Annotated in this window: 48 protein-coding genes (2 of these 48 cut by a window edge); 30 read left to right on the top strand and 18 right to left on the bottom strand. The window is 39.2% G+C overall.

What is annotated here, in order from left to right; all coding sequences use genetic code 11:
* The 13 genes from EP737_RS15175 to EP737_RS15115 form a co-directional block, all read left to right on the top strand.
* Positions 1-803: the 3' portion of a glycoside hydrolase family 13 protein gene (locus tag EP737_RS15175; RefSeq protein WP_129728825.1), read on the top strand. It extends 823 nt beyond the left edge of the window; the window shows 803 of its 1626 coding nt (coding positions 824-1626); its start codon lies beyond the left edge, outside the window; the stop codon is at positions 801-803.
* A gap of 58 nt (positions 804-861) precedes the next feature.
* Positions 862-2517: a type 2 periplasmic-binding domain-containing protein gene (locus tag EP737_RS15170; RefSeq protein WP_129728820.1), complete on the top strand. Its 1656-nt coding sequence runs from the start codon at positions 862-864 to the stop codon at positions 2515-2517.
* Positions 2518-2586: 69 nt separating this feature from the next.
* Entirely contained in the window at positions 2587-3477 is an 891-nt protein-coding gene (locus EP737_RS15165; protein ID WP_129728819.1) for an ABC transporter permease, read from the top strand.
* Positions 3478-3492: 15 nt separating this feature from the next.
* On the top strand, positions 3493-4425 hold the full coding sequence (locus tag EP737_RS15160) for a carbohydrate ABC transporter permease (protein WP_129728818.1): 933 nt from the start codon (positions 3493-3495) through the stop codon (positions 4423-4425).
* A 34-nt stretch (positions 4426-4459) separates the two neighbouring features.
* On the top strand, positions 4460-5167 hold the full coding sequence (locus EP737_RS15155) for a DUF624 domain-containing protein (protein WP_129728817.1): 708 nt from the start codon (positions 4460-4462) through the stop codon (positions 5165-5167).
* A 283-nt stretch (positions 5168-5450) separates the two neighbouring features.
* Complete coding sequence (locus tag EP737_RS15150; protein WP_129728816.1) at positions 5451-6407, top strand: sugar ABC transporter substrate-binding protein; 957 nt, start codon at positions 5451-5453, stop codon at positions 6405-6407.
* 101 nt (positions 6408-6508) lie between these two features.
* The gene (locus EP737_RS15145) at positions 6509-8302 is read left to right on the top strand and encodes a cache domain-containing sensor histidine kinase (protein ID WP_129728815.1); all 1794 of its coding nucleotides are present in this window, start codon (positions 6509-6511) and stop codon (positions 8300-8302) included.
* Positions 8295-9830 (top strand): response regulator, encoded by a 1536-nt coding sequence (locus EP737_RS15140; protein WP_129728814.1) that lies wholly within the window; start codon positions 8295-8297, stop codon positions 9828-9830. Before EP737_RS15145 ends, EP737_RS15140 begins: the two co-directional genes overlap by 8 nt.
* Before the next feature lie 61 nt (positions 9831-9891).
* Positions 9892-11166 (top strand): extracellular solute-binding protein, encoded by a 1275-nt coding sequence (locus EP737_RS15135; protein ID WP_205650946.1) that lies wholly within the window; start codon positions 9892-9894, stop codon positions 11164-11166.
* Between the two features lie 446 nt (positions 11167-11612).
* Complete coding sequence (locus EP737_RS15130) at positions 11613-11837, top strand: hypothetical protein (protein WP_129728812.1); 225 nt, start codon at positions 11613-11615, stop codon at positions 11835-11837.
* A 500-nt stretch (positions 11838-12337) separates the two neighbouring features.
* Entirely contained in the window at positions 12338-12511 is a 174-nt protein-coding gene (locus tag EP737_RS15125; RefSeq protein WP_129728811.1) for an aspartyl-phosphate phosphatase Spo0E family protein, read from the top strand.
* A gap of 183 nt (positions 12512-12694) precedes the next feature.
* Positions 12695-16975, top strand: coding sequence for a glycoside hydrolase family 66 protein (locus EP737_RS15120; RefSeq protein WP_129728810.1), 4281 nt, complete (start codon positions 12695-12697; stop codon positions 16973-16975).
* A 266-nt stretch (positions 16976-17241) separates the two neighbouring features.
* Positions 17242-17946 carry an HAD family hydrolase gene (locus tag EP737_RS15115; RefSeq protein WP_129728809.1) on the top strand — a complete coding sequence of 235 codons (705 nt, stop codon included), beginning with the start codon at positions 17242-17244 and terminating at the stop codon, positions 17944-17946.
* A gap of 183 nt (positions 17947-18129) precedes the next feature.
* On the opposite strand, the gene bioC is transcribed toward EP737_RS15115, so the two are convergent.
* The gene (bioC, locus tag EP737_RS15110) at positions 18130-18951 is read right to left on the bottom strand and encodes a malonyl-ACP O-methyltransferase BioC (RefSeq protein ID WP_129728808.1); all 822 of its coding nucleotides are present in this window, start codon (positions 18949-18951) and stop codon (positions 18130-18132) included.
* Positions 18948-19691 carry an alpha/beta fold hydrolase gene (locus EP737_RS15105; protein ID WP_129728807.1) on the bottom strand — a complete coding sequence of 248 codons (744 nt, stop codon included), beginning with the start codon at positions 19689-19691 and terminating at the stop codon, positions 18948-18950. Before EP737_RS15105 ends, bioC begins: the two co-directional genes overlap by 4 nt.
* 344 nt (positions 19692-20035) lie before the next feature.
* Here EP737_RS15105 and EP737_RS15100 point away from each other — a divergent pair, with 344 nt between their 5' ends.
* Complete coding sequence (locus EP737_RS15100) at positions 20036-20917, top strand: fumarylacetoacetate hydrolase family protein (protein WP_129728806.1); 882 nt, start codon at positions 20036-20038, stop codon at positions 20915-20917.
* Between the two features lie 147 nt (positions 20918-21064).
* Here EP737_RS15100 and EP737_RS15095 read toward each other — a convergent pair whose 3' ends face one another.
* From EP737_RS15095 to EP737_RS15075, 5 genes are all read right to left on the bottom strand, one after another.
* Complete coding sequence (locus tag EP737_RS15095) at positions 21065-22135, bottom strand: LLM class flavin-dependent oxidoreductase (RefSeq protein WP_129728805.1); 1071 nt, start codon at positions 22133-22135, stop codon at positions 21065-21067.
* Between the two features lie 204 nt (positions 22136-22339).
* A complete protein-coding gene (locus EP737_RS15090; RefSeq protein WP_129728804.1) occupies positions 22340-22579 on the bottom strand; it encodes a glutaredoxin family protein in 240 nt (79 codons plus the stop codon).
* Positions 22576-22902: a bacillithiol system redox-active protein YtxJ gene (gene ytxJ, locus EP737_RS15085; protein WP_129728803.1), complete on the bottom strand. Its 327-nt coding sequence runs from the start codon at positions 22900-22902 to the stop codon at positions 22576-22578. The genes EP737_RS15090 and ytxJ overlap by 4 nt, the downstream gene beginning before the upstream one ends.
* 142 nt (positions 22903-23044) lie before the next feature.
* Entirely contained in the window at positions 23045-23896 is an 852-nt protein-coding gene (locus tag EP737_RS15080) for a VOC family protein (RefSeq protein ID WP_129728802.1), read from the bottom strand.
* A 20-nt stretch (positions 23897-23916) separates the two neighbouring features.
* Complete coding sequence (locus EP737_RS15075; protein ID WP_129728801.1) at positions 23917-24324, bottom strand: DoxX family protein; 408 nt, start codon at positions 24322-24324, stop codon at positions 23917-23919.
* A 321-nt stretch (positions 24325-24645) separates the two neighbouring features.
* Here EP737_RS15075 and EP737_RS15070 point away from each other — a divergent pair, with 321 nt between their 5' ends.
* From EP737_RS15070 to EP737_RS15055, 4 genes are all read left to right on the top strand, one after another.
* Positions 24646-25131, top strand: coding sequence for a hypothetical protein (locus EP737_RS15070; RefSeq protein WP_129728800.1), 486 nt, complete (start codon positions 24646-24648; stop codon positions 25129-25131).
* A 287-nt stretch (positions 25132-25418) separates the two neighbouring features.
* A complete protein-coding gene (locus EP737_RS15065; protein WP_165350813.1) occupies positions 25419-27053 on the top strand; it encodes a GMC oxidoreductase in 1635 nt (544 codons plus the stop codon).
* 379 nt (positions 27054-27432) lie between these two features.
* Entirely contained in the window at positions 27433-27708 is a 276-nt protein-coding gene (locus EP737_RS15060) for a hypothetical protein (RefSeq protein WP_129728799.1), read from the top strand.
* Positions 27709-28127: 419 nt separating this feature from the next.
* Positions 28128-29480: a GntP family permease gene (locus tag EP737_RS15055; RefSeq protein ID WP_129728798.1), complete on the top strand. Its 1353-nt coding sequence runs from the start codon at positions 28128-28130 to the stop codon at positions 29478-29480.
* 103 nt (positions 29481-29583) lie between these two features.
* Here the strand turns inward: EP737_RS15055 and EP737_RS15050 are convergent, their stop codons facing one another.
* Positions 29584-30429, bottom strand: coding sequence for a MurR/RpiR family transcriptional regulator (locus tag EP737_RS15050; RefSeq protein WP_129728797.1), 846 nt, complete (start codon positions 30427-30429; stop codon positions 29584-29586).
* 306 nt (positions 30430-30735) lie between these two features.
* On the opposite strand from EP737_RS15050, the gene tkt reads away from it, so the two are divergent.
* From tkt to gndA, 3 genes are all read left to right on the top strand, one after another.
* Positions 30736-32751, top strand: a complete 2016-nt coding sequence (gene tkt / locus EP737_RS15045; RefSeq protein ID WP_129728796.1) for a transketolase — start codon at positions 30736-30738, stop codon at positions 32749-32751.
* 17 nt (positions 32752-32768) lie between these two features.
* Entirely contained in the window at positions 32769-33437 is a 669-nt protein-coding gene (fsa, locus tag EP737_RS15040) for a fructose-6-phosphate aldolase (RefSeq protein WP_129728795.1), read from the top strand.
* 117 nt (positions 33438-33554) lie between these two features.
* The gene (gene gndA, locus EP737_RS15035) at positions 33555-34964 is read left to right on the top strand and encodes an NADP-dependent phosphogluconate dehydrogenase (protein WP_129728794.1); all 1410 of its coding nucleotides are present in this window, start codon (positions 33555-33557) and stop codon (positions 34962-34964) included.
* Between the two features lie 219 nt (positions 34965-35183).
* Here gndA and EP737_RS15030 read toward each other — a convergent pair whose 3' ends face one another.
* Positions 35184-37454, bottom strand: a complete 2271-nt coding sequence (locus EP737_RS15030) for a beta-glucosidase family protein (RefSeq protein ID WP_246040269.1) — start codon at positions 37452-37454, stop codon at positions 35184-35186.
* A gap of 527 nt (positions 37455-37981) precedes the next feature.
* On the bottom strand, positions 37982-38548 hold the full coding sequence (locus tag EP737_RS15025; protein WP_129728793.1) for an NUDIX hydrolase: 567 nt from the start codon (positions 38546-38548) through the stop codon (positions 37982-37984).
* Positions 38549-38941: 393 nt separating this feature from the next.
* Between EP737_RS15025 and thrC the strand changes: the two genes are divergently transcribed.
* The 4 genes from thrC (at position 38942) to EP737_RS15005 (ending at position 44251) form a co-directional block, all read left to right on the top strand.
* Positions 38942-40345 carry a threonine synthase gene (gene thrC, locus EP737_RS15020; RefSeq protein WP_129728792.1) on the top strand — a complete coding sequence of 468 codons (1404 nt, stop codon included), beginning with the start codon at positions 38942-38944 and terminating at the stop codon, positions 40343-40345.
* A 347-nt stretch (positions 40346-40692) separates the two neighbouring features.
* On the top strand, positions 40693-42033 hold the full coding sequence (locus tag EP737_RS15015) for a spore germination protein (RefSeq protein ID WP_129728791.1): 1341 nt from the start codon (positions 40693-40695) through the stop codon (positions 42031-42033).
* Between the two features lie 2 nt (positions 42034-42035).
* Entirely contained in the window at positions 42036-43130 is a 1095-nt protein-coding gene (locus EP737_RS15010) for a GerAB/ArcD/ProY family transporter (RefSeq protein WP_129728790.1), read from the top strand.
* Positions 43127-44251 carry a Ger(x)C family spore germination protein gene (locus EP737_RS15005; protein ID WP_129728789.1) on the top strand — a complete coding sequence of 375 codons (1125 nt, stop codon included), beginning with the start codon at positions 43127-43129 and terminating at the stop codon, positions 44249-44251. The genes EP737_RS15010 and EP737_RS15005 overlap by 4 nt, the downstream gene beginning before the upstream one ends.
* Before the next feature lie 122 nt (positions 44252-44373).
* On the opposite strand, the gene EP737_RS15000 is transcribed toward EP737_RS15005, so the two are convergent.
* Positions 44374-45951 carry a phytoene desaturase family protein gene (locus tag EP737_RS15000; RefSeq protein WP_129728788.1) on the bottom strand — a complete coding sequence of 526 codons (1578 nt, stop codon included), beginning with the start codon at positions 45949-45951 and terminating at the stop codon, positions 44374-44376.
* Between the two features lie 405 nt (positions 45952-46356).
* The gene (locus EP737_RS14995; RefSeq protein WP_129728787.1) at positions 46357-47526 is read right to left on the bottom strand and encodes a glucose-1-phosphate adenylyltransferase; all 1170 of its coding nucleotides are present in this window, start codon (positions 47524-47526) and stop codon (positions 46357-46359) included.
* 872 nt (positions 47527-48398) lie between these two features.
* On the opposite strand from EP737_RS14995, the gene EP737_RS14990 reads away from it, so the two are divergent.
* Together EP737_RS14990 and EP737_RS14985 are read left to right on the top strand one after the other, a co-directional pair.
* The gene (locus EP737_RS14990) at positions 48399-48662 is read left to right on the top strand and encodes a CD3324 family protein (RefSeq protein ID WP_129728786.1); all 264 of its coding nucleotides are present in this window, start codon (positions 48399-48401) and stop codon (positions 48660-48662) included.
* A gap of 368 nt (positions 48663-49030) precedes the next feature.
* Positions 49031-49666, top strand: coding sequence for a FusB/FusC family EF-G-binding protein (locus EP737_RS14985; protein ID WP_129728785.1), 636 nt, complete (start codon positions 49031-49033; stop codon positions 49664-49666).
* A 197-nt stretch (positions 49667-49863) separates the two neighbouring features.
* Here EP737_RS14985 and EP737_RS14980 read toward each other — a convergent pair whose 3' ends face one another.
* From EP737_RS14980 to EP737_RS14955, 6 genes are all read right to left on the bottom strand, one after another.
* Entirely contained in the window at positions 49864-50049 is a 186-nt protein-coding gene (locus EP737_RS14980) for a hypothetical protein (RefSeq protein WP_205650945.1), read from the bottom strand.
* A 190-nt stretch (positions 50050-50239) separates the two neighbouring features.
* Positions 50240-51703, bottom strand: a complete 1464-nt coding sequence (locus EP737_RS14975) for a spore germination protein (RefSeq protein ID WP_129728783.1) — start codon at positions 51701-51703, stop codon at positions 50240-50242.
* A 164-nt stretch (positions 51704-51867) separates the two neighbouring features.
* Positions 51868-52632, bottom strand: a complete 765-nt coding sequence (locus EP737_RS14970; RefSeq protein WP_129728782.1) for a sulfite exporter TauE/SafE family protein — start codon at positions 52630-52632, stop codon at positions 51868-51870.
* Between the two features lie 462 nt (positions 52633-53094).
* Positions 53095-54006, bottom strand: coding sequence for a YIEGIA domain-containing protein (locus tag EP737_RS14965; protein ID WP_129728781.1), 912 nt, complete (start codon positions 54004-54006; stop codon positions 53095-53097).
* A 22-nt stretch (positions 54007-54028) separates the two neighbouring features.
* Complete coding sequence (locus EP737_RS14960; protein WP_129728780.1) at positions 54029-54310, bottom strand: hypothetical protein; 282 nt, start codon at positions 54308-54310, stop codon at positions 54029-54031.
* A 14-nt stretch (positions 54311-54324) separates the two neighbouring features.
* Positions 54325-55548: an MFS transporter gene (locus EP737_RS14955; protein ID WP_129728822.1), complete on the bottom strand. Its 1224-nt coding sequence runs from the start codon at positions 55546-55548 to the stop codon at positions 54325-54327.
* Between the two features lie 449 nt (positions 55549-55997).
* Here EP737_RS14955 and EP737_RS14950 point away from each other — a divergent pair, with 449 nt between their 5' ends.
* The 3 genes from EP737_RS14950 to sat all read left to right on the top strand — a co-directional run.
* Positions 55998-56765 carry a phosphosulfolactate synthase gene (locus EP737_RS14950; RefSeq protein WP_129728779.1) on the top strand — a complete coding sequence of 256 codons (768 nt, stop codon included), beginning with the start codon at positions 55998-56000 and terminating at the stop codon, positions 56763-56765.
* Entirely contained in the window at positions 56750-57298 is a 549-nt protein-coding gene (locus EP737_RS14945; protein ID WP_129728778.1) for a histidine phosphatase family protein, read from the top strand. The genes EP737_RS14950 and EP737_RS14945 overlap by 16 nt, the downstream gene beginning before the upstream one ends.
* A 169-nt stretch (positions 57299-57467) precedes the next feature.
* Positions 57468-57671 carry the beginning of a sulfate adenylyltransferase gene (sat, locus tag EP737_RS14940; protein ID WP_129728777.1) on the top strand. Its footprint extends 951 nt past the window's final position, so the window shows 204 of its 1155 coding nt (coding positions 1-204); the start codon lies at positions 57468-57470; the stop codon falls past the right edge of the window.

Raw genomic sequence — 57671 nt, 5'->3', positions numbered from 1 at the left:
AACAAGGTAAAGAAAAATGGGATCTTAAACCATTAGATGTGAATGAGTTAAAACAAGTTATTAGTAAGTGGCAAACAGCTTTAGGTGATGAGGGCTGGAATAGTCTGTTTTGGAACAATCATGATTTGCCAAGAATTGTATCCCGTTGGGGGAATGATACAACGTATCGTACGGAAAGTGCAAAAATGTTTGCGATTTTACTGCACCTGATGAAGGGAACGCCTTACATCTATCAAGGGGAAGAAATTGGCATGATCAATTGTCCTATCAACGATATTAGTGAGGTCGAAGACATTGAAAGTGTGAACATGTACCACGAGCGTTTGGCAAATGGCTATAAAAAAGAAGAAATTATTGCTTCCATCAACGCTAAAGGGCGCGATAACGCTCGGACACCAATGCAATGGGATGATACAGAAAACGCTGGCTTTACAACAGGAACACCTTGGTTGCATGTGAATCCAAATTATCATGAGCTTAATGTGAAAGCGAACCTAGAAGACCCGAATTCGATCTTTTTCTGTTATCAAACATTAATTCAATTCAGAAAAGAAAATCCAATTGTGGTCTGGGGAGACTTTGAGCTAGTAACGGATGTACCTGAACAAGTCTTTATGTATTTGCGTCATTACGAAGGTCAAACTTGGGCGGTTGTAGCCAACTTTGGAGAAGGAAAGGCCTCCTTACAACTGCCAAGCTTGGGACAAAGTGATGATGTAATTATTAGTAATTATGCAAGATCAGCAGCTGATTTTCATCAATTGGATTTAAAACCATATGAGGCATTCGCTGTGAAACTATGATTTCAATGAAAATCATTTGACAGGGTAGTACAACCGATTCAATCAGGAGGAAACATTCATGAAGAAGAAAATTTTCTCAATAGCCGCTGTTTCGCTCATCTCATTTGGCGTTTTGGCAGGCTGTTCATCAGGTTCTGACTCTGCAGCAGCTACGAAAACAAAAACGGTAGCAACAAAAGAAGAATTAAAACCTTTTGGAAAATATAAAGAAACCGTTACGTATACCGTTGGGAAGGCTACACCAGGGATTCCTAAATTACCTAAGGGCCAAACCTATGAGGATAATGCTTATACACGTTACTTAAAAGAAACGCTAAATATTCAAAGTAAAGATAAGTTTGAAGCGAAAGATGGGGATGCCTATAAACAGAAGGTTTCTATGGCAGTCGCATCAGGTGATTTACCTGACATTATGGCGGTTGATGCAGCAACATTACGTCAGTTGGTCGATAATGACATGATTGCTGACTTGACAGATATTTATAAATCAAGCACTTCTGATCAAATCAAAGCGATGTATGATTCCTACGACGGACGCGCATTGGAGGCAGCGACATTTGATGGTAAACTGATGGCCCTGCCCACAACACAAAATGCCAATATCCCAACCATGCTTTGGCTGCGTAAAGATTGGATGGACAAGCTTGGGCTAGAGGCGCCTAAGACTGTTGATGATATGGAAAAAGTCTTAACAGCATTTGTCCAACAAGATCCAGGTGGTAACGGTAACGGAAATACGGTAGGTTTAACTCTTTCTCCTAGCATTGGCGGGATGTACGGATCACTGTTCCAAGCGGATAATATCCTACAAACTTATAATTCTTTCCCACGTCAATGGATTGAAAAAGATGGAAAAGTTGTTTATGGGTCTACTACAGATGAAACAAAGCAAGCGTTAGGTAAGTTAGCAGATTGGTACAAAAAAGGTCTGATTGATCCACAGTTCGCTGTACGTAAAAGCATTGAAGATTTGATTATAAGCGGTCAAGCTGGTGCATACTTTGGTCCTTGGTGGACACCTGACTATCCATTGAATTCTGCAAAACAGAAGAATGCAAATATCGATTGGCAGCCATACATCATCTCTAAGGATGGCAGTGGTACAATCACAGCTTATACACAAAACCCAGTCTCTGAATTCTATGTGGTACGTAAGGACTTTAAACATCCGGAAGTACTACCTAAAGTAGTAAGTGCTTTAAGCGATAAGTTACGAAACGAAGATCGTAATTATCAACCGGTTGTTGATTTCATAAAAGAAGGCGGTGACCGTGGCGCACCAATCAATCTTATGGTGAACTTTAATGACGCAACAGCACAAATGTACAAGAATATTAATGCAGCTGTTAATGGCGAAAAAGATCCTGCTGCATTATCGCTTGATGACCAATCGTCCTATGAGAAGATTCAAGGCTATTTAAAAGATCCAGCAAAAGCAGATGCCAACCAATGGAGTGCCTATATGTCTAGGATGGTAGCTGGCAAGCTGATGGCTGAAACAAAGATTAATGAAGTAAACCCAGTTTTCTTTGGTCAAACAAAAAGTATGAAGTTGAAATGGGCTAACTTAACGAAATTAGAAGATGAAGCCTTTATGAAGATTGTAACTGGTCAAAAAGATCTAAATTACTTCGACACGTTTGTTGATACATGGAATAAAACAGGCGGTAGTGATATTACTAAAGAAGTGGCTGAAGCGATTAAACAAAAATAATGACTAAAGGGTACAAATGTTAGTTTGTACCCTTGTAAAATTTACTTCTGAAAGAAGGTAGAGGGTGAAATGAAAAAACGTGGAGGGCAGCTGGAGTACCATCTAATGTTGGCACCGGGCATGATTTTTTTAGTCATTTTCAGTTTTATACCAATGGTTGGTCTTGTCATGGCGTTCCAGGATTATGTCCCTGCCAAAGGGATGTTAGGCTCTGAATGGGTTGGCCTGGAAAACTTTAAATACATGCTAGAAATCCCGGATAGTATGAAGATACTAAGGAATACAGTTGTTATTGCGGTGGGTAAGATTATTGCGGGAACGATCGTGCCTATTATCTTTGCCTTATTGTTAAATGAGATTCGGCTGAAATGGGCTAAAAAATCCATCCAAACCATCGTCTACTTGCCTAATTTTTTATCTTGGGCAGTCTTGGCAGCGGTATTTGTTAACGTATTTGACTATCATGGACCAGTAAATAATTTCTTACAGGGACTAGGATATGATCCGATTTTATTCTTAGGGAGCAATGAGTGGTTTAGAGAAATCATTGTAGCAACAGATGTTTGGAAAGGTTTTGGATATGGTGCTATCGTGTACTTAGCCGCATTAACAGGGATTGATCCTGGGCTATATGAAGCAGCTTCAATCGATGGCGCGAATCGCTTTAAGAAATTGCTGCATGTTACTTTACCTGGGATTTTGCCAACCATTATGCTGATTTCAGCACTCAATTTGGGGAATATTTTGAATGCTGGTTTTGACCAAATCTTTGCTTTATATAACCCAATTGTGTATGAGACTGCGGATGTGATTGATACGTATGTGTATCGTGTAGGTCTGATCGGACAACAGTATAGTTTTGCAACGGCAATTGGCTTATTGAAATCCGTAGTAAGTTGTGTACTCATTTTATCAGCTAACGAATTATCTAAGAAACTTGCAAACATGCGGATTTTTTAAAAGGAGAGAAAGTTGATGAAATCAAAAATAGTTAGAAGCCCGTTTGCTATTGCATGGGAGAGAAGTTCGAGGAAACCAAAATCATTTGGGAGCCGGTTTGCTGATGTATGTATCTGGGCTGTAATATTGCTAATGACAATCCTATGTGTGTTGCCATTACTTAATATGGTGTCTATCTCTTTTAGTGATAGAGTTGCAGCTCAAGCGAATGAGGTTGGATTGCTGCCCGTTAATTTTAATGTAAATGCTTATGCGGTGTTGTTAGGAGATGCACAGTTTTGGCGTTCATTTCTGGTTTCTGTGGAAAGAGTTGTGTTAGGGACCGCTTTGAACATGATGTTAACGATTCTGATGGCTTATCCATTGTCTAAACATAAACGGGAATTTGGCGCACGCAATATTTATATGAATCTTTTGATTTTTGCAATGCTCTTTTCCGGTGGGATGATTCCCACGTTCTTAGTTGTGAAGAACTTAGGCTTGCTTGATACTATCTGGGCGCTTATTTTACCAGGAGCAGTACCAATCTTTAATGTGATTTTGTTAATGAACTTTTTCAAGAGTATTCCAAGTTCGTTGGAAGAAGCTGCTATTATGGATGGGGCGACAAAATTAAATGTTTTGCTCAAGGTTTATCTGCCGATTTCACTTCCGGCATTGGCAACCATTTCACTGTTTGCCATTGTAGGGCATTGGAATGATTATTTTAGCGGTTTGCTTTATATAAACAAAGCCGCTAACTATCCGCTGCAAACGTATATTCAACAATTGAACATTGACGTTACTAAAATTACAGATGTGTCCCAATTAAAAGCAGTGGCTTCCATTTCAAATCAAACATTGAATGCAGCTAAGATTGTAGTCTCTACTATCCCAGTGCTATTAATCTATCCGTTTTTACAAAAATATTTTACAAGCGGGTTAGTAATCGGATCTGTTAAAGAATAGGGACGAGGACTATTTTATTAAGGGGAAATACAACATGAACTGGTTTACATTTAGTGATCATTTGACTAAGCGGCTCTATATAATTTTAAAATTGACAGGGATTTGGTGGCTGTTTAATGTGCCCTATGCTTTCTTAGGCATGAATCTGTTGGCAGCGCCAGATGTAGTCAGCGTACACACGATATTCATCATTGGGATGGTCCTATTACCGTTTGTTGCAATTCCGGCAACGGTAGCTACCTTGGCAATTGCAAGAAGGTTCACGAAGGATGACGACGCTTTCCCATTTCTTCAAGTATTCTGGAAGTCTTATAAAAGAGAGTATAGAAAAAGTATGATCTTGGGCTGTCTCAATGCTATGATAGTAGTTGTTTTTTACTTTGCACTACAGTATTATGCGGGGATGTCGTTACTATTAATGATAGTCTTTTATACACTGCTTATCGTCACACCGTTTTTCTTTTTGTTTGTCTATAGTTTTCTTGTGGATCAGGAGCTGCCTTTGAAGGCGTACTTGATCAATACGATATTTCTATTATTAATGCATCCTTTGAATGCCATCCTCGTGATTTTGGCGCTTATGATCACAACTTATATCTTATGGGTGGCATTTTCGCCTTTACTAATCTTTATTTTCCCAGGATTGGCCGCCCTCATTGTGACCTATTTTTATCAAAAGAGTATGGGCGTTGAAATCAAAAAAAGACAACCAGTTCATAACCTTAATGCAAATCGTTCTTAATAGAACATGCACCACAAAAGACGCAGTTGCCGAGCCTCAATAGAATATTGGATCTCGGTAACTGCATATTTAGTGCTGTCTACTTGACAGGGATATGATTTGAATTTGTCCGATGTACAAGTCCCTAATAAAGAACTTTTTGAGTACGAAGCGATTGGTTGTCTAGTGAATCAAGTCGAAGTAATAAATTGAACTTATAAGTAATTATTATGAGGGAATATGCTAGTCCTTAACGGTGTAGAATTGCAAAGCCTTGATGAGACCCCTGCTAGGAGGGAGATAAATGATAAAAAAGAAGTTGTGTATCCTATTGATTATCTCGTTGTTTCTAGCCACTGTAATAGGATGTATAGTCAAGTTCTATGGAACAGACAATAGGCCTAAAGTCGCCGTTGTTTTACAAGATTTAGACTCGCAGTATTGGAATATTGTGAAGGCAGGAGCAGAAAAGGGGTTTCGAGAGTTTGATATAGATGGTAGAGTTGTTGCACCCAGTTTCAAATCAAAAAAAGATGTACAAGAGTATGTGTTAAAAAATGTTCTTAAAGAACATCCTGATGTATTAGTTGTTTCTCCATTACAATCAGCTGCGGTCAAGTCAATCTTACAAAAATTTATCGAGCATAAGATTCCAGTATTACTGGTGGATACAGATATTCCCCTTGAACATAAGACTGCTTATATTGGTACCGATAACTTTGAATTAGGGAGAAAAGCAGGTGAACTATTAGCTTCAGGACTGCAGCCTGGAGATGAAGTGGCCCTTATTGCTGGGGAGGTAATCAGTCCAGTTTCGGGTGACCGGATAAAAGGAGCTACATCTAGCTTAAAGGATGCAGGAATCAAAATTGTAGCCCGAAAAATAGATTTGCCAAACGAGGCTTTGCCGGCTAGAAAAGCTATGGCAACGATTTTAGAGGAGCATCCTGATGTGAAAGGTGTCTTTGCTACAACTGACATTATGGCACTAAATGCTTTAGATGCAATTAAGAAGCAAGGAAATAAAATGCCTGTCATAGGAGCAGATGGGATTATCAAAATGGTTGAGTCAATTGAGGATGGGACGTTAACTGGTACAGTAGCACAAAATCCTTATGATATGGGTTATATAAGTGTTGAAACTGCATTGAAAGTAATAAAGGGAGAAGAAGTTAGAAAAAATATTGATACTGGTGTAGATCTTATCACCAATGATAATGTGAGGCAGAAACTGGATTTTCTGAAAGAATTGTTGAAGTGAAGTCTCGCCATTAATTATGAAGAGCTTTAGAACACTTGAATGAATTGAGGGGCTGGAGTAATATGGAAAACAGTGATTGTAGCTAAAGAAAGGATCAAAAGATGTCTAAAAGATTGTTGCAAAATCGATTTTCTACCAAGGTTGTCATTGCTATTTTTATCGGTATCCTGATTCCCACAACCCTTATCAGTGTTTTCTTTTTTATTTCGTCCTCTAACATCGTTAAAGAAAACGTTCGAGAGTCTTCGATACAAATCGCTCGCCAAGCAGCGGATTCCCTTTCATTTATTTTGTCTGTGGGCAATGATATGTCGGACCTTATTTACAGTAATGAAAAACTGCAAGAAATCGTAAAAATGGACAATGAGGATGGGACTTCTTCAACTGTAAAAGATAAAAATAATGAAGAAATGACTTCCTTTTTAAATTCACAAATTTATTCGAGTTCATTCGTTCGGGTTATATATGTATTAAAAGATGAAGGAACAAGCTGGGGAAGCGGGACGTTTTCTCCCGTGAAATTGGCAAGATACAACCTGCAAGAGCAGAATTGGATACAGAGAGCGGTACAAGCAGACGGTGCGTTAGCTTGGCAAGGATTACAATATGATCTTTTTAGTGGAGCCGGTGAGAATACAGAGCTTGTTCTTCCGGTAACACGTGTGATGAAAGATTTCAGTAATATGAAAAATATCGCTTATATACAAGTGCTCTTAGATGGAAAAGCAATTTTAAACAAAATTGACCAATTGAAGCTTGGAAAAACAGGGCACTTTTTCGTTGTAAATAAACATGGACAAATTATGATTGATGCCAATATGGAACATATTAATAAAACCGTTGAAAACCATGACTTATATAAGCATATTGTCGATGATACTGCCTATGAGTTTGAATTTCAGGAAAAAAACACTACCTATTATGGGGTGAAGCAGCCTCTTGTGAACGGATGGACACTTATTGGAACCGTTCCCATCAAGGAAATTACCGGTAAATTAACAAACATTCAACGTATTACAATTTTTGCATCCATTGTATTTACCATGGTAGCGATTGTGGTAGGAGTATTCGCAGTAAATAGAGTGACAAAACCGATAAAGGTATTAACCGAGCAGATGAGGCTTGTTGGACAAGGAAACTTCCAAGTCCAAACTCATATTCATTCCAATGATGAGATCGGTTTAATGAGCAGGCAATTTAATCAAATGATTCATCAAATCGAGCAGCTCATGGAACAAGTAAAAGAAGAACAAAGTCAAAAGACAGAGGCTGAATTGCGCGCGGTTAAACATCGTATTAATCCGCATTTCCTCTTTAATACATTAAGTACAATTCGCTGGTTAGTAAATTTCAAACAAACCGATCGGGCTAATACTGCGTTATCGGCATTAATTCGGTTATTAGAAGCGAGCATGGGGAAAACAGGAACGTTCATTACGGTCAAGGAAGAATTAGATATTATTGAAAAGTTTCTAGCTATTTTGCAAATTCGGTATGAGCAAACGTTTCATTTAGAACTGGAGATTGAACCTACAGTGGAGGACCTTCTCATTCCTCGGATGCTGCTGCAGCCAATTGTTGAAAATGCAGTGTTTCATGGCTTAGTCCCAAAAGGAACAGAGGGAACGCTTTGCATTAAGGGCAGCCGTGTAGAAGATGGTGTGAAGATTGAAATTAAGGATAATGGAGTCGGCTTTAAACAGGATATATTAAACCAACTGAATCATAAGGCAGATAAGATGAATTCATTTATCGGAATTGGTTTAAGACATGTATATGACTCAGTTAGACTTTATTTTGCATTAGCATCGAGTGTTACCATCGAAAGTGATTCTAACGGAACAACAGTTACAATTGTTTTAATTAACAAAAATAGAGGTGAGAATCGTGTATAACGTAATAATTGTAGACGATGAGCCAGTTATTCGGTTTGGGCTAAAGGCTTCTGTGAACTGGGACCAAGAAGGGCTCTGCTTATTGGGGGATTTTCCGAATGGAGAAGAAGCCCTCAAAGTAATGGAGCAGCACAAGGTCGATATTTTGATTACTGATATCAAAATGCCGGTCATGGATGGCCTTGCCCTAACAAAAAAGGCGTTAGAACGATTTCCAACTCTAAAGGTAGTTCTAGTAAGCAGTTATACTGATTTTGAATATGTACGAGAGGGCTTGAAGCTTGGTGCTGTCGATTATGTGCTAAAGCCGACTTTAGAGCCGGAAGAATTTAGCGGACTTATTCGTAAATGTGTGAAGCTGATCGAAGAAGAGCAAACCGTAGAGGAGAAATTGCAGCTAATCAATCAAGCAGCTTTTTTGAAGGAACAGAAAAGCTTGGAACAAATCATGAAGCGCGTTATTTTACAGGACTTAGAACCGATTAATTTCCAAGAGCAGTTTGCTTGGCTGCAAGGGTCTTTACTCATCATTACAATGCGTTTGAACCGTGCGGAGGAGATAGAAGAGCAGTTTGGTTTCTTGTTTCAAACCATGATTTTAGAAGATATACAGGACCTCTTCTATGAAAATGTTAATCAGGGTATTTGTTTTCCAGTAGCCGAAACTGAAATGCTGTTTCTGATGCAGATAAATGCAGAGCCTTATAAAGTACTTGAAACGTTAAAAACAGAAATTGAACAAGAAACAAATTTAAGTTTTTCCTTTGGATATGAGGTAATTAGTGATGTATCTGCTGTGAAAGAAGGCGTTGAAAAAAGCCGCGTAGCTTGCAATCAACACTTTTTTCATGAATACCAGCATATTTTTCGTTACCAATCATTTCCCAAAGAAAATGCAGTCCCTTTAAGGCTAGATGAGTTTCATCAGTTTTTGCTGCCTTATGACGAACAAAGGCTGACGGCGTTCTTACAAAACCGATGTAAAGAATGGGGACTAGGACGGCTTGAACCGTCTGAAATAAAAAAAGAGGCTTGTGAAATAGTAAGTCATCTATTTCTAAAGCAATTAAAATGGGAGCTATTATTTGAAAAATGGGAGCAATTAAAAAAAGCTGAAACACTTGTACAGCTACAACAAATCCTTTTTCAACAAATTGCTGAATATGATTACTTAATTCCACAAAACCAAACGTTCTCCCAGGGGGAGAATCAAGTTATAACAAAGGCATTGGAATATATTCATAAGCATTATACAGAAGAGCTCACACTGCAAACGGTGGCTGGCCATATTCATATGAGCCGTAATTATTTTAGTGTGTTATTTAAGCGGCACATTGGTCAAAATTTTATTGATTATGTTATCGATCTCCGAATTAAAAAGGCAAAAGAATTGTTGCGGAACACATCTTTAAAGGTGTATGAAGTCGCTGATCAATCAGGGTTTAAAGATGTAAAATATTTTAGCAAGTTATTTAAAAAGTTAACAGGCATATCACCAGCTGATTTTCGTACTACACAGCGAAATTAATCACTAAGAATTAGCAAACTTCAACATGGAGACAAGGAAATCGGAAGAGAGGGCTTGGATGATGATGAACAGATGGCTACTGATTATTAGCTTAATCGGTATTGTTTTTACTGCAGCTTGTAATAATCAGTCTATTTTAGATAAACATGATGATATCCAAGTTCCTCTACAAGAAAAGCAAGAGATTGTTGTTTGGCACACATACAGTGAAGAGGAAACAAGAATATTTGAAAACGAGATTATTCCTTTGTTTGAAAAAGAATATCCAATGATTGATGTGAAGCCAGTCCGTCAATCCTACACTAAACAACTAAAATCTGCACTTGTAGCAAGAGCCTCTGCCAAAGAACCACCTGACGTAGTACGAATGGATATAGTATGGCTCCCATACTTCAATAAGTTAGGGCTGCTTTACCCTATTAGTGATTTTGCTGGTTTTGATCAAATCAAGTCATCTTTATTAAATGGACCATTACAGTCGAATTATTTTAACGGTAAATACTATGGATTGCCACTTGATACGAATACAAAGATTGCGATTTACAATAAGGAACTACTTCAGAGAGCCGGTTATACGAAGCCGCCTAACACAATGGATCAGGTATTGGATATTGTCGTGAATCATAACGCTGCAATCAGTATGGCAGGACTTAATGCGTGGGAAAGCTTGCCTTATTTTTATGCATTCGGTGGAAAATTGCTGGATAGCACCTATACAAAGGCAACAGGCTATTTAAATAGTCAAGAAAGTATTCATGCAGTGGAGAATCTACTTAAACTGTATAAAAACGCAACTTCAACAAAAGGGCGTTTAACTATTAACACAGATAGGTGGAATGGGATCATAAATGGGGACAGCTTTATGATTGATGAAGGGCCTTGGTTTTATAGTATTCAATCACCTGAAAAAGTAAAAAAGATTGTTAATACGACCGTCTCTGCTCCGTTCCCGGTTACAAATGGACAAGGATCAGTGTTGGGAGGGGAAAACCTCGTGATTATGAAAGGATCACAACATCCATCAGCTGCTTGGCAATTTGTGAAATGGATGGTGAGTAAAGAACCCCAGGAACTTATGTTGAAGGCAGGATTAATTCCAATAAATAAGGATATAGATTTTAAAAAATTTATTAAAGACTATCCGTACTATCAGGCATATATCAATGGAATAAATAATGCCTTCTTGCGTCCCCCAGTGGCAAAATGGGATGAGATAGAGCAAGTGTATACCAACTATTTTCGACTGATGTTTTCTGGACATATTGGAGTTGCAGAGGGTCTAACAGCGGCAGCGAAAGAAATTGATCAATTACTTGTAGAAGATGAAGGAAGATAAATATGGAGAAAAAAGGGTAGAAAAAAGGTGTGTCTGCTTAGGAATGATATCAATCTCACTATCAAAATGGGGTTAATGCCCGTTAATGGATGAATAAATTATACCAAAGGAGCGTAGACTATATCATTCATAGTTTACGCTTTCTTACATTTTAAGAAAGAAATTTTTAGCTGGGAGACCATTCGACGTAGTGAGAAATTTTAGAAATGCAGGATAAGTAGGGCTACGCCTCTGTCTTTGCCTAAAGGCAGGGCTCGCCAATCGGCGAGTTTTCTTCATTGAAATAAACGATAATGAAACTCAGGATTCTTAAGAAGCGGTCAACCTGAAAAGAGAATGCTAAAGTAGGGATGAAATCTGATTAAAAACCAACTATTTAGATATTTACAGAAGTTGGTTGTAAGCGTTATCATAAGAGTAGAACATTTAGAAAAGGAGATACAATTATGGGTATTCATACAAGTAAAATTCCACTCGTACTATACGATTTAAAACGAATTGCTGGGATTGATGCGTATTACAAAAACGGTATCTTCTACTTGGGGACGGGTGAGATTGAATTTAAAAACGGGTTATTTGTCTGTATAAGCAGGCAGGATAAGTTAGTCGAACTTTGCAGAATCATCAATTTTTACCTATACGAATTAGATACACATCCACAGGGGGCTTAAGGGCTCCCTTTTTTCTTTGCACTGCAGGAAAGTATAAATTGCCAGCTAGAAGTGATTCGACGCAGTCAGAAATTTTGTATACAGTGTAAGTGCAACTACGCCTCCGTCTTCTCCTAACGGCTCGCCAATCGGCGAGTTTTCTTTATACATAGAAGCTGTACAAGCATAAAAACCTGCTTTCTTCCTTAGTAATTGAAGAGAAATTTAGATAAGTGATACTTATGCTGCATTTCTAAAAGGGAGAATTATCCTCTTAAAAAGTGTTTTATATTCCTCTATCCTTTGTAAAAAGAAACACCTTTTTCAACTTTTAATTTTTTCTATTTAAAAACATCACAAAATAAGACACCTTCACCAAAATGATAACGGTTACAAAAGGGTTGATTTTATAAGAAAATAGTCATGTACCAGATTCTTAAAGTTTAATTTAGGAATTCTAGAAAGCATTTACGTAGAGAGGCTATAAAATCTTTGAAAATGGTAGAAAGGAAAGAACAATAATGATTTTAAGGAAAGCACTAGATTTAAGTAAAAGTATAGATAATCATCGCTTAGACCTATATGAATTGGTAAAGAAAAAAGGGTTCTCTAATCCTGATGTAATAAAGATGAGCCAGCAATTAGATAAGAAAATTGTAATGTTGCAAAGGATAGTGCATGCAATCAGTTCTTAACAAATGTTTCATTATTAAGTCTAGCAACCTGGCTGAGCCTGTAAGTATCCCTGATGATAGCTTGCCAGAGCTTTATACACCTAACCAAGTTGTTAATATTTGATAGCGTTACAACAGGCTAGTAAATATTAAACATATAATTTATTTGAAAACAAAAATAAAACGATTTAAAGGAGGAAAAGCATGAAGTTTTTTAAACATAAGCGAAAGGCATCTCTTATTGGGTTAGCGGCTTTGAACTTTGCTTTATCGGCACCGGTCACAAACGCTCAAACACAGGAGGCACCTGCCGAATCAACCCAAGCAGCTAGAAAACTGCTGCCTACTAAACCAATTCAAGCACTTTTAGTAGACAAAGCACGCTATAATCCAGGTGAAGAGGTGACCATGTCGTTGCTTTTTGACTCATCACATGAATGGAAAGGGACTCTGAATTTGGAAGTCTACCATTTAAACGAGAAGGTAGCGGAAGGAAAGAAAACTATCCAAGTCAAGAAGGATCTAAAAGGGCTGGAAATCAAGTGGACTCCTCCTTCCACAGACTTTAGCGGGTATCTTGTAAAGGCATCCATTGAGGGTTCCAATCAAACCTTAACTGCGGCTATTGATGTCTCAAGCAACTGGACACGCTTCCCTCGTTATGGATATGCAACAGAATTCCCGAAAGAGTCGGCAGCCGAAAGTGACAAGAAAATGAAGCAACTTACGCAAGAATACTATTTAAACAGCTTTCAGTTTTACGACTGGATGTGGCGCCATGATGTGTCTGTTTATTCCAAAACAGATGACAAGGGAAAACCGATTCTAGATAAAGACGGAAATTTCATTACAGAAAACATTACCTCAGCCACATCGTATTCAGACTTATTGGGGAGAAAACTCTACCCATTAGCAGTAAAACAACAAGTTCAGGCCGCTCAGAAATATAATGCAGCAGCAATGGCCTACCAAATGAACTACGCGGCTAGAGAAAACTATGAGGATTTTGGAGTGAAAAAAGAATGGGGACTGTATCGAAAGAATGCCCAATTCCCAAATCCTAAACCCGTCGACCAGGAAGGATTTTTCTTTGACTGGGTGAATACAGGGCTGTATCTTCAGGATCCAGGTAATCTAGAATGGCAAGCTTATATTAATAAAGAGTTCGTTAGAAGTGTAAATGAATTTGGCTTTGACGGAATTCATTTAGATCAATGGGGTGCGCATGATAATGATTACTTATACGATTACAATGGGGAGAAACGTTATTTTTCTAAGGACTATGATTCTCTAATCAATTCTGTAAAAGATTCCTTAGTAAACAATGATGATAAGAAAAGCTTTGTGACCTTTAATATGGTTGGAGGAAATGAAGGATATAAGGATGTCCCTGTTCCATCTACGAAAACAGATTTCGACTATAGTGAAATTTGGCAGGACAAAGACAATTATCGCGATCTACTAAAAGTCGTAGAAGAAACTCGGGCGACGAATGGCGGAAAAGCAGTTGTAATTGCTGGTTATATGAATTACAAGCAGGCTACCGGCGATCACTATGAGGCTGCAGACGTGAAAGATGTTCCAAGGTTAGAACAGGTTGCATCAAGTATTCAAAAGGTTCCTGGTTGGGTTGGGGATTTTGGGAAGCAAGATGAAGATCAAATTATTTGGACAGTGGATGTACCTGAAGCAGGAACATATGATTTAGCTCTTAAATATGGACATGATAATGCTGAAAGCCCGGAAGGTAAATTATCGGTCAATAACCAAACCGCAGTGAGTACAATACCTTTTAATGAAAAAACAGGCTGGGGAAATCCTATTGGAGTGAAAAACCTGTCAGTAGAGTTAGCAAAAGGAAAAAATGAAATTAAACTTCAATTAAATACGAATAACCTTTGGTTAAATGTAGATAGCCTCGTCGTAAAAAAAGATTCCTTTGAGAAAGAATATGAAGCTGAGGATGCTGAACTTATCAGTTGTAAGGTAGATAAATATGGACATGTGTCTAACTTTGAAGTAGATGGAGACTTCATCGAGTTTACTGCTAAGGTAGATAAAGCTGGCTCTTACCCGATTAGCTTCGGATACGGCGTGGAACGAGTGGCTGTAAATCGCCATTTGTATGTGAATGGTGAGCTTGTAAGCGATGCGGTGAAGCTTGAGCCTACCGGCAGTTGGGAGTCGTTCCAAAACTCCAAAGATATTGAGGTGCCCTTAAAAGCAGGAGAAAATAAAGTTGTGTTAAAGGTAGGAGGTGCAACTGATACAGGTGCAAAGGTTGATTATATGACAGTTGGGGATACACGGTACCAGGCGGAAAAAGCTACTATCGGATGGCAGCCAACGAAACAGCCTATAGTAGAAAAATCGGATGATCGACTTACTAATTTTAAGCAACAAGGAGATTTTGTATCATTCAACGTGGATTCGGATCAATCTCAGGAGGCGCCAATTACTATTTATTATAAAAATGCCGGCGAGGAAACAAAACGAAGCCTAGTTGTGAATGGTAAAAAAGCTGGAACGATTACTTTCCCTCAGACAACCGGAAATGCTTGGGGCAAAGCCGAGACACAAGTTCACCTGTATCAAGGGAAAAATGAGCTTCAAGTAAAGATGGAAAATGAAACAGCTACAACAGGAATAGAGCTAGATAAATTTGAACTGAACGGCACAGTGAGAGAAGCCGAGCAAGCAGAGGTGGGATGGAGTCCAGTAGTAACAAAAACAAGCCAAGTTACAGCAGCCCCTGGTTATACAAATAATCTTGGAAATGCAGGGCAACGCGTTATTTTCACTGTTAACAACCAACAAGAGACGGATACACTTCGATTTAAATACAGATCTGGTAATAATCCAAAAGTAAACATTTATGTAGATGGAAAGTTAATTCCGGCAAACAATGCATATGTGGATGGAAAAACAATTTCTGAAAATATATTTGCAAGTACACCAGGCGGCTGGAATGGTGCAATGGTTGAAAAGGCAATCAAAGCAACTGTGCCTGCTGGTCAGCATGAAGTTGTATTTGAACTGGCTTCGAATGGGGAGTATATCAATTTAGATAGCTTGCTCATTGGTGATGAAGAATATCAAGTTGAAGAAGCAGCATTTGCTCCTGAAGGTCATGGAATCACAACGACTGTAGGTCATGTGTATGACTTTAAAGACGAAGGAGATTTCTTAACATTTGAAGTTGATGCTCCGCAAGCAGGGAGCTATGACTTGGTATGGAGGTATAATAATGACTCCGACTCGCAGCGAACTGCTAATCGTGCTGTGTATGTAAATGAGAAGAAAATCGAAAGCATTGACTTCCCTCATAGCAACGAGTGGAAAGACACTACAATGGCTGGAGTTCCTTTACAACAAGGGAAAAACAAAATATCCATTAAAGTCGAAAACGTTGATGATGATGGGGTGAAGCTTGATTATCTACAATTAGGAAGTAAAAAATACCATGCTGAATCGGCAACTGTCCTTCCGCCAATGCACATCTCTAACGGTACATTAATAAATTTTGGTCATATAGGAGACGAAGTGGGCTTTGACGTAAATTTAGCGGAAAAGGGAGAGACTAGCTTTATCTTCACATACTCTAATGCAGGAGCGGATACAGCTCGTACTATTTACATTGATGGAAAACCTGTATTAGATGATAAAGGGACTCCGTATGTTGTTACATTTAAAAGTACAGGAAATGTGGATTCTTACAGCGAAGACGGCTACATTGTATTGCCAAATTTAACAGCCGGAAAACATAAAGTAACATTGAAGCAAGAGGCAGGCCAAAAAGGAACCATTCAATTGCGTCGAATGACAGTCGGATTGTTTGATGAGCCGTCTATACGCTTGATGGATGCAGGCTTAGCTGCCATGGGTGCTACTCATATTGAAGTTGGTACAGCAGAAAAGTTTGAAGAAGGCCCTAACATGTTGGCTCATGAATATTATCCAAATCGCAGTAAAAAAATGACGAGCTCTCTTAAAGAGTCAATGAAAGATTACTATAAGTTCTTTGCGGCCTATGAAAACATCCTGTTTGACAGCAAGAAAGTAGATCAAGCTGTTACAGTAACGAACAATGGACTACCACTGCAAGTAAGTAAAGATGGAGCAAGCAACACAATTTGGTCAATCACGAGAAGCTACAAAAATAGGAATGGACTTGCAGGTTACGATGCAATTCATCTCATCAATCTACTTAATAATGATGCAAACTGGAGAAATGCAGCAGCTAAGCCAATGAAATATCCAGAATTAACTGTAAGATATCCAGTAGGAAAGAATGCACAGGAATTACCTAATCTGAAGGTTTATACAGCAAGCCCTGATCATGACAATGGAGAGTTAAGAGAAATTCCATACAAGTGGGACAATACAGATGTAGTCATCACGCTTCCTAGTTTAGAATATTGGGAAATGCTTATAATTGATCGTGATGGGCTGCAAGGCAATAAAGTTTCTAAAATAAAATGGTAATTCCTAAGATGGATTAGACTATTGGCGAGCTCCCTGTGATTTTACGGAGAGGACCTTGCACTGTAAGAAAGTATAAATTTCCAGCTAGAGGTGAATTTGACGTAGTCGAAAATTTCAGGAATACAGTATAAGTAGGGCTACGCCGCTGTCTTCGCTGGGGAGCAGAGCTCGCCAATCTGCAAGTTTTCTTTATGCAACCTATGCAATATTACAATGAATATTTGCTATAATAAGAGGAGGTATCAATTGACTGGAGGAATATACATATGGCTATTAAAGCAATTTTTTTCGATTTAGACGACACGTTGCATGATCATCAAAAGCCGTTTACTGATTCATTGCATAAAATGTTCCCGGAGCATGCGGAAATTCTCGCTCCAGAAGATACATATAAGAAATTTAGATATTTTAGCGATTTACTGTGGGAAGATTATTGCCAAAATCGGTTAACCTTGGAAGAGCTTCGTGTGCAAAGAATGGTATTAGCGTTAAAAGAATATGAAATTAGCATCTCTAACGAGGTTGCTCAGCAATTCCAACTTCAATATGAGGCTGCTTTGAACGCCATTGAGCTATTTCCAGAGGTACCTGAATTATTGACAACACTTTCCAATCAAGGGTTTGAGCTTGGCATTATTACAAATGGACCTACTGCACATCAAAGGAATAAAATGAAATGCCTTGGTATTACGCAATATATTCCAGAGCATCGTATATTTGTATCTGATGCGGTAGGACATGCAAAGCCAGATCCACGAATTTTCCATGAAGCTGCGAAAACGGTAGACTGTGCTCCAGAGCATATCCTTTATATTGGAGACTCTTGGACAAATGATATTGTAGGATCTTCTAAGGCGGGTTGGCAGTCCATTTGGTATAATCACCGAAAAAGACAACCGGATACTGAGCATACACCGTTAGCAGAAATTGAGCAGCTGTTATCTATATTGGAAATAGTTAAACAGGGTTAGTTCGTTCTAATTCTTGATCTGTGATTAAAATGGTTGCTAATATAAGCATGTCGACAAGCCCTTGTGATTTCACAAGGGCTTGTTGCGGTTGATTACTGATAATAGATTAGCAGTGTGTTAATAGAGAATTCTACAATTGTTATGTAGAGTAACCGCACCGGAAAACGAATCTTATAGAAACAGTTACGTCCCCTTCACAATTGTTATAAATAAACAATGATATGTAGCTCTTACACCTTTTTCGTCCCGATAATGAGTTTCATAGAGACTCATCAACTCCCTAAGAAAAGAAGGGCGTTGGCAGGAGTGCTCCTGATTGCTATTACTTGCTCCAATCTTTTGAATCGAGTTGAAAAGAGCGCGCGTTGACGGAAAATACTCTAATTCAAGCTGTTCTGTTTTGATTATCTCAAATGAACATGAATTTGCAGAATTGAGCACCTGCTTACAAAGCGTATCTAGCTCCTCAAGAGAATAAAATGATTGCCCTGGGGAACTGCTTAGTTGAAGCCCCAGCTTTTCTTTTGCCTGCTGATAAGCAGCATGAAGCTCTTGAAAGGTTTTGGCTCCAAATGTGGAAAATGCAAAGATTCCATCAGGCTTTAATAATGTAAATAATCGCTGGATCACCCTCCTAGGATGATTTAGCCATTGAAAGGTTGCGTTTGAAATAATAAGGTCATAGCTGCCAGTAAGAACGATTTCCTCAATATCACCGCATAAAAAGGTAACACGCTCCTCTTGGATCCGTTCTTGTGCCACGTCAATCATTCCAGGTGCCAGATCAATCGCAAGAATTCGAGCCTTCGGAAATGCCTTGCATAATAACTGTGTCAAGTAACCCGAACCGCAGCCAATCTCAAGAATATTTATCTGTTGTTCTACTAAGTGTTGAGGAAGTGAAGCTATTAGCTGCCTTGCCATTGTTTTTTGAACATGTGCATAGTTATCATATGTTTTTGCATGCTTACTAAATCGCTTTTTTAAGAGCTGTTTATTAATCATTCATCTTCCATCCTTTGCACAAATTTTTTGATTAATCGCATGCATTCATCTGGTTTTGTGAAAAAGGGGATATGGCCTGTTTCGTTCATTATAGAAAAGTGGGCTTTTTCTCCAAGCTGTTCGTTTATAAAAGCAGAAGCCGCAAGTGGACAGATTGTATCCTCTGTTCCATGAATCAATAGGCATGGAGTTTTAATCCCATTAAGGAGCGATCTATAGTCTGTTTCTAATAAATAGTCTAGACCCACCATAAGAGATAACATGTCATCCCCTTGAAATTCTCGTTGCACTAGGTCTACAAACTGATGATGCTGTCCTTTGTCTTGTTCGGGCTGAGAGAACATAGCTTCATAAAAAAGAGTAAGTGTTTTGTCTTTATCCTCTTGTAATTGTTTTTTCATCCGCTTCACAACGCGTGGCTGCCAGCCTGAAGGATATTGTTCACAGCTTGTAAAACGACTTGTTCCGCTAAAGAGGATAAGACCTTTTATACGTTCCGGATACAGGCTTGCAACTTTAAAAGCTGTCAGTGTACCTAATGACCAACCGAGTAAAAAAATAGGTGTATGAATCGAGGTAATCTCTTGTATCACCCGCTCCTCAAAGTCGATAGGAGCTTTTATATGCCTCCATTCCACGAATGAAAGATCAAATATGTTAGAGAGCGATTCAATACATGGCTGAAATACTTCCCTTTCCATCCCCCAGCCGGGAAGCATTACTAAATGCGATTGTTTCATCTCATAACCCCTTTTGTTAACTAATTTTTATTCAAGGTTAACATTTTCTTTATCTAACCATGACTTTGTGAAACTGTCAATACAAGGAATCGTAAGGGGGGGTAAAAAGCTTTAGAATAAGCCTGCTAGTTTTATCTAGGGGCTATGAAAAGGCAACTAAGGTGCTTCTATAAAATATAACAGGCAGTCTCCAAAAGGTTGTTTTAGCTGTTCATTAGAAACATGGATACACGACAGAATCTTATAAAGGAGTTGTTTAGATATTTATCCTGTATAATGATTAATGAATTTGAAAAAGTGATAGCTTACAATAGGTAAAGGAAGATATTAAGGAGGAGTTTATTATGAAGTTCCTACATATTGTGAAAAATGAGGAATTAAGATTAGCTATTTTCACTGAGCAGGGCGTTCTTGATTTGGCTGAGGCTGGTGAGGCATTTAATTTCTCCCTTCCACAAACCTTAAAACAGGTCATTATACAAGGTGAAGAAGGTTTAGCTAAAGTTGAAGAAATTACAAACAAAGCCATGAGCCAAAGAAAGGATCTTTTTAGACAAGAGGAAAGCATTACCTTTGGTCCAAGTGTTGATAACCCGGAGAAAATTATTTGTATTGGTTTAAACTATATAAGCCATGCTGAGGAATCAAACATGAAAGTGCCGACAGAACCCATCGTATTTAGTAAGTTTAGCAATGCTCTTTCGGCGCATCAACAAATCGTAGAATTACCGAATAATGCAGAAAAATATGATTATGAAGCTGAATTAGTTGTCATTATTGGAAAGGAAGCACGAAATATTACAGAAGAGGAAGCGCCAAATTATATTTTTGGCTATACGATAGGAAACGATTTATCTGCAAGGGACTTACAGTTTAAAACAGGTCAGTGGTTAATAGGGAAAACATTAGATGGATTTGCCCCAGTCGGTCCATATACTGTGCCAAGTAAGTTTATCGGTAATCCGCATAACCTCGATATTGAGTGCCGGGTAAATGGACAAGTACGTCAAAAAGCAAATACAAAGGATATGATTTTCAATTGTTATAAAATCATTAGTTATCTGTCAGAGTATATGACCTTAAAACCCGGAGATGTAATTTTTACAGGCACCCCGGAAGGCGTAATCCTGGGGTATCCAGAAGGGGAGCAAGCTTGGCTGGCTTCACAGGACGAGGTCACCATATCAATAGACAAGCTGGGGACATTACGAAATACATTAAGTTAAACCTCTAACATTAAACCATATAAGACTACATAGATTGAGGATGTCCCAAAAGAGTAGCGCTATGAGCTACTCCTTTGGGACATCCTCTGATATTTTAATCAGCTTCACCAATAACAAGGAATCTTTCATATGAATAACAATTCAAGTTCACTTACTTGTTTCTTTCCGAACAATCGGAGCTACCTCCGTAGCTAATAACTCAATGCCCTCAGCTACTTTCTTAAACGGTATACCGCCTATGTCGATCTGCGCCATAAAACGTTGATGCCCAAATAGCTCGTATTGGCGAAGAATTTTCTCGATAATCTGTTGCGGGCTTCCCACGAACAAAGCGGTATCAGGAGCTGTCATTTCGTCAAAATCTGCTCTTGATATTGTACCGCCCATCCCTCGCTGGCGGTTAACGTATGACCAATAATTTGAATAATAAGGATAGAATTCGTCTTTGGCTTGTTGGGTTGTTTTTGAGATATACCCATGTCCTGTTATGCCTACCTTGAGACTTTCCAGAATATGTCCGGTTTCAGTACCAACTTTGCGGTATAAATCAACTAATGGCTTAAATCTGGCCGGGTCACCGCTAAGAATTGCTATAGCCATCCCAACACCTAATCTGCCGGCGCGCGTCGCACTTTTCGGTGATCCCCCAACGCCAACCCATATTGGTAACTGCTTCTGTAAAGGCCGAGGTGCAATTTCAGCATTGCTCAATGATGAACGAAAGTGCCCTTCCCATGAAATTCTCTCGTTTTCATTAAGCTTTAAAAATAAATCGATGTTTTCTGAAAATAAGGCGTCATAGTCATTTGTGTCAAATCCGAAAAGAGGGAACGATTCCACGAACGCTCCTCGGCCAGCGATTATTTCCGCACGTCCATCCGAAAGTAAATCTAATGTAGCGAAGTCCTCAAACAAGCGAACAGGGTCAACAGTACTTAACACTGTGGTTGCACTTGTCAACTTGATGTGTTTGGTTTTTTGAGCAATGGCTGCCAACATAACCGGAGTAGCTGATACTGCATAGTCTAACCGATGGTGCTCACCAACCCCAAAAATATCAAGTCCAGCCTCGTCAGCAAGCTTTGCTGCCTCAATTATCTCCTTAATTCTTTGCCTAGCACTAATTGTTGTACCAGTATAAGGGTCTGGACATATATCTCCAAGCGTATAAAGGCCAATTTCTATTCCTGAATTTGTAAATCCCTCTTCTTGTCGCATTGCTGCATTTTCCTCCAGTTAAGACTGTAAAAACATCATTAAAGGATGACTCCAAAGGTCCAAATGTGACCAACGGAGTCATCTTGTTTACACTTTAAGAAAGTATAAAATTTCAGCTAGAAATGAATTTGACGTAGCAGCAAGTTTTAGGAATAAAATATAGATACAACTACGTCTCTATCTTCGCTAATCGGCAAGTTGCCTTTAATTTTTAGCGTTTGCGATAAGTTCTTTAAGCTCTGGCGTAAATCCCTTTACCGCTTGGTTTCCAATTACCGTTACAGGCACACCCATAAATCCAAACTTCTCTACTTCCTTTTGATATTCTACGCTTGCCATTACATCTCTTACCTCAAAAGCTATGCCTTCTTCTTCTAACATTTGTTTCACATAATTGCACTCTACACAACCAGCTGTTGAATAGACAATCACCTGCTTGCTCATTCGCCGACAGCCTCCTTTAACGCTTCTTTTGTAATTTTCCAGTGAGAGGTATTCCAACGAACTTGCCCATCCTCAAGTAAAAAGACTTGTGGAGATTCATGCTTAATTCCAAACTGTTCAGCAATTTGATTAGAAACAGGACGGTCTTCAATAACTAATACAATTGCGGCAGATGTATTCGTATCCTTAACAAAAGCTTGAAATTCTTCATGCGCTTGAGCACTGATGGGGCAAGTTGTACTATGTTTAAAAAGCAAATGCTTTCCTGATTGTTGTACAAATTGATTCATTTCATCGATGCTTGTTAATTTTTTAATTTCCATTTTAATACCCCTATCCTAATTATTTTCATTTTTATTATAACAGTTTTTTCAATTTTTGAATGGAATGGTGTACGCGATATGATATCCCAGATAACTTTTGTAGCAATACTTTGTGTAAGTGATTCTGTTTATTTTCCGAAAATTACACTCGTAAAAGAATACGATTCCCAGACGGATCTAATGTAACAAAGGAACCATTCTCTTCTTTGACAGTTGCACCAATGCTCTGTAAGCGAGCAATAACATTATTTCTTGTTTCCTCATCCGACAGCAGCAGCGTAAATGATTCGAGTCCGACACTGTGAGCTGGTGGGGGAGGTGCCCCTACACCGTTCCATGTATTTAATCCAATATGGTGATGATATTTACCGGTAGAAATGAAAAGTGCTTGATTCCCATAGCGGTTCACCACTTCAAATCCGAGTCCCTGAATATAAAATTCTTCAGTCTTTTTTAGTTCAGATACATGTAAATGGATATGTCCCATGATAGTGCCAGCAGGAAGAGTAGTCCAAGATTCTCCTTGCCCCTCCGCAAGAAGGCTCTCTGCATCCACTGGTTCGGTTGCCATTACTACTTCACCGTTTTTCCAATTCCACCCGGAAGAATTACGGTCTGCATAAATTTCAATTCCATTTCCATCAGGGTCAGCTAAATAAAGAGCCTCGCTTACAAGATGGTCTGATGCGCCTTGAAGGGGATAGCCGACTTGGATAAAATGCTTTAATATTCTTCCTAAATCAGCACGATTAGGCAGTAAAAGAGCAAAGTGATATAGTCCCGTAGTTCTTCCTTGCTTAGGAACAACGTTTTCTGGCTGTTCAAGCGATAACAAAGTAGTTTTGCCATTGGCAGTTAGCTTAGCTGTTCGTTCCGTTTGTTCCAATACCTTAAAACCGATTACTTGCTGGTAAAATGCTAGTGCACGATCCAAGTGTTGTACCTTTAGGTTTACCTGCCCTACAAACGTATTCGGTGCATGATGAAAATTCATTTTAAATCGCTCCTTTTGATTTAAGCATCCTTTGAACGGAACAGTAGATTATCTAAAGCTAAAAAAGACTTGTTTATTGCAGCAAGGTAGAGTGAGATTACCAATAAAGCCAAGTCAAGTTCGTAACCAGCCATTTGACCATTTCCAAGAAATCCAGCAGCTAGTTTTACTTTTACTGTCGCAACAGCTAGGATCAGTACGAATAAAATGGAAACAATTCTTATTCCAATTCCCAAAACCAAAGCAATACCGCCAATTAATTCAATCAAAGCTACTACATAAGCGCTGAATCCCGGAAAACCTAAACTTTCGAAAAATCCAGCCGTATTTGCAATGCCACCCTGAAATTTTGCTAATCCATGTACAAAGAATGTGATGCCTAAAAATACTCTCAAAATTGTTGCACCGATTTCATTACTTCTTATCATTTCTCTAACACTCCTCTTTCATAATTATTTTGCTCGTAATGACAACAAACTGTAATTCGATACTTAACTTTTCAGTTAGTTACTTTATGTAAGTTATTATATTTTTGTAACTAATTTATGTCAAGTAACTTATCTAAAGAGAAGAGTTTATTTATGAACTGAAAACCTTATGTTCCGACTCTTTGGAGTTTTACATGTTTAAGTAACCCTAGAGATTTGTCTTAATGAAGATAAGTATATTTTTAAATTATTTTACTCAAGATAAATCTAAAGAAAATTATGTCTTGAATCTAGAGGATCCTATAGGAATGGGGTGATTTAATGCAATTGCAACTTATGAAGTACCAAGGTGAATGGTATGTTTGGCTGCTAGTGATTACTTCAATACTAATCGTGCTGCTTATGCCCAAAAAAAATTTAACATGGATAGGAGTATTTATTACTTTAGGGGTGGCTGGACATTTGACTTGGATTGCTGATTCTATTGCGGGATCTGTATTTGATACATTTGATCTGGCAAAGAGCAATACTACAGAGCTTAGCGATTCCTTTTTACTTAGCTTTGTTCCTGCCTGTATAGCTGTTATTTATGTTAATTTTTATAGCTCCCGGGCAAGATGGACTTTTGCATTTATTTTTACATTATTGTCTTTTTTCTTAGAATTGGGATTGGTCACATCTGGATACATGAGAAATAAAGGCTGGGAAACATGGTATGGGTTACCTGTTTACTTTATAGCTTATAGATTCTTCTTTCCGTGGTTTTTGAAAATAATTTCAAAGGATTTAGTCAAAATATCTTCTTGAACTATTTGCCCGCTTCCGAGAACAAATTCTATGTAAACAAGCAGCCCAAAACAGGATTGTTTTTGTTTCTTTACACTCTAAGAAATTTTAGGAATAAAGTATAAGGGCAACTACGCCTCTGTCTTCGCCCAAGAGCAGGGCTCGCCAATCAGCGAGTTTTCTTTAGCGGTAAACAGCGTAGATTTTAACTTCTATACAGTCTTCAAACATTTCCGTATGAAAAAGTTATATATCTAACAAAAAGGCAGTAAATATTAAAAAAGAAAATAACGCAAAGCGTGGTGAGCATGCTGGAAATTATAATCGCTCAAAAAAATGATACATTAAGAACGCTGGCCGATCAGTATCATATAGAGCTTCAAGCATTGTTAGATGCTAATTCCCACATTGAATTTCCAGACCAAGAAATCACTGATATGGAAGTGCGGATTCCTGTACAGCTAACATCTCCTCAAACACCTCCAGTATGTTATCCGGAAATGCCTGCTTCATATTTAAATCATTGGATTCCCCTTACTCCTCTTGAAAAAATGGCAGTAGAGGAGTATGACGCTCTGGTAGTAGGGAGCGGAGCTGGGGGAAGTGCTGCTCTGTATCGTTTATGTGAACAGTGGCAGAATAAAGGAAAAAAAGTTGGAATGATCGAAGCAGGAGGGCTATTATTACCAACGCATGCACAAAATGTTCCTACCTTAGAAGTAGAACGCTTTCAACAATATTTTTTAAGCCCTAATATCTCTACACCTATAGGTTGGGAGCTTCCGGAATTCCCTGGGGCAAGACTGGTATTTGCATTAGGAGGAAGAACGCTATTTTGGTCAGCAGTTTGTCCAAGAATGAATGAAGCAGAATTTAAGGATTGGCCAATTTCTTTTGAGGATTTGCTTGAATACTATAATAAAGCTGAGGAAGTTTTAAAGGTTACTCAGGAGTTTACAGAGGATTCCTTGCTAACTGAGATTATCATTGATCGTCTTCACAAAAGTGGGTTCCCACAGGCTATGCATGTTCCGATTGCAACAGATGTTTCACAAGCAAAATTCGGAAAAGTTCATTCGGATGTTTTTTTTAGCTCCATCTCATTCTTGGCGAAATCCCTCAATATACATCCCTTTGATTTATCGATCTATTCCCGCGCTGTTCAGGTTATTGTTGAAAATAACAGAGTGACAGGAGTAAAGGTGTTAACCTGGGGCGGGAAAGCCTATATCATACGGGCGAAAAATGTTATTTTATCAACTAGTGCCCTTGAAACTCCTAGAATTCTACTGAATTCAGGAATAGAGGGGAAAGCGATTGGTCATTACTTAGTAAACCATTCCTTCTTAGAGGTAAATGGAGAGTTAAACCGTTTCGAGTTTCCAGAAAATTTAGGAAATCTCGGCATTCTAGTCCCACAAACTGCAGAAGTTCCTTATCAGCTTCAAATGTATGGAAGAGGGGGATCCTTCTTTTATCACGAAAGACAAGTGCCATTGCGTGAAAAAATACCTGTTTATTTACAAGGCTTTGGTAGGGTTGAATCCCGTTATGAAAATAAGGTAACCTTGCATCCTATGAAACGTGATATTTTTGGAATACCAAAAATAAATGTTAATTTTTCCTACAGCCAAAAGGATCTTGAATTGATTAACTATATTCAAGAAAAAATGAAGCAAGCGTTACAAGGCATGAGAGTGAGTATCCAGCCAGGAACGGAGATTTGTCTGCGCCCTCCAGGACTTGATTATCATGAAATGGGTACCTGTCGAATGGGAGAGGACCCTGAAACATCGGTTACAAATAAGTACGGACAGGTGCATAATATTTCAGGTCTATTTGTCGCAGATAATAGTGTATTGCCTCATAGCGGTGCTGCCAACCCAACACTTACCACAATTGCCTTAGCTTTTCATACTGCAGATTATATTACCCGCAAATAGAAGTTTATAAAAGCGTAAGTAAAGAATGATAATGTTTTCTATGTATAGAGACATTGAGAGTGGGAGAATTAAAAATATGTAACATACCATCTTTCAAAGATGGTTTTTTTACGCTTTAGATATACATTTCTATACAAAAGCGGGTTCGATGCAATCAGAAAATTTTCGAGACAAGGTATGAATGCAACTATACCGGTGGTTTTGACTTATATCATAAAAGTCTAGTTCATATAGGAATAAGAAGTAAAGATCTGTATAAATTAACATATGGTGATGTGTTCAAGGCGCTAGTTCGGTGTGTAGAATAACGGTAAGAATCAGAGCTGTGCCTTGCAAGTCAATTCGGAAAATGGACAAGTATAATTAGGAGGATAAGTATATGGCAATTCTAGAGGATGCAGTTCAGCGAATCAAAATATTGGAATGCCCAACCGGAGACTTGGAACAACGAGTGAAGGGAATATTAGAGGAGTATGGAGTAGCAAACGGAGATAAATTGATGGTAAGTCGCGATAAAAGATTTGATCAAAACGAGGCACAGGCATATAGCGCTACAATTTTAGGAGATCAGGAGCAGTCGCAGTCCATTGTCATTTTAGCCAAATCAGGACTTGATGATTATGTAGCCCAGGTTGTAGATGCTTATATAAAATAAAGAAAACTCGCCGATTGGCGAGCCCGGCTCTTGGGCAAAGACAGAGGCGTAGTTGCACTTACACTTTGTTCTTAAAATGTAAAAATAGAATGTAAGCTGTATCATTTTATGTCCACAATGTCTTTAATCAGCTAATCCTCATCTAACTTCAAATAGTACTGTCCGTCCCGCAAAGCATATAAAACAAATCCTTGAAAAGAAATTTTTTTCTTTCTGGTCTCTGTAAAACGCTAGGCTACAAAGGTAACCTAGCGTTTTTTTATCGCACTGTAGGAAAGTATAGGACTACATTTGATTTCATTAAAATAAAAATTTTTTTCTTAAATGTATTGATTAAAAAAATTTTTTTCTTTATAATCAACTCAAGAAATGAAAGTGGTTACAAGAAAACGCTTCATAGAATTAAAGGAGGATTCATCATGTTATTACTCATCGTCTTAGCAGCGATTGTTGCTCTTTTGCTGCTTATTACTTGGGCAAAGCTCAATCCATTTGTTGCTCTTATTATTACTGCTATTGGTGTAGGTCTTGCCACAGGCATGCCGCTTATATCACCTGATCCAACAAAGGTTCCTGGTATTATCGATTCTCTTAAAGCAGGTATGGGAAATACGCTAGGATTCCTCGCTATTGTTCTTGCACTTGGAACAATGCTTGGAAAGATGATGGCAGAGTCTGGCGGGGCTGAGCGTATTGCACAAACATTGATTGCTCGCTTTGGACAAAAGAACGTTCATTGGGCGATGATGTTTGTAGCATTTATCGTTGGTATACCTGTATTTTTCCAAGTAGGCTTTGTTCTTTTAGTTCCATTAGTATTTACAATTGCACGTCAAACAGGAGTTTCATTAGTAACGATAGGGGTTCCGTTAGTAGCAGGTCTTTCAGTAGTTCATGGACTTGTGCCGCCACACCCGGCTGCAATGGCTGCAGTAGGCATTTTTAAAGCTGATGTAGGTTTAACAATCTTGTACTCTATTATTGTAGGTCTTCCAACTGCAATTCTTGCAGGTCCGCTTTACGGAAAATGGATCGGAAAGCGCATTCATAAAGAAATCCCAAAAGAAATCGGTGAACAGCTTACAGAGCATAAAGAAGCAAAGGAACTTCCAGGCTTTTTCAATACAGTATTTACAGTTCTCGTACCGGTTATTTTAATGTTAGCTGCTTCTATCGCTGAATTATCCTTGGCAAAGGATAGCGCAGCATTTAAAGTATTTAAATTTTTAGGAGACCCAGTTGTTGCTCTTTTAATTGCAACCGTTTACTCTTTCTTTAGCTTAGGGTTCTTTCGTGGCTTAAACCGTGATACTGTTTTAAAATTTACGAACGACTGCTTAGCTCCAACAGCTACTATTCTTTTAGTTATCGGAGCGGGTGGAGCATTTAACAAAGTGTTACTGGATTCAGGGATTGGCCAATATATCGCTGAGTTAGCACAACAATCACATGTTTCACCAATTGTATTAGGCTGGGGTATTGCTGCAATGATTCGTGTGGCAACAGGTTCTGCAACTGTTTCGATGATGACGGCAGCTGGTATCGTTTCTCCTATTGCAGCTGCGATGCCTGGTACAAACCTAGAGCTTCTTGTGTTAGCGACAGGTGCAGGATCACTTATTCTTTCTCATGTAAATGATTCTGGATTCTGGATGATCAAAGAATATTTTGGAATGACTGTAAAAGAAACATTGCTAACATGGACAGCTTTAGAAACAATTATATCTGTAGCAGCATTTATATTTATTCTAGTACTTAATGTATTTGTCTAATGAATCAGAAAAGGTGAGCTCCTTTTATAGAAGAGCTCACCTTTTCTGATTGCATCAATAGCTTAGGGAAGGGAGAGGCGTTTTGCTTTACAAATTATTACTATTATATTCTGGTTTCTGAAATAGCATTTCGTATTCTCTCGAGTGATTTTTTGGCATTCTCTTTATTTAAAATCGCGATGTTTATATATAGGGCATCGATTAGGCATAGTTGGCCAATTCGTGAAGCTAATGCTTCGGATCGATACTCCGTTTCCTCCGAGGTTGTATACAGGGCAACATCTACATTTTGACTGATTGGAGATTTTGGAAAACTTGTAATTCCAATTGTTTTAGCACCATTTTCATTCGCTGTTTGTAAGATACGAAGTGTATCCTTGTTTGTGCCAGAGTGAGAAATGACAACAGCAACATCATTTTCTGTTAATTGGGAGGCAGACATTAATTGAAAATGCGAATCGGAGAAGACAAAGGCTTTTATTCCCGCCCGTAGAAACTTGTGATAAGCATCCATTGCAATGACCGCTGAGCCGCCTGTTCCATAAAACTCTATCCGATTGGCATGAAGAATAAGCTCTATCGCCTTTTTGAGAGAGTTGCTATCTAAGATTTGTAATGTATTTTCTAGTGTTCTGATATTGGATTTAAATATTTTTTCAGCCACTGTTTTTTCATTGTCCTGTTCACTAATTTCTTCATGAATCTGCTGAATAGGATTCATCACTTCTGATGCCAATGCAATTTTCATCGCTTGATAGCCTTTAAAGCCTATGCGTTTACAAAAACGAAAGACGGTCGCCTCTGCAACGCTTAAGTCCTCAGCTACTGTATTAATGGTACTATGAATTATTTTTTCTGGATTCTCTAGAATATACCCAGCAATCTTCTTTTCCTTTTCGCTCAATCTTGGGTAATAGGAACGTATTTTTCCTAAACAATTCCCTGTCATAAGAAACTTCCCTTCTGTAAGGTTACTATAGCAAGTATAACATAAAGTACAGGCGAGAAATAAATTTCGATGAAAACAATAATTAGAAAAAATTTTTTTCTTTAATCTTGTAATTAGGAAATTTTTTTTGTATGATTTGAAACATGGAAGAAAAAATTTTTCAGAAGAGTGTTGGAATTAGAGCTATTTAGAAGACAGAAGAAATTCCTGAACCACTCTTCGGTATTGTTTTTGCTGCAAACGGTTACCTGTACGTGAATGGTACACACTAACTCACAGTTTGAGAGATGTCAGGAGGAAAACACTATGAGTCATAACATTGAAACATTAGCTATCAATACAATTCGCACTTTATCAATTGACGCTATTAATCAGGCTAATTCCGGCCATCCGGGCCTTCCGATGGGGGCTGCTCCCATGGCGTATGCATTATGGGCGCATCATCTGGATCATAACCCTGCAAATGCAAAATGGTTTAACCGAGACCGATTTGTTCTTTCGGCAGGCCATGGTTCCAGCTTGTTATATAGTTTGCTTCACTTGGCTGGCTATGATGTATCCCTAGACGATTTAAAAAGCTTCCGAAAATTAAACAGTAAAACACCAGGTCATCCGGAGTTTGGTCATACAGATGGTGTTGAAGCAACAACTGGTCCTTTAGGACAAGGGATTGCGAATGCGGTCGGGATGGCGATGGCTGAAGCGCATTTGGCTGCGAAATTTAATCAAGCTGGATTTCCTGTGATTGACCATTATACATATGCGTTAGTGGGTGATGGCGATTTAATGGAAGGTGTCACTTATGAAGCTATGTCGATGGCTGGTCATATGAAACTCGGAAAATTAATTGCTTTATATGATTCAAACGACATCTCCTTGGACGGTTCCTTAAACCTTTCCTTTTCAGAAGATATTCAAAAGCGAGCTGAATCTGCTCATTGGCAATATTTGCGTGTAGAAGATGGAAATAATGTCGCGGATATTGCAAAAGCAATTGAATTAGCGAAACAAAATCCGGATCAGCCAACCTTGATCGAAATTAGAACGATTATCGGCTACGGCAGCCCAAAAGTTGCCGGAACAAACAAGGCACATGGGAATCCGCTTGGAGCAGAAGAAGCGAAAGCAACAAAGCAAGCGTACGGCTGGCACTATGAAGAGAATTTCTTTGTGCCAGAAGAAGTACAAGCCCATTTTGAAGAACTAAAACAAAGAGGGATCGGCAAAGAAGAGCAATGGAAGGAATTGTTCCATTCATATCGAGAAGCGTATCCTGCATTAGCGAATGAACTAGAACAAGCTATTACAGGGGAGGTTCTTATCGAAGCGAAAGATATTTTGACGTTTGATACAGAAAAATCTATTTCCACTCGTGTAGCGAGCGGAGAGGCGATGAATCACTTTGTAAAATCGATTCCTTCTATCTTTGGAGGAAGCGCAGACCTTTCCCACTCTACTATGACCGATATCAAGGGAGAAGCAGCATACGCAGTAGAATCCTTTGGTGGACGTAATGTGTACTTTGGTGTTCGTGAGCACGCGATGGGAGCGGCTGGCAATGGAATGGCTCTTCATGGCGGGGTGAAGCCTTTTGTAAGTACCTTCTTTGTGTTCAATGATTATCTTAGACCGTCTATTCGTCTAGCAGCCCTGCAAAAGCTGCCGGTTACGTATGTCTTTACTCACGATTCGATTGCAGTTGGAGAAGATGGTCCAACTCATGAGCCAATCGAACAACTGGCAGCTCTTCGTGCGATTCCTGGCCTTACAGTGATTCGTCCATCAGACGCAAATGAAACAGCGAGTGCTTGGGCGTATGCTCTGCAGCAAACAGATGGTCCGGTTGCTTTAGTATTGAGCCGTCAAAACCTGCCTGTGTTCCATGAGACAGAAGCGAATCTGGAGAATCTTTCTAAAGGGGCCTATGTACTAACACAAACGGATGAACATCCAGACGTGATCTTGATTGCGACGGGTTCAGAAGTGTCCCTGGCTGTGAATGCGAAAGCTGAACTGGAAAAAGAGGATGTATCCGTTCGTGTTGTAGCTATGCCAAGCTGGGAACTGTTCGATCGTCAATCAAAAGAGTACAAGGAGCTTGTTCTGTCAGCGGCTGTTACGAAGCGTGTAGCACTTGAGATGGGAATCTCCCTTGGCTGGGAACGCTATGTAGGATTCGAAGGGAAAATCTTATCTATCGAAACATTCGGTGCTTCTGGAACAGGGGCTGAAGTTATGGAGCTGTTTGGCTTTACAACAGCAAATGTTGTTCAAACTGCAAAAGGTCTACTTCAAACTGCAAAAAGTGTACTACATTCATAAAATGGGGGAAATGGATTATGAAATTTTTTATCGATACTGCAAACCTAGAAGACATCAAAAAGGCATATAAGCTAGGAGTGCTAGCTGGGGTAACGACAAACCCTTCCTTAGTAGCTAAAGAAGGCGTTAAATTTGAAGATCGCATTGCAGAAATCTGCCAAGCAGTTCCACGTGTGGAGTCTGTATCAGCTGAGGTAACGCCAGATGCGATCACTGCTGATGAAATGATCGCACAAGCTGAAGAGCTGATTAAAATTAACGGTGGGGATGACAAGGTTACAATCAAGCTTCCTATGACATTAGCTGGTTTGGAGGCTTGTCGTTATCTGGCAGATAAAGGTGTGAAAACGAACGTTACCCTTATCTTTACAGTGAATCAAGCATTGTTGGCAGCTCGTGCAGGGGCAACGTATGTATCTCCATTCTTAGGCCGTTTAGATGATATTTCTGAGGACGGCGTACAACTAGTGTCAAAGGTAGCTGAACTATTCCGTATTCATAATTTTGATACACAAATTATTGCCGCGTCTGTTCGTCATCCAGATCATGTGACTCGCGTAGCCATGGCAGGTGCTCATATTGCAACAATTCCTTATACGGTAATTGAGCAAATTTCTAAGCATCCGCTAACAGATCAGGGTATAGAAAAATTTGCTGCTGATTGGCTGGCAGTTCCTAAAAATTAAGAGAAACCATCTCACTATTCTTCAGAGAGCGTTAGGTTCTGCGTGCAGTACTAACGCTCTCCTATATTTCTAACGATAAGAAAATTTAAATCGAGCTATCAGAAGGAAGGATTATATATGCCGAAGCAACAAATTGGAGTCGTAGGTGTAGGCGTAATGGGAAAAAGCCTTGCACTAAATTTTGAGAGTAAGGGGCATTCCGTTGCTCTCTATGATATTTCAGAAGAAAAAGTAAATGAAATCATCCAGGAACATCATGATAAAAACCTTATCGGCACTCATAACATTGAAGATTTCATCAACTCCCTTGAGTCCCCTCGTAAAATCCTCCTTATGGTAAATGCAGGAGAAATTACAGACAAAGCAATTGATTCCTTATTTCCTTACCTAGATAAAGGAGATATTTTAATTGATGGCGGCAATACGTATTTTGTCGATACAGTTCGTAGAAACAAACGTCTTGCTGAAAAAGGTATCCATTTTATCGGTGCAGGTGTTTCCGGTGGACAGGAGGGCGCATTAAAGGGACCGTCAATTATGCCAGGGGGGCAGAAGGAAGCATATGAACATGTGAAGGAGATGCTTGAGGGCATTTCTGCAAAGGTAGATGGCGAGCCATGCTGTGCCTATGTAGGGCCAGATGGTGCAGGCCACTATGTAAAAATGGTTCATAACGGGATTGAGTATGGAGATATGCAGTTAATTTGCGAAGCGTACTTTTTCTTAAAACAAACCCTAGATTTAAGCGCAGCGGAGTTTCATGAAATCTTTACAGAGTGGAATCAAGGTGAGCTGGAAAGCTATCTCATTGAGATTACAGCTGACATTTTCACAAAGAGGGATAAAGAAACAGGTAAGCCTTTAGTAGATTTGATTTTGGATACGGCAGAACAAAAAGGAACAGGAAAATGGACAAGTCAAAATGCACTTGACTTAGGTGCCGCGCTTCCGATTATTACAGAATCCGTCTTTGCGCGTTATATGTCTGCAGTAAAAGAAGAGCGGGTGTATGCAAGCGAGGTATTATCTGGTCCTACAGGAAAAGCAGCACTTGCAATTAAAAAGGAACAATTGATTGAAGCGGTACGCCAGGCTTTATATATGAGTAAAATTTGTTCGTATGCTCAAGGGCTTACTCAATTGAAGGATGCTTCAGAAACATATGATTGGAACCTTGATTTAGGAAGTATCGCCATGCTGTGGAGAGGCGGATGCATTATACGTGCAGGCTTTTTACAAAATATTAAGGAAGCGTATGACTGTAATGCGAGTTTACCAAACCTTCTGCTTGACCCATACTTTACAGAAATTGTAGGTTCTTATCAGGGCGGGCTGCGAGAAATTATCGCAATAGCTGCACAGCAAGGAATCCCAGTTCCTGCTTTTTCAGCAGCTTTATCCTATTATGATAGCTATCGTACGGCAACCCTGCCTGCAAACTTACTGCAAGCGCAGCGGGATTATTTCGGGGCACATACGTATAAACGGATTGATAAAGAAGGTACATTCCATACAGAATGGGTATAAGATAAGGGGAGAGGCTGTAGGCCTGCTCCCTTGTTCTTTTTACACTGTAAGAAAGGATAGCTTTTCGGGGGGATGTCTAGCTCCCAAGGCTCAAAATGGCAGACTCCGGGCTGAACCTCCGCAAAAGGCAAAAAGCGACTTTTACTCCGGCCTACCCCTACGCTGCCATAAAAGGCGGGCCTTGTCCGCTTTTCTTAACGTTAGACGGTGATAATAATGTTATTTTGCCCGCGTATCATTTCTGATCGCTCTAAATTCGCCTTGCTGCCTAATATCCCGTGAAGAGCTTCCAACGAGAACTTGAAATAAGCCCGCTTTAGAAACCCAGTCCTTCAGCGTTTCGTCATAAGCCGAAATAGCTCTTTTATCTACTGTGAATGTTACTGTTTTGGTCTGCCCTGGTTGTAATGCAATCTTTTCGAAGCCTTTCAGTTCTTTGTAAGGTCTTTCAATTGTTGTCTGCTTATTACGAATATAAAGCTGGACAACTTCTTTGCCGGATACGTTCCCTGTGTTTGAAACATCTACTGATACAACGATTGGCTGATTCTGATTAAGGTCCATCTGAGCGGAATTTAAAGTAAGATTCTTGTACATAAAGTTTGTATAAGAAAGACCGTGACCGAATGCATACGCAGGTTGTATATCTTTTGTATCGTAGTAACGATAGCCAACATAGATTCCTTCAGCATAAAGAACTGTGTTGGCGGCAATATCACCAGGAAAATTACCGTAGGAAGGAACATCACTGTACTGTAATGGAAAGGTTGCAGGAAGCTTTCCAGAAGGATTGGTTTTCCCTGATAGGACGTCAGCGATTGCGTTTCCTCCCTCTTGTCCAGGCTGCCAGGCTAGCAGAATCGCGTCCGCATAGTCTCTCCAGCTCGCAACCTCTATAGGTGCACCTATATTTAAGATAACAACTAACTTTTTACCTTCAGCATGATAGGCATTGGACAAATCTTTTATGAGCTGCACTTCTTCTGGCCTCATATCCATATCAGATCGATCTGCACCTTCTGTTGATGCTCTTCCTATTGAAACTAAACCGATATCTGTATGTTGCGCCAAGTAAACAGCATCACCTGCGCGTAAGCCCTCTACCAGCTTGTTTCCATCCATAGAGCTGACTACTGTATAATTGGCGTTTTGTAATCCTTGTATAAGTGAAACAACATCCTTAGGTTCCACATTTACTTGAGAGCTTCCGCCTCCGCCAATGATGATTCCTAGTTTGTTATGGGCAAGGTCTACAACTGCGTTTTGGCCCGCTACCGCAATTGTGTGGATTCCCTTGAACGGCAAGGTATGATTTTCATTTTTCAGCAGAACCATTCCTTCAGCAGCCGCTTCTCTATCTATCCGAGCACCTTCTTCAGCGACCTGTTTCGTCAGGGACGTTTTATGGTTATAATCTACATTTTTATATTCACCCTTGAATGTAGGTGTCTTAACAATAATCCTCAAAAGATTGCGAACGCACTCATCAAGAGCCCTTTTACTAAGAGTACCATTTTGCACTGCGGCTTTAATGGCACTTGGCGAAGATGCTGATGCCTGGTCGTACACATCTTTAATCAAAGGAGGCATAGGCAAAGGCCCATTGTATGCGCCTGGCATGATTAAATCATTTCCGGCCGCCAAAGCAGCAAAAGGATCCTTTACAGCCCACCAATCTGACATTACAAATCCATCAAAGTCCCATTCATTCCTTAGAATATTTGTCAAAAGATATTTGTTCTGAGTAGCAAACGTACCATTCACCGCATTATACGCACTCATTACTGTCCACGGCTTTACTTGCTTGACCGCCATTTCAAAAGCAGGAAGATAAATCTCCCTCAATGCCCGTTCGGATAGAACCGCATTCATTGTTGTTCGGTTTGTTTCCTGATTATTAACAGCAAAGTGCTTAATAGATGTGCCGACGCCAACGGATTGAACCCCAGTGATAAACGCTGTAGCGATAGTGCCAGCTAAGAAAGGATCTTCAGAGTAGTATTCAAAGTTTCTTCCGCCTAAAGGGTCACGCTGAATATTAACAGCAGGTGCTAATAGAATATCAATTCCATACTCTCTAGATTCTTTCCCCATAGCTTTTGCAACCTTTGCAGCTTGCTCTGTATCCCATGTTGCAGACAGCGATGAGGGAATAGGGAATGCAGTTGCATATCGCGGGGCAGCACCAGCAAACAAACCACCGATTCTCACGCCCGCGGGACCATCCGAAAGAGTAATGGACGGGATGCCTAAACGCGGGATTGCATAGGTGGCACCAGCTATCCCATTTGGTCCTGGGTAACCTGCCCCAATAACGAGATGAGCTTTTTCATCCAGTGTCATAGCTTTTAGTACCTTTTCGATAGAAGCTTCATTTACTAGTTTTGGGGACTGATCTGTTCCATTTGCAGCTGTGACGTTCGTATTAATAATCAGCAGCAAAATGGCAATCATACTCAAACTGATCATTTTGTTCAACCTGTTGTTCATGGTATGTTCCTCCTAGGTGGCAGCGATTGAAGGTAGTTATGCTCCAGCTGACTATTGCTTCATTCGTACTCGTATGGGAATGATCTTCATTTTATAAAGATCCTGTTACTGTAGCTTTTTTCTTTTTTTCCTATTTTTATTAGCGAATAGGGGAAAAAGAAAAAATATAATTCCATAGCAAAAATGCTTTTATTACTTCGCTATTTATAAATATTTAAGAAGCTAGCCTAACACACCAGTATTTTAAAATTAGAGAAATCTTAAAGGATCATTTACAAGAGCTTATGTTATAGATCGTTATGGATTCGACTAGCGGGGAACCAATAATTGTAGCGGCAGGACTTGCTTTGGAGGTTAAGTTTGTGATGAAATTCTAAACGCTATTTTCTACACAAAAATCCCTAAGGAAGTATCCTTAGAGATTTTCTTACATTTTAAGGAAGAATAAATTTCCAGCTAGAAGTGAATTCGACGCAGGAGGAAATTTTAGGAACAATTGCAGTTTGATTGCTTGTAGGGAAGCTTTCTTAAACGGAATGAAACAATCCGTACCTGTCTAGCTGTACAATCGGCTTTTGATCGATCACTAATCCATTCGAGCTCTTGTTATGCAAGGCACCATTGACAATCCATGACGTTAAAGGAGCAACATTCATTTCCTGCATTTCTTCCCAGCTAAAGAAGCCTGCACCATCTACTTCTACCCCGTCTGCTTGAGGCTCCCCATCGATATAATCCATTGAGAACACAATATACACATTGTGGATTTCTCGCGGCAAGTCACATAGGGCAATCATTCTTTGTGTTTTTGCGTGTATCCCTGTTTCTTCCTCAACTTCTCTTTCAATCGTCTTCTCAATATGCTCGAACTGTTCAATATAGCCCCCAGGTATAGTCCATCTTCCTTTTCCAGGGTTTTGCGCTCGTCTTATTAGTAATACCTTTCCATCTTTAAATACACAAGCTCCTACCCCGATGCTGTAATCTCCCCAATGGACAAATTCACAGCTTGGGCAAGCTTTCCGATTTTCTCCCCCTATACTTCTTACTTCTAATCTTTGTCCGCATGAAAGACAAAAATTCACCTTTTCCATATTCATTCTCCTTTGATGCAGCAGATAGTTAACTTTTTGTTCTCTGCTATTTTGTGTGAAAAATAACATAGTGCATACTCACAGTTAAAATTATGATGCAATAAAAATTATATAAGATTCTTAACCTTATCAAAACTGCTTTTTATTTTATATGAATTGGTTCCTAGCATTGAATATTATAGTATAATTATAAAATGAAGAAGGAATTGCCCGTTTGAATTTCAACACTCTTATGAGTAATGAGGCGACCAAAATTGATGTAAATAATGGAAATATGACCTTAGCAGTTTAAAAATTTTGAATTTTTCTCTATTTACCATATTGATTATATTGACTTACATCTAATTTTAGGTAACGATAGTAATACATTTAAATTTTACTTGGAGGATAACTATGAACTTTGTTAGCACAAGAGGAAATGTAAGTGAAATTGGTTTTATTGATACAGTCTTAATGGGATTAGCGAATGATGGAGGTCTTTTAGTTCCAGAAAAAATTCCGCAAATCCCTGCAGAAAAGCTGCAAGCAATGTCTCAGCTTACGTATCAGGAATTAGCATACGAAATCTTTTCCTATTATGTTGATGGTGAGATTCCAGGCAACGAGCTAAAGGAATTAATCGAGAAAAGCTATGCAACTTTCCGCCACCCAGAGGTAACTCCTGTTCAAAAGGTGAAGGACAATATGTACGTACTGGAGCTGTTCCACGGCCCAACCTTTGCGTTTAAGGATATTGCCCTACAATTCTTAGGAAACTTATATTCCTATGTCTCAAAGAAAACAGGTGAAACAATTCATATTCTTGGCGCTACTTCAGGTGATACAGGTGCATCAGCTATTGAAGGCGTAAGAGGAAAAGAAGGCATTCGCATTTGTATTTTGCATCCGCATGGAAAAGTAAGTAAGGTGCAAGAATTACAAATGACAACTGTACATGACGAGAATGTCTTGAACTTAGCAATCAGAGGAACGTTTGACGATGGCCAAAGAATCATCAAGGAATTGTTCGCTGATGTAGATTTCAAAAACAAATATCATCTGCGCGCAATTAATTCCATTAACTTTGTTCGTATTTTAGCTCAAACAGTTTACTATTTCTATGCCTACTTCCAAGTAACGAAAGAGACAGGAGAACAGAAAGTAAACTTCAGTGTTCCGACTGGTAATTTTGGAGATATCTTTGCCGGCTACCTTGCGAAAAAAATGGGTCTTCCAGTTGGTAAGCTTATTGTGGCAACGAACGAAAATAATATTCTAGAACGCTTTATTCAAGATGGAGTGTACCAGCCTGGTGAATTCCGCAGCACATACAGCCCTTCTATGGACATCCAAGTAGCAAGCAATTTCGAGCGTTATCTATACTATTTGCTTGATGAAAATCCAAGCGCAGCTTCTGCTTTAATGGATCAATTTAAGTCCGAAGGCAAAATTGTCGTGAATGAAGAGCAGCTTCGCCAAGTGAAAAAGGATTTCGCAGCGCATGGAGTAGCAGGTGAAGAATGCTTGCAAACAATCAGCAAATACTATGCGGAATCCAAGTATTTACTTGATCCGCATACTGCATGCGGTGTTGCTGCATATGAAACATGTAATGAACCGAATGAGGTTTGCGTAACGCTCGCAACAGCTCATCCGGCAAAATTCAATGAATCAATTGAACGCTGCGATATTGAGCAAACATTCCCTGAACAAATTAGTGCATTATTCGATAAACCACAATATCAGGAAGTTGTTGACGCGGACAACGATGAAATCGTTCGTCAGCTTGAGAAGCTGTTTAGTTTCTCAAATTCCTAATATGTAAAATCAATTCATTAAACAAAAAGGAGTAGAGAGTCTACTCCTTTTTGTTTTGCAATCAGATAGGATAGGCTGAGGAAAAAAGCTGGGGAATCAAAAGGATCTATTTAGATCAGAGTGTGCAAAAATTCGTACAATAGGCTCGCTTGAATAAAAAATGACATATGTAGGAAGTTTATACATTAAGAGCTTGCAGATAGACAAAGGAAAGATGATGTGAGTATCCATTGTAGGACTTGTCTGTCGCAAAAGTTAGCATAATTATTTAAGAAATGGGGAACAAAAATGAAAGCTATGATGGGGGAATGGATGAAATCTAAATACAAGAAAATGCAGGTGAAAGGATGTTAAATGCAACTCAAACCATGTGTTGGCTAACTGAACAATTGAAAAGCTGTTTTGATATGACCCATAAAAAGCTGCAAGTTGATGAAAAAACCGCTGTGCTTTTGTTTGTCAAAACAGTAGTGGATGGTATGCAGCTTCAACAAAATATCATTAAGCCTTTCTTTGAAATGCCTACCGAGCAGCATTTTGATGCATACTTGCATTCACTTCCTAATCAACAGGAGATTACATCAAGAGAGCAGGTTCTTTTGGAGCTGACAAAAGGAAGTCTTGTGGTCATGATTCGAGGCAGTCTGCTTATGTTCGATATTAAGAAGGTAAACTCGAATAGCGTATTACAAACTTCTGTTGAAACGACCATTCAGGGGCCGCAAACCTCATTAAGTGAGGATATACAAACAAATTTGAACTTAATTCGGCAACGTTATCATCAACCTTCCCTCTCGATAGAAATGTTTGAAGTAGGAACGAAGTCTCATCAATCACTTGCTGTTTTATATGATCGAGAGCTTGTCAATCAAGCAGTTCTCGACGATATAAAAAAAAGAATAGAGAAATTGGGAGAACCTATTATTCAATCCACTGGGGAATTAGGGCGCATGATGAACGGAAAGAAGTATTCTCTCTTTCCTACTATGATGGTTACAGAACGGACAGATCGAATTATTTATAACCTAACAGGCGGAAAAGTTATTCTATTGTTAGACGGCAACCCGTTTGCGATTATGGCACCTAGTGTTTTTTATGATTTTATGAATTCAATGGAGGATAACTATCGTTCCTATTGGATTACGAAATCCACAAAGATATTACGTTATACAGGGTTGTTAATTAGCTTGATTTTACCGGGAACATATGTCGCGGTTACTTCCTTTAATCCGGAGATATTTCGGGTGCAGCTTGCGCTGTCAGTAGCAGGGAGCCGTGTCGGTGTTCCGTATCCTTCCTATTTAGAAGTATTATTTCTGCTGCTTATCATGGAATTGTTAATTGAAGCAAGCATTCGGCTGCCCAAATCGATAAGCGGAACAGCTACAACCGTTGGCGGCTTGATTTTAGGTACTGCTGCAACAGAGGCGGCCTTAGCATCTAATATTATGATTATTATTGTATCCGCGGTAGCCATTTCGAACTTTGCCATTCCCATAAATGAGATGAGCTTCGCGATACGAGTGACAAAATACTTGCTATTGTTCTTTGCGTCTGTTTCTGGAATCGCAGGGCTGATATTATCGTTTATTGGATTCATTATGTATTTGACACATATGAACAGCTTTGGAGAACCGTATTTTAAGCTGTTTCTTCAGAAAAAACCTGATGAAAATAGAGGGATGTAGAGGTGAATCGATATTTTTATTACTTAGTAATTGTAAATATGATTGCCAATATTGTCGCATCCGTCCCGAGAATTTTAATTGAGGCTAGAGCAAGGGGAGCCATTGCTTCTATGGTTCTTGCCTTGTTTCTTGGTTGTGCATTTATATATATAATGGCAAGATTTTTTCATTCATTTCCTGGTAAGGGACTACCTGAATTGCTAAAGGAATACATCTCTAAATGGATATATATCCCATTTATTTTGTATCTTATAGCTGCATGGTTTTTAGCAGGACTTGTGACGCTCATTACCTATTCCTTCTTATTGAAACGATTTTTGACGCCAGACATGCCGGTCACATGGATTATTTGCATTTTTCTATGTTTTATTTCATTCGGTGTGTTAATGAATACTAAAAGTGTATTATATACGATTGAAGCAATTGTGGTTTTTAACATTCCCTTGGTATTTTTAATCATGATAAAGGCGTATACGGGTGAAGGGATGAAATGGGACTTTGTGAAAAAGTCAGTTATGTATATATATCATATTCCCGATTATTCTGCATTTTCTGCATGCTCATATGTATTTTTAGGTGCAGCTAACTTAATTATTTTCAATCGTGTATTCACGAAAAAACAGAAGATGAGCTGGCTTCAATTAGGAATTACACTCTTTGTTGCGGGGGGTAACCTAGCTACCACGTATTTTATTCCTATTGGATACAATGGATTTGATCAGATTGACAGACTAGTTTATCCTTGGATTCTTACAAGTGATTCGATGCGGATTGAATTTGGTTTCGTCGAGCGAGTTCTATTCATTTTCTTAGTTTTGTATTTGGCAATTTCCTTTCTTAGCATTTTAATTCACTGGCATGTGACAGTAGAACTTTTAAAAAGTTTGTTTTGGTTGAAACGATTCCAATGGAAGGGGCGTAATCTGACACCTTATCTGTTTGTTAGTTTGTTTTGGTTTATCAGTTTGATAATAGTCCCATATGTAACGGAACAGGACGTTACCACATATACAATAGGTTTTTTTAACATATTACCATTCTTCTTTATAGTTGTTCTGATAATGCTTTGGGTTATAAAAAGGAGAGCAAAAACATGAAGGTATTCTTGAAAAGAGGAAAGATCCTTTTCCTTGTCATGGTCATGCTGTGCTCTGTTATTTTATCAGCAGGCTGCGGGTTTAAGGATATTGATAAACGTATCTTTATTGTGGCGATCGGCCTTGACTATACAAAAAACGACACAAAACCCTATCGTGTTATTTTAAAATTAGCCATTCCATCTGGTACAGCTAAAGATTCTACAGGCCCACGCTATACATATTTAACAAAGGAATCAGCAACCTTAGCGGAGGCTGTACGTATTTTGAAGACACATATTGATAAGGAATTAGATTTTGGTCAGGCCAAAATGATTGTGTTAGGTGAAAATTTGCTTCATCGAGATATGGAAAAAGATATTGATTTTTTCCTGAGAAGAAGGGATATTCAATTTATTTCATGGATGGCTATTGGCAGACCGACAGCGGAAAAGGTACTGAAAACAGAACCTTCCTCAGAAATGGCAGGCTCTAATGCCTTATTTAATATTTTTTCTGGAATCGGAACAGAAAGCGGATATATTATAACAACCTACCTATTTGATTTTAGAAGAAGATTGTTAGAACCGGGCATGGATGCAATTGTACCTATCATTGAGACAAATAAGAAAAAAACGAAGTTTATTATCAACAAAGCGGTTGTATTTAAAAATCATAAAGAAAAGGTGGAGTTAACAGCTGATCAGACAAAAGATTATAATACACTTTCTGGAAATGCTGAAAAGGTAGATGTGAAGGTTAAAAAGAAGGGATTAGACTTTGCATTGTCTGTAGATACGGTGAAGGTAAAGTATAAAATTTTAACCCCGGCCAACAAAACACCGGTCCTGAAGATGGACATTAAAATGGAAGGGATTGTCGAGGAATCCAAAGATCGCCTTCCACCTAGTAACATGGATACCTATAGTAAATATGCAAGTGAATTATCCAAAAAGCGACTTACTGCTTTCTTGAAAATGCTTCAGAAACACCAGGTAGACCCCTTAGGGTTTGGTCTTCGCTATCAGGCAACCCACCTGCACACAAGGGATACATACGCAGAGTGGAAACAAATTTATCCCCACTTGAAGTTTGATGTATCTGTTAAAACTACAGTGAAGAGTGTCGGAACCGTTGAGTAATCTAGACAAGGAACGATCCTCACTTCAAGTGAAAAATTCAGCAAGTGAGGATCGTGTAAGAGAAAATGATTAAGATGTAATACCGTTAGCTAGTTAGCACACAAAAAGATTTACGAATCAGCTTATGATAAAAGCTGCTGTGCAACAATATATCCCGAGCCGCCATTAATTCCGTGTCCTGGCCAAGTCGCTGCACCTACCATATACAGGTTGGACACCGTTGTTTGATGACTCGGTTGTCCAGGAAGAGGACGGAACAAATAACTCTGTGACAAATCATGGGCCCCGCCGTATGGATCACCCGGACCTGCATTTGGATTATATTGCGCAATGGTCTTAGGTGTGACAACGGCTTGTCCAATAATGGCACTTGGGATATTAGGAATATGCTTACCCACGACCGAAAGTACACGTTCAGTAAAGCGCTGGGTAAGATCAGGAGTCCAAGTGCCATCACCGACTTCAATCTGACCGGCAGCATCGCCGCGAGGACGGCACGGTACCTCTAGCACTTGAATTCGCATGACAGCTTTACCAGCCGGTGCCCGCGTAGGATCAAGATTGGTCGAGCAGTCCACAGTGAATGTTGGTTTAGCCGGCAGGAGATCTGCCATTCCTTGCGCGATCGCCAGTGTAAAGCCATCCAATCCATCTGTAAGATGCGGTTGGCCAACCTTGGAAAAACGTGCATCAGGCCATCGCGGCGGCTCACTCAGCGCAAGATGAATTTGTACGCAGCCGCGCCCATAGCGATATTGTTTTGCTTGCTTGCGTAAAGGAGCACTAATATCCGCTTCCGCCAAAAGTGAAAGATACAGTTGGTCGGGAGTAGTAGAGGCAACTACAGCCTGCGTAGCGTAAAACTCGTCGCCATCTGATGTTTGCACTCCAACAGCTCGATTGTTCTTCACTATAATACGTTGTACATGTGTTTGTACACGAATCACTCCACCTTGATCTTGCACTAATTGCGCTAATGTTTGTGCTAACATTTCACTGCCGCCTTCCGGTATCGGCATCCCGCCGCCCATCAGTGCCATCGTAGTGAGCGGAACCCAAATCCCGCTACCAATTTCATCTGGCGTACGCCCCAGATGAGTAACCCAAGATGCGAGCATCGCTCGCAACACCGGAGATTGAAAGGGTTTTACAGCATTTCGCGCTGTTGAGAACAATGAAGCGGCAAATTCCGAATAGCCCGGACGTCCGCTTTCATGAAGCAGTTTTGTAATAATTTCGTTTGCGGGAGGGCGGGACAGATCTTGATTGAATAACGTGAAAACATCGTTAGCATAAGGATTAAACTCTTCAAACATTCGCATCACCGCGGCTCCGTCATTTGGAGATAATCGTTCGGCTTCTGCAACGAAATCCTCAAACGATCGAGGGAGTATCGCTGTTTGTCCATCCTCCATAGAAACGCCGGTAGGCAAATCGGTATTTACATAGCGTAACCCTCGAGCTTCTAAAGATTTTCCGAGATCCGCATAGGCCTGCCCTGTCAAAAAGAGCGGATGGGCCGCGGCATATACATCATGCTTAAACCCTGGTACAGTTAACTCCTCCGTACGTAAAAAACCTCCTGGGCGATCATTCTTCTCCAACACTAACACGCTGCGACCGGAACGGGTTAAGTAGGCGGCCGTAATCAGGGCATTATGGCCGCTCCCAATTATGATAATATCGTAAGTTTTCGTCATTGGTTCACTCTCCTTATGTATCAAATATAAGAAGTATTGTGTATATTTTTTGTATATCATGAAAAATGAATGATTAAGATTAGTTATTTTTGCTGAGCCTGGTGCGCTTGACTGAGTTGAGATCTTCTTTATCTGTTCGGCAAACCTTAAAACAGATTACGGTGCAAGAGGAGGAAAGCTTAATTCATTTTCAATCGCTGTTCCTTTTTAAAGCTAGGAGATACAATTTCACGGATACCCTAGAAGCTGTAATCTTCTGAGGGATGAGGCTGCTATAGTTAATAAGAATGCTTGGGACACTAGGGAATACATTAAGCTGCATGCTTAACAGTAGACAGTTGGCGCTAAAAAATATACATAGAGGATTGCCCCTTGAATACCAAGGGGCAATCCTTCTAACATTTATTAAATAACATTGGTTAACACAGGTTTACTAGGCTGATCTTGGATGTTCTCTCCTACTAATGTAATACCTTTAAACGAATCCTTAGAAGCAACGACAGCATGGTCCCCTATAAAAATTCCAGGGCCAACGACCGCTTTTTCAATGATTGCATTCTCGCCAATTACTGCATTCGGTAAGATGACAGAATCCTTTATCACTGTTCCTTTACCCACTTTTACTCCGCTGAAAAGAACAGAGTTTTCAACCGTTCCGTAGATTTCACAGCCTTCACTAATAAGGGACTGTTTTACCGTAGCATCATAATCAAGATACTGGGGAGGGTATGTTTGTTCAACGGTATATACTTTCCAATCAGAGTCATTTAACAAAACGTTTGTTTCTTTTTTAAGCAAATCCATATTTGCTTCCCAGAAGCTATCAACGGTTCCGACATCCTTCCAATACCCGTTAAATTCATAAGCAAATAGGTTAAGCTTGTCCTGTAGCATAGCAGGTATAATGTCTTTTCCAAAATCTTTGGAAGAAGCGTCATTTTGTTCTTCTTGTTCTAAATAGTGTTTTAGAGTTTTCCAGTTAAAAATATACACTCCCATGGAGGCTAAATTGGAGGAAGGGTTTTTTGGCTTTTCTTCAAAATTCACGATTCGGTTTGTATCTTTATCAATCTCCATGATACCGAATCTATTTGCTTCGTTCCATGGAACCTCGATGACAGAAATAGTAGCATCCGCTGATGAATGAATATGCTGCTGCAGCATATTATCGTAATCCATTTTATAAATATGATCTCCAGAAATGACAAGCACGTACTCAGGGTCATATTGTTCGATAAAATGGGCATTTTGGTAAATCGCATGTGCAGTGCCATCATACCAACGTGCACCGTTCTCGCATTGGTACGGAGGAAGAATGCTTACACCGCCATCTCTTCTGCTCAGATCCCATTCTTTTCCGTCTCCAATATAGTTTTGTAAAACATGAGGGTGATATTGGGTCAATATTCCAACTGTATCAATGCCTGAGTTCCTGCAATTGCTTAATGTGAAATCAATGATTCGATATTTTCCGCCAAAGGGCACCGCAGGTTTTGCCAAGTTATCCGTTAATGCTTGTAATCTTGTTCCTCTTCCGCCAGCCAAAAGCATAGCAATACATTGTTTTTTCAACATGTTCCCTCCTGAAAGCGATTTCGTGGTTTTGGATATAGGGTTTTGTATATAGGGGTGTGTTATAACCGATCTTCTTCCCATAGCTTGTAAAAATATTCCTGCTCCTCATCGGTATAAATTGGGATTTCTGTAGTATCTTCTTCAGAATTGACGAAATTCAGTATCTCTTCCATTACAATCCTCCTCTAAGTTGTCTCAAGTACGATAACGTAACAAGCTTTATTTTAACAAAATATGTTTATTTAACTAGTCCAACAGTATGACGTTTTTAGGTGAATATCGACAAAAATAGTAACGCTTATAGGGAATATCGGGTAGTTTGAAACTAATTACTGTTGAAACATAAGTTATTTTTTGTGAAATTGTCGAAAGTTTTTTGGGATTTCTGTAAAAAGATTCATAATATGTTCATTAGTTTCCTTATTTTTAAATATTTTGGAAGTTATAACCCGAATAGTTATTTACAAAAATAAACATCTTTTTAAATATATCCCTTTAATACCGCAAAGCTGCTGCTTCATCGAATATGAACAGTGAAAGCCAAGAGCTTGCTCGTTATGCTGATTTACTACAGGAATAATATTGTGGGTAAAGTAGTTAAAACAGAGAGATGTATGAAGAGCACAATCATTGTATAATCATTAGGGAATGCAATTTCAAAACATTTTCTGGGGGTGTAAAAATGGCATATACAATTGTATTGCCAAAATCTGCAACGTCTCATGCAAAGCCTAGTATAGGAGAGGCGATACTTTGCATGGGGTGGACTTTACTGTAAGATACAATCGCCCAAATGAGTCTCTGTCTCTCCTCACACTACTTGGCTTTGCACCTTATTTTCATTTTCACTAAAAAATAAGGGGCTGGCAGAAGTGAAATATGTAAAAGCGACGGCTATTTTGCCTGAGGAGCTTATCGCAGAAATTCAGAAGTATGTGCAAGGAGAAACAATTTATATTCCCAAGCCTAAACAATCTTATCAAAAATGGGGAGCACGTTCTGGAACAAGAGCATTAATCAAGAGCAGAAATAACGCCATTAAAAATGAATTCCAAGGCGGCAAGAGCATCAGCCAATTGGCAGAAGAATATTTTCTCTCTACAGAAACAATTAAAAAAATTGTGTATTCCAAGTAAATAAAAATGATAGCTATAGCGCTGATAATCATGTACATTATCAGTGCTTTTTGTATGCCGAGTTTGATTCAGAATCAATTTCGACATTGTGTAGAACGGAATGCTCTTTTACAATAAAAAGGGATAAACAAACAATGTAAAATCGTGAGGATCTCCCTACGAATGGTTTGTTAAAGAAAACTCGCCAATTGGCGAGCCCTGCTTTTGGGCGAAGACAGAGGCGTAGTTGCCCTTATACTGTATTCCTAAAATTTCCGACTACGTCGAATTGATTTTTAGCTGGAAATTTATACTTTCTTACAGTGTAAAGAAAACTCGCCAATTGGCGAGCCGTGCCCGTTCATGCGGGATGAATAGGAGTGATGGAAATGAAACCCTTTATCAGAAGTGACCAGTATCACTTTATAAAAGCACAAACACAAATCCTTATTAATGGTCATGCATCCGCGAACGACATAGGTGTTCTTGATGCGCTAAAATCTCTTGCGAAAGAGAAGGTGCTACATTTGTTTGCGGATCTTAGCGAAGAGCAAGCCCAGTTGCTGCAACCGATTGTGAACATCAAAAATAAGGAAGATGCGGAAGTGTTTTTATCACAAATAAAGCCGTATGTGATTCCGTTTCAAGAGATAACAGAACAAACAATCAAAAAGCTCTTTCCAAAAGTGAAAAAGCTCAAAGTACCTTCATTAGAACATATCGATGAGAGAGAGATTTCTTATTTGGGCTGGAACGATCAAGGTTCAAATAAAAAATATCTTGTAGCTCCGTATCATAACAGGCTTATTGGTTTACAGGGTACATTTAACATTATTAATCAAAAAGGAATTTGTGCATTGTGCAACCGTCATGGGGAAGTGGGGATGTTTATGTCTAAAACAAAAGGTTCAGGAATAGACACCTTTACAACAAGAGGAAACTATATTTGCCAAGATAGCTATACATGCAACTACAACCTAACTACGCTTGATAAATTGCATGATTTTATTGAACGGCTTCAATAAAATCACTGGGATTAAGAAAAGCAAATATAATTGTCTTTCCTCTTGCGCAAGAATGTTCCCTAGCTGCTATGAAAATGACAGCTCTTTGGCTTTCTTACAGTAAGTAAAAAGCAAAAGAGGTCATGGTGTAATCATCCATGACCTCTTTTACTTTGGATAAATTGTGTCCTTTACATGATAGTATGGGACGTGATGTGTTATACATGCTTATCAGCCTGATCGAGCAAATTTGCCAGTATCATGCTATTTTCTTGGTCTGCATCGTATTGCACAATATCATCATACTCAAACAGCTCGAACTCTTCACCAAACTCCTGTTTCATGAAGCTAACAAATTCTTTAATGCTTTCTCCTACTTCTTCATTACGGCGAAATTCCATCATAATGGACCGAAATCTATGAGGAGGAATGTCGCATTTGATGTGATAAGACTTATTGATACCAAAAGAATCTCCTGAATCGTATAAGCTGTATGTATACAATCGAAATCCACCCCTTTTTCACATGATATATATATCGTTCCAGAAGTGTGTAACATTCATTCTCGTTTGCTCCCTTATTTATGAGTTTTCTTTATCTATCTGGATCTTGAGGATGCAAAATACGCGGGCGCCGGTTTTTTAATGGGATAGGTGCCCGCACAAGCACATCGCGAAATGGGCGGTAACTAAATGGAATAAATGGCCAAAGGTATGGAACCCCAAAGGATTGCATCCTAGCCAGCATAATAATAAATAAAGTGGCACTAATCACATAGCCGGATGTATGGAATACGGCGGTTATCAGCAATAAAGCAATGCGAGCAAGCCGGTTTGCCAGGCTTAATTCATAGCTTGGTGTAGCAAATGTGCCAATTGCTGCAATTGAAAAGTATAAGATTACTTCGTTTGTAAATAAGCCAACCTCGACAGCAACTTGTCCAATCATTAAAGCCGCGACAAGCCCAAGTGCAGTTGCAAGCGATGTCGGTGTATGAATGGTGGCCATCCGCAGCATGTCTATTCCGACTTCGATCAATAAAAATTGCAGAAGTAAAGGCACCTGCCCCTCCTTATTAGGACCGATAAAATCAAGGCCTGCAGGTAAAAGGCCTGGTTCAATATTAAATAAATACCAGAGCGGCATTAAAAAGATGGAACCCAATACCGCGAGATAACGGACAATTCGCAGATATGCCCCAGATAACGGTTTATTTCGGTATTCCTCAGCATGCTGCAAATGATGCCAGAAGGTTACAGGTGTAATGATGGCAGATGGGGAGCCGTCAACGAAAATACACACATGTCCTTCAAACAGATGAGCCGCTGTTGTATCGGGACGTTCCGTATATCTAATGACCGGAAAAGGGTTCCAATAATCCCCTGAAATATATTCATCAATTGTTTTTTCAGCCATCGGTAATCCGTCAGTATCTATTTTAGATAACATTTCCTTTAGGTTTTCTACCATTGAGGGATCAGCAATATCCCCAATATAACAGATAACAATATCCGTCTTCGACCGGCGTCCAAGCTGCATAAACTCCATTCTTAAAGTGCGGTCTCGTACTCTTCTTCTTGTTAAGGCGGTATTAAAAACAATAGTCTCAACAAAACCGTCTCTAGAGCCTCTGACGACTCTTTCTGTGTCTGGCTCTGCTGGTCCACGGACAGGATATGTACGCGCATCTATTAAAATAATTTCATCGATGCCATCTACGAGAAGTGCTGTCGGACCTGATAATACCGTATCAACCACTTTGTTTAAGTCGTCTATCGTATCGACCTCTACATAAGGGATATACGTTTTAAGAAGTTTTTTTAATACATCCTTTTCGAGGTCCTCTTTTTTTACATTTGCCAAAAATTTCATTAAAAGATGCAGGATATCATCTTTTACTAGACCATCTACAAGAAACATCGCCATTCGTTTTTCGGCATACTCCATATCTAAATGAATGATATCGAAGCTTTTTCCAACACCAAGCTCCTTGCGTAAATAGTTTATATTTTCGTCGATGTTACTGTTTACTCGCTTTTTTCGTGTTGTTTTTTCCATGGTTCACCTCGAAGACAATCAGCCTAAATTATTACCATATATTTCCGAATGGTTATTTTTATAATTGACACCGAGGTGAAAAATAATACTATCTTCTTACATTCTATATCCGAAGAAATCTAGATTCTTTGCAGCCGGATAACTTTTTATGAAGTGCACTCAATTTATATGAGCTTAAATCCGCTAATTAAGATAATTACGGCCATAATGGCTCTTAAAGGCTTTGTAGGGAGCTTTGATGATAAGGCGCTTCCTAGCATCACACCTGGTATAGATCCTAACAACAGATTAAACATTAATACATAATCGACATTACCAATTCCAGCATGTACAATCCCTGCTGAAGTGGCTAGCAGAAAAGCATGGGCAATATCTGTTCCCACTAATTTTGAAGGGTTCATTTTATAAAGATAAAGCATAGCTAGAGCAAATAATGAGCCCGAACCAATTGAGGTCAAACCGACAACAAATCCGCCAATTGCCCCAATTGCAATGGTTAACCGCTTTTTTTCATGTATGGGCTTCATTTGAACACCATTCCATTCAAATTGCTCCTTAAGGAACGTTTTAACTAATGTCATTAAGGCTACTATAATCAAAACGTATCCTAATGCATGTCTAATGATTAGCTCCTGATTATGAAAAAAAGAGTCAAATAAATGAAGAACTCCAACTGCACAAATTGCACTTGGAATACTTCCGATTGCAAGATATTTTACTAGTGTAAAATCAATCGTTTTTTGTCTCCAATGCTGCATAGAACCGAAAAATTTCGTGATGGAATTATAAACAAGATCCGTTCCCACAGCAATAGAGGGACTGATTCCGATTAATACTAAAACAGGAGTTAACAAAGACGCACCTCCCACACCTGTTAGTCCGACTAAGAAACCGACTAAAAGCCCCATGACAATGATGCCAATGCTCATTCGATGCACACTCCAAACATAGCTTTATAAAAAGTAAATTCATATCGACAATTTATGAAATGGTTATGCGCCTTGTTACAGACTCCACTAAGGGTATATGCTCTAAATCAATAGGCTGCCGTAATCCATAGCATTCGCAGAAGGGGTAAGTTCCTTTAAAGATCCTCCAGTGAGCAGGGGGGATGCAGACTGATTTTTATTTGTCCATTTTTCCAAATCACTTTCACGTTTCTTGTTATATGGCCAATTCCGCTAATTGTATAAGAATGCAGTTTGCTACCGTATTTATGCTGCAGAAAACTCGCCGATTGGCGAGTTCTGCCCCCGGGGCGAAGACTGGGACGTAGCCCTACTTATACTGTATTGCTAAAATTTTCGACTACGTTGAATTCGCTTCTAGCTGGAACTTTATCCTTCTAAAAGCGTGAATAAGCCCGGCTGCTGACCGGACCTTCATTGTAGTTATTCTTTGCCCACCAAGTTCGTATTCATGATAGATTTGCTTTTCTTGACGCTTTCGAGCAATGGCGTTTTCTTGACTGCTTCAATTAGACGATCCCGGTCCTTGATAATAGGGATCAGAGCAATAATGAATCTTCCTTTTTCAAAATCCCTTCTTGTAAAGTGGTATCGCTTCAGACCTATTGCTTTCGTTGCTTCAAACAGAGCCGCCTGTCTCTGGCCAAAATGATCCAAGGCTATCCGAAAACGCTCCTCATGGGGAGTAATAATAACAGCTAGTCCTTCCTTCTCAAATCTATTGGATGTGTGTTCTGTACCTAAAAGATTTGATACAAAGACTCCATCTACAAAAAGCTCGGTGTCCTTAATTTCAATCGTTCCTTGTTCCACTTCGGCAATATCTCCGATGGTTTTCCCCTTGGAGAATCTCTTCAGAATATACAAAACGATGAAGCCCACCAATGCTCCGGCTAACACATGCAGCCAATCGTTATTCGTATCTATCAATTGGATGGTGATTGCGGTTGCCAGCGAAACAATTAAGGAGAGATAATTTCGGGCTTCGAAGGTTTTCGCAATGCCGTCAATGTAGGCCTCCCCGCGATACGTGTATTCAATTTTTTCTAAATCCTTCAAACTATCTCTTTCTGATTTTCGTACATCTCTAAATTGTTGGATTGCAAGGGATAAGAATGTAACAGCTATAAAGTTCTTTGTCATCAGGGCGGGGATCGCAACTGCTCCTAGGGCAGCAGCGATAAAGCCCGTTACAAGATGAATCATATAGCCATTTGGATAACTCGGGTATTGCCGAAAATCCTCTTTAATATTAAGAATTCTAGCTAGTGTACCAACAATAATAGCTGTAACAATCATGACGATATGTTCATGAGAAATCCATTGTGCGTTCATTGATTCACTCCAAGAAAGGAATTTATTCTTCGTTTTCCTCATGCAGCTTTATTTTTCTACCGCCTACATACAAGCAAGAAAAAATATCTACACCAGGATTTGCTTTAGCTAACCCCTTCAAATAAGGAGTAACTAAATCTTTAAAATCTGCCCCTACTTCCTCTGCTTCTAAAATTCCATAGACATACAGCTTTTTTTCACCAAATAAAAAAGCTACGTTTCCTACACCTTTGTTCGTTGTATCCACTACATTTAAAACCTGATATTCCGGAGTTATTACCTCTGGCGAAAAATAAATTTGCAATTCGATCTACTCCTTTATGTAAGCTGTAATTTCTCAAACAGAGTATCACTTTCTTTCGATGGATCCTTCTTCTTTATATGGATGAGCATCATACAGAGCAAGCCAGCAAATAATGTAAGGCCAGCCGTTACGAGGAACATGCCTGTGCGAGACCATGCCATTAAAGCGCTGTAAATAGGAGGACCGATGGCAACTCCTAAAAATCGAACAGATCCGTATAAAGCTGTCACGAAGCCTCTTCGATCAGCAGGAACTGAACCGGTAATAAAGCTGTTAATACAAGGAAGTACAAGCCCGGTGCCGATACTGCTAATCACAAGCACGCTAAAAAAAGGAATTAAATTTTTAAACAACACTAGTGCGGAAAAAGAAGCAGTCATAAGCAGCAAACCCAAAATAATCAAGGTTTTCATTAGGGACATTCTTTTTCCAATTTTACTGCCGGTTATATACGAAGTAGTTGTCATAAATAAAAGAGGAATAGCCAAGATACACCCTTTTAAGACACCGTTAATGCCATGATCCTTTTCAAGGATATTGGAAATATAAAACAATATTCCAAATAAAGTAAATAAGCAAGTTGCACCGGTCAAATAGGCAGCAAATAACCAACGCCCTTCGGTTTTAAAAACAGATATAAGACCTTTTGTATATTTCCCTACAGGTGTATGCTGTGCATGTTTTTCCTTTTTCTCCTTAACAAAAAATATTGTTAATAGGACAGAAATTAAACAGAAAATTGGGAAAGCAAAAAATGCAGCATACCAGAAGAGAATAGCTAATAGAGAACCGATAATGGGACTAATAACTTTTCCGAAGCCGTTAGAAGCCTCAACTAAGCCTAAAACACGGCTTTGTTCTCCTCCCTTAAATAAATCTCCTGTTAATGCCATTGCAATCGGTGCTGTTCCAGCAGCTCCAGCCCCTTGCAAAACCCTACCTACAATAATCCACATATAGGCATTAGAAAACCATGCAGCGGCTGCACCTGCCAGAAGCCCGCCGCTCCCATATAAAATGAGGGATGGGATAATCACAGCCTTCCGTGAAAAACGGTCAGATAAATATCCTAAAACAGGAATGGATATTGCAGCGGCAATCGAAAATACTGAAATAATTAGGCTGACTTTGAAATGAGAAATACCGAGTTCTGTTTTCATTTCCGGAAGAACTGGAATCAACATCGAATTACCCAAAACAAGGATCATCGGGATTGAACCGATAGCAAAAATCGTCATGCCTTTATGCTTATGCTTTGGCAATGCATGTACCCCCTAACTGTTGGAATTAGCTTTTCTATTGTTTGAAGGAAGATAATAGTTTATACAAGGCAAACACCCAATTTATAAGAAAAACGCCTAATATTTACACATTCACCCAATTTTTGAATAATGTATCGTAAAGAAAACTCGCCGATTGGCGAGCCCTGATCTTGGGCGAAGACAGAGGCGTAGTTGCACTTACACTGTATTCCTAAAATTTCCGGCTACGTCGAATTCACCTCTAACTAGAAATTTATACTTTCTTACAGTGTAAAGAAAACTCGCCGATTGGCGAGCCCTACTTTTGGGCGAAGACAGAGGCGTAGTTGCCCTTATACTGTATTCCTAAAACCTCCGGCTACGTCGAATGGCTTCTAGCTGGAAATTTATACTTTCCTGCAGTGTAAACAAGGAGGAGTTTTTTGATGGATTTTTTACGATTGCCGAAGAGGACAACAAGAACTAGAACATATGGCTTGACTTCAGTTGCCGATTTCGGAGTATCTATGGGAGAACTGAAAAATATTTTGTCCGATTACAGTCATATTATTGATATTGCCAAAATCGCAATTGGCTCGGCCTATGTGACTCCCAATTTAAAGAAAAAAATTGATTTGTACAAGGAACATCATATTACACCATATTGCGGGGGAACACTTTTTGAAAAATGCTATTATCAAAATAAAATTCCCGAATACCTAACGTATTTGCGCGAGCTGGGAATTGAATGGGTGGAAATTTCAAATGGAACGTTAGACATACCTCTTCAGGAACGCCTTCAGCTTGTTTCTCATTTTAAAAAAGATTTTCATGTGGTAGGGGAGGTTGGCTCAAAGGATCCAAATCAGGAAATGTCCATTTCTGAATGGGTGGAAGAGATACAGCTTTTTTTAGACGCAGGATGCGATTATGTTCTTACAGAAGGCAGGGATTCAGGTACTGCCGGTATTTATGAAAAATGCGGCAGTATTAAATCTGATTTGATCCAACAATTAATCCAAGCAATCGATAGTAAAAAAATCATCTTCGAAGCCCCTACCTCTAAACACCAAATGTATTTTATTAGAGAAGTTGGTCCAAACGTGAATTTAGCAAATGTGAAATTACAGGATGTATTAGCGTTAGAGGCTCAACGCTGCGGATTGAGAAGTGAAACATTTTATTTGGAGGAACACGAATGCCAATTACCTTAATTAGACATCTTCCGACAAAATGGAATCAGAAAACATGGCTTCAAGGCAGAAGAAATATCGAATTGGCCCTGCTTACAGAGGATTTTCATAAAGGCATTGCTGAGAATCAGCAGCTCCTAAAAAAGTTGCTCCCATTTGATTTAGTATTAGCGAGTACATTAAAACGAACCCATCAAACTGCACAGCTATATGGTTATCAAGCAGAAACAGAAGGTTTATTGGACGAATTAGATTTCGGTCCCTTTGAAGGGCAGCCGAAGGAAAGACTCATTGAAGTATATGGAGAGAAGTGGATAGAAAATCCAAAAGAGTTGGTTTTAGGAGAAAGCATTCAGAACTTAGAAAAACGAATTGTTTTATTTTTAGATAAATATAAGGATTATGAGAATTTGTTAGTGTTTGGGCATGGCTCATGGATCCGAGCGATTCTATCGTATTCGCAATACGGGCATGTTAACTATATGAACAAAGTTACTGTTGGTAACAATGAATGTATTACATTATCAATGGCTTCTAGAAAAGAATCGAGATGAGAACGGAGCATGATGTAACAGGTTAACGTATGGGGAAAACCGGTTGCACTCTCTATAACAATCGTATTTTTAAAGAAGAAAACTTTCGCACAGGCTGATAGGCAAATTATTCTCAAACAGAGTATGGACGCCACCAAGCCAAGAAAAGTTAGTTTGGGGAGGAAACACTGTGAGCCAAAATATGCCGCATGGCGGAAAATTAGTGAATCGAGCGAGCTTGGATTCTATGGAAGATTTTTCTCTATCACTACCTACAGTTGAACTAGATTATGCAGAGCTAAGTGATTTAGAGTTAATCGCAAATGGAGGTTATAGTCCATTAGAAGGATTTATGGGGAAAGCAGATTATGACTCTGTTGTTCAAAATATGAGA

It is taken from the genome of Ectobacillus funiculus (genome assembly GCF_004138295.1).
Lineage (GTDB): Bacteria > Bacillota > Bacilli > Bacillales > Bacillaceae_G > Ectobacillus > Ectobacillus funiculus.
The sequence above is the reverse complement of the archived record's forward strand: the minus strand, read 5'-3'. Positions and strand labels throughout refer to the sequence as shown.

Coding starts and splice junctions, on each gene's coding strand:
- EP737_RS15170 (WP_129728820.1), top strand. CDS start 862: ATGAAGAAGAAAATTTTCTCAATAGCCGCTGTTTCGCTCATCTCATTT.
- EP737_RS15165 (WP_129728819.1), top strand. CDS start 2,587: ATGAAAAAACGTGGAGGGCAGCTGGAGTACCATCTAATGTTGGCACCG.
- EP737_RS15160 (WP_129728818.1), top strand. CDS start 3,493: ATGAAATCAAAAATAGTTAGAAGCCCGTTTGCTATTGCATGGGAGAGA.
- EP737_RS15155 (WP_129728817.1), top strand. CDS start 4,460: ATGAACTGGTTTACATTTAGTGATCATTTGACTAAGCGGCTCTATATA.
- EP737_RS15150 (WP_129728816.1), top strand. CDS start 5,451: ATGATAAAAAAGAAGTTGTGTATCCTATTGATTATCTCGTTGTTTCTA.
- EP737_RS15145 (WP_129728815.1), top strand. CDS start 6,509: ATGTCTAAAAGATTGTTGCAAAATCGATTTTCTACCAAGGTTGTCATT.
- EP737_RS15135 (WP_205650946.1), top strand. CDS start 9,892: ATGATGAACAGATGGCTACTGATTATTAGCTTAATCGGTATTGTTTTT.
- EP737_RS15130 (WP_129728812.1), top strand. CDS start 11,613: ATGGGTATTCATACAAGTAAAATTCCACTCGTACTATACGATTTAAAA.
- EP737_RS15125 (WP_129728811.1), top strand. CDS start 12,338: ATGATTTTAAGGAAAGCACTAGATTTAAGTAAAAGTATAGATAATCAT.
- EP737_RS15120 (WP_129728810.1), top strand. CDS start 12,695: ATGAAGTTTTTTAAACATAAGCGAAAGGCATCTCTTATTGGGTTAGCG.
- EP737_RS15115 (WP_129728809.1), top strand. CDS start 17,242: ATGGCTATTAAAGCAATTTTTTTCGATTTAGACGACACGTTGCATGAT.
- bioC (WP_129728808.1), bottom strand. CDS start 18,951: ATGATTAATAAACAGCTCTTAAAAAAGCGATTTAGTAAGCATGCAAAA.
- EP737_RS15105 (WP_129728807.1), bottom strand. CDS start 19,691: ATGAAACAATCGCATTTAGTAATGCTTCCCGGCTGGGGGATGGAAAGG.
- EP737_RS15100 (WP_129728806.1), top strand. CDS start 20,036: ATGAAGTTCCTACATATTGTGAAAAATGAGGAATTAAGATTAGCTATT.
- EP737_RS15095 (WP_129728805.1), bottom strand. CDS start 22,135: ATGCGACAAGAAGAGGGATTTACAAATTCAGGAATAGAAATTGGCCTT.
- EP737_RS15090 (WP_129728804.1), bottom strand. CDS start 22,579: ATGAGCAAGCAGGTGATTGTCTATTCAACAGCTGGTTGTGTAGAGTGC.
- ytxJ (WP_129728803.1), bottom strand. CDS start 22,902: ATGGAAATTAAAAAATTAACAAGCATCGATGAAATGAATCAATTTGTA.
- EP737_RS15080 (WP_129728802.1), bottom strand. CDS start 23,896: ATGAATTTTCATCATGCACCGAATACGTTTGTAGGGCAGGTAAACCTA.
- EP737_RS15075 (WP_129728801.1), bottom strand. CDS start 24,324: ATGATAAGAAGTAATGAAATCGGTGCAACAATTTTGAGAGTATTTTTA.
- EP737_RS15070 (WP_129728800.1), top strand. CDS start 24,646: ATGCAATTGCAACTTATGAAGTACCAAGGTGAATGGTATGTTTGGCTG.
- EP737_RS15065 (WP_165350813.1), top strand. CDS start 25,419: ATGCTGGAAATTATAATCGCTCAAAAAAATGATACATTAAGAACGCTG.
- EP737_RS15060 (WP_129728799.1), top strand. CDS start 27,433: ATGGCAATTCTAGAGGATGCAGTTCAGCGAATCAAAATATTGGAATGC.
- EP737_RS15055 (WP_129728798.1), top strand. CDS start 28,128: ATGTTATTACTCATCGTCTTAGCAGCGATTGTTGCTCTTTTGCTGCTT.
- EP737_RS15050 (WP_129728797.1), bottom strand. CDS start 30,429: ATGACAGGGAATTGTTTAGGAAAAATACGTTCCTATTACCCAAGATTG.
- tkt (WP_129728796.1), top strand. CDS start 30,736: ATGAGTCATAACATTGAAACATTAGCTATCAATACAATTCGCACTTTA.
- fsa (WP_129728795.1), top strand. CDS start 32,769: ATGAAATTTTTTATCGATACTGCAAACCTAGAAGACATCAAAAAGGCA.
- gndA (WP_129728794.1), top strand. CDS start 33,555: ATGCCGAAGCAACAAATTGGAGTCGTAGGTGTAGGCGTAATGGGAAAA.
- EP737_RS15030 (WP_246040269.1), bottom strand. CDS start 37,454: ATGAACAACAGGTTGAACAAAATGATCAGTTTGAGTATGATTGCCATT.
- EP737_RS15025 (WP_129728793.1), bottom strand. CDS start 38,548: ATGGAAAAGGTGAATTTTTGTCTTTCATGCGGACAAAGATTAGAAGTA.
- thrC (WP_129728792.1), top strand. CDS start 38,942: ATGAACTTTGTTAGCACAAGAGGAAATGTAAGTGAAATTGGTTTTATT.
- EP737_RS15015 (WP_129728791.1), top strand. CDS start 40,693: ATGTTAAATGCAACTCAAACCATGTGTTGGCTAACTGAACAATTGAAA.
- EP737_RS15005 (WP_129728789.1), top strand. CDS start 43,127: ATGAAGGTATTCTTGAAAAGAGGAAAGATCCTTTTCCTTGTCATGGTC.
- EP737_RS15000 (WP_129728788.1), bottom strand. CDS start 45,951: ATGACGAAAACTTACGATATTATCATAATTGGGAGCGGCCATAATGCC.
- EP737_RS14995 (WP_129728787.1), bottom strand. CDS start 47,526: ATGTTGAAAAAACAATGTATTGCTATGCTTTTGGCTGGCGGAAGAGGA.
- EP737_RS14985 (WP_129728785.1), top strand. CDS start 49,031: ATGAAACCCTTTATCAGAAGTGACCAGTATCACTTTATAAAAGCACAA.
- EP737_RS14980 (WP_205650945.1), bottom strand. CDS start 50,049: ATGATGGAATTTCGCCGTAATGAAGAAGTAGGAGAAAGCATTAAAGAA.
- EP737_RS14975 (WP_129728783.1), bottom strand. CDS start 51,703: ATGGAAAAAACAACACGAAAAAAGCGAGTAAACAGTAACATCGACGAA.
- EP737_RS14970 (WP_129728782.1), bottom strand. CDS start 52,632: ATGAGCATTGGCATCATTGTCATGGGGCTTTTAGTCGGTTTCTTAGTC.
- EP737_RS14965 (WP_129728781.1), bottom strand. CDS start 54,006: ATGAACGCACAATGGATTTCTCATGAACATATCGTCATGATTGTTACA.
- EP737_RS14955 (WP_129728822.1), bottom strand. CDS start 55,548: ATGACGATTTTTGCTATCGGTTCAATCCCGATGATCCTTGTTTTGGGT.
- EP737_RS14950 (WP_129728779.1), top strand. CDS start 55,998: ATGGATTTTTTACGATTGCCGAAGAGGACAACAAGAACTAGAACATAT.
- EP737_RS14945 (WP_129728778.1), top strand. CDS start 56,750: ATGCCAATTACCTTAATTAGACATCTTCCGACAAAATGGAATCAGAAA.